This window comes from Acinetobacter sp. 24-47-39 (assembly GCF_056783825.1).
In genome coordinates, this window is record NZ_JBWYIP010000017.1 from 1 (window position 1) to 57,671 (window position 57,671).

Annotated in this window: 58 protein-coding genes (1 of these 58 running past the window's edge); 26 read left to right on the top strand and 32 right to left on the bottom strand. The window is 38.1% G+C overall.

Going from position 1 to position 57,671, the window contains the following annotated elements; translation table 11 throughout:
• The first annotated feature begins 597 nt into the window (after positions 1–597).
• Positions 598–1,950, top strand: coding sequence for an MFS transporter (locus AC1M9C_RS13430; RefSeq protein WP_481953894.1), 1,353 nt, complete (start codon positions 598–600; stop codon positions 1,948–1,950).
• Between the two features lie 26 nt (positions 1,951–1,976).
• Here AC1M9C_RS13430 and AC1M9C_RS13435 read toward each other — a convergent pair whose 3' ends face one another.
• The gene (locus AC1M9C_RS13435; RefSeq protein ID WP_481953910.1) at positions 1,977–2,462 is read right to left on the bottom strand and encodes a lytic transglycosylase domain-containing protein; all 486 of its coding nucleotides are present in this window, start codon (positions 2,460–2,462) and stop codon (positions 1,977–1,979) included.
• 268 nt (positions 2,463–2,730) lie between these two features.
• Here AC1M9C_RS13435 and ybaK point away from each other — a divergent pair, with 268 nt between their 5' ends.
• On the top strand, positions 2,731–3,201 hold the full coding sequence (gene ybaK / locus AC1M9C_RS13440; protein ID WP_035266631.1) for a Cys-tRNA(Pro) deacylase: 471 nt from the start codon (positions 2,731–2,733) through the stop codon (positions 3,199–3,201).
• A gap of 10 nt (positions 3,202–3,211) precedes the next feature.
• On the opposite strand, the gene ppk1 is transcribed toward ybaK, so the two are convergent.
• From ppk1 to AC1M9C_RS13470, 6 genes are all read right to left on the bottom strand, one after another.
• Positions 3,212–5,278 carry a polyphosphate kinase 1 gene (gene ppk1, locus AC1M9C_RS13445; protein ID WP_035266540.1) on the bottom strand — a complete coding sequence of 689 codons (2,067 nt, stop codon included), beginning with the start codon at positions 5,276–5,278 and terminating at the stop codon, positions 3,212–3,214.
• A gap of 176 nt (positions 5,279–5,454) precedes the next feature.
• Positions 5,455–6,519, bottom strand: a complete 1,065-nt coding sequence (locus tag AC1M9C_RS13450; protein WP_035266542.1) for a porin — start codon at positions 6,517–6,519, stop codon at positions 5,455–5,457.
• Positions 6,520–6,737: 218 nt separating this feature from the next.
• Positions 6,738–7,151, bottom strand: a complete 414-nt coding sequence (locus tag AC1M9C_RS13455; RefSeq protein ID WP_481587969.1) for an HIT family protein — start codon at positions 7,149–7,151, stop codon at positions 6,738–6,740.
• A 29-nt stretch (positions 7,152–7,180) separates the two neighbouring features.
• Positions 7,181–7,447, bottom strand: coding sequence for a YARHG domain-containing protein (locus AC1M9C_RS13460; protein WP_481587968.1), 267 nt, complete (start codon positions 7,445–7,447; stop codon positions 7,181–7,183).
• Between the two features lie 83 nt (positions 7,448–7,530).
• Positions 7,531–8,400, bottom strand: a complete 870-nt coding sequence (locus tag AC1M9C_RS13465) for an NAD(P)-dependent oxidoreductase (RefSeq protein WP_481587967.1) — start codon at positions 8,398–8,400, stop codon at positions 7,531–7,533.
• Positions 8,401–8,405: 5 nt separating this feature from the next.
• The gene (locus AC1M9C_RS13470) at positions 8,406–9,500 is read right to left on the bottom strand and encodes an alpha/beta fold hydrolase (RefSeq protein WP_481953896.1); all 1,095 of its coding nucleotides are present in this window, start codon (positions 9,498–9,500) and stop codon (positions 8,406–8,408) included.
• Positions 9,501–9,641: 141 nt separating this feature from the next.
• Between AC1M9C_RS13470 and AC1M9C_RS13475 the strand changes: the two genes are divergently transcribed.
• From AC1M9C_RS13475 to trpB, 9 genes are all read left to right on the top strand, one after another.
• On the top strand, positions 9,642–10,829 hold the full coding sequence (locus AC1M9C_RS13475; protein WP_481587966.1) for an O-succinylhomoserine sulfhydrylase: 1,188 nt from the start codon (positions 9,642–9,644) through the stop codon (positions 10,827–10,829).
• A gap of 24 nt (positions 10,830–10,853) precedes the next feature.
• Positions 10,854–11,183: a YbaB/EbfC family nucleoid-associated protein gene (locus AC1M9C_RS13480; RefSeq protein WP_481587965.1), complete on the top strand. Its 330-nt coding sequence runs from the start codon at positions 10,854–10,856 to the stop codon at positions 11,181–11,183.
• Positions 11,184–11,195: 12 nt separating this feature from the next.
• Positions 11,196–11,792, top strand: coding sequence for a recombination mediator RecR (gene recR, locus AC1M9C_RS13485; protein ID WP_092768447.1), 597 nt, complete (start codon positions 11,196–11,198; stop codon positions 11,790–11,792).
• A gap of 209 nt (positions 11,793–12,001) precedes the next feature.
• Entirely contained in the window at positions 12,002–13,144 is a 1,143-nt protein-coding gene (locus AC1M9C_RS13490) for a ribonuclease D (protein ID WP_481587976.1), read from the top strand.
• A 129-nt stretch (positions 13,145–13,273) separates the two neighbouring features.
• Positions 13,274–13,579 carry a YcgL domain-containing protein gene (locus tag AC1M9C_RS13495; protein WP_035266558.1) on the top strand — a complete coding sequence of 102 codons (306 nt, stop codon included), beginning with the start codon at positions 13,274–13,276 and terminating at the stop codon, positions 13,577–13,579.
• A gap of 34 nt (positions 13,580–13,613) precedes the next feature.
• The gene (locus AC1M9C_RS13500) at positions 13,614–13,985 is read left to right on the top strand and encodes a hypothetical protein (protein ID WP_035266633.1); all 372 of its coding nucleotides are present in this window, start codon (positions 13,614–13,616) and stop codon (positions 13,983–13,985) included.
• A 29-nt stretch (positions 13,986–14,014) separates the two neighbouring features.
• Positions 14,015–14,866 carry an AAA family ATPase gene (locus AC1M9C_RS13505; protein ID WP_092768445.1) on the top strand — a complete coding sequence of 284 codons (852 nt, stop codon included), beginning with the start codon at positions 14,015–14,017 and terminating at the stop codon, positions 14,864–14,866.
• Between the two features lie 8 nt (positions 14,867–14,874).
• Complete coding sequence (locus AC1M9C_RS13510; protein ID WP_481587964.1) at positions 14,875–16,062, top strand: vWA domain-containing protein; 1,188 nt, start codon at positions 14,875–14,877, stop codon at positions 16,060–16,062.
• A 35-nt stretch (positions 16,063–16,097) separates the two neighbouring features.
• On the top strand, positions 16,098–17,306 hold the full coding sequence (gene trpB / locus AC1M9C_RS13515; protein ID WP_179999795.1) for a tryptophan synthase subunit beta: 1,209 nt from the start codon (positions 16,098–16,100) through the stop codon (positions 17,304–17,306).
• 35 nt (positions 17,307–17,341) lie between these two features.
• On the opposite strand, the gene AC1M9C_RS13520 is transcribed toward trpB, so the two are convergent.
• From AC1M9C_RS13520 to AC1M9C_RS13535, 4 genes are all read right to left on the bottom strand, one after another.
• Positions 17,342–18,241, bottom strand: coding sequence for a hypothetical protein (locus tag AC1M9C_RS13520; protein ID WP_481953897.1), 900 nt, complete (start codon positions 18,239–18,241; stop codon positions 17,342–17,344).
• A gap of 174 nt (positions 18,242–18,415) precedes the next feature.
• On the bottom strand, positions 18,416–18,847 hold the full coding sequence (locus AC1M9C_RS13525; protein WP_035266567.1) for a CBS domain-containing protein: 432 nt from the start codon (positions 18,845–18,847) through the stop codon (positions 18,416–18,418).
• An 87-nt stretch (positions 18,848–18,934) separates the two neighbouring features.
• Positions 18,935–19,318, bottom strand: a complete 384-nt coding sequence (locus AC1M9C_RS13530) for a DUF2750 domain-containing protein (protein WP_035266570.1) — start codon at positions 19,316–19,318, stop codon at positions 18,935–18,937.
• A gap of 139 nt (positions 19,319–19,457) precedes the next feature.
• A complete protein-coding gene (locus AC1M9C_RS13535; protein ID WP_035266572.1) occupies positions 19,458–19,691 on the bottom strand; it encodes an SEL1-like repeat protein in 234 nt (77 codons plus the stop codon).
• 225 nt (positions 19,692–19,916) lie between these two features.
• Here AC1M9C_RS13535 and AC1M9C_RS13540 point away from each other — a divergent pair, with 225 nt between their 5' ends.
• Together AC1M9C_RS13540 and AC1M9C_RS13545 are read left to right on the top strand one after the other, a co-directional pair.
• Positions 19,917–20,276, top strand: coding sequence for a hypothetical protein (locus AC1M9C_RS13540; protein ID WP_481587962.1), 360 nt, complete (start codon positions 19,917–19,919; stop codon positions 20,274–20,276).
• Between the two features lie 106 nt (positions 20,277–20,382).
• Positions 20,383–20,703: a hypothetical protein gene (locus tag AC1M9C_RS13545; RefSeq protein WP_180028944.1), complete on the top strand. Its 321-nt coding sequence runs from the start codon at positions 20,383–20,385 to the stop codon at positions 20,701–20,703.
• Here the strand turns inward: AC1M9C_RS13545 and AC1M9C_RS13550 are convergent.
• Both AC1M9C_RS13550 and AC1M9C_RS13555 read right to left on the bottom strand, forming a co-directional pair.
• On the bottom strand, positions 20,700–22,211 hold the full coding sequence (locus AC1M9C_RS13550) for a M16 family metallopeptidase (RefSeq protein ID WP_481953898.1): 1,512 nt from the start codon (positions 22,209–22,211) through the stop codon (positions 20,700–20,702). The genes AC1M9C_RS13545 and AC1M9C_RS13550 overlap by 4 nt on opposite strands.
• A 7-nt stretch (positions 22,212–22,218) precedes the next feature.
• A complete protein-coding gene (locus tag AC1M9C_RS13555) occupies positions 22,219–23,526 on the bottom strand; it encodes a M16 family metallopeptidase (protein WP_481587975.1) in 1,308 nt (435 codons plus the stop codon).
• A 252-nt stretch (positions 23,527–23,778) separates the two neighbouring features.
• Here AC1M9C_RS13555 and ftsY point away from each other — a divergent pair, with 252 nt between their 5' ends.
• The 4 genes from ftsY (at position 23,779) to AC1M9C_RS13575 (ending at position 27,047) form a co-directional block, all read left to right on the top strand.
• Positions 23,779–24,858 carry a signal recognition particle-docking protein FtsY gene (ftsY, locus tag AC1M9C_RS13560; RefSeq protein WP_481587960.1) on the top strand — a complete coding sequence of 360 codons (1,080 nt, stop codon included), beginning with the start codon at positions 23,779–23,781 and terminating at the stop codon, positions 24,856–24,858.
• Positions 24,859–25,095: 237 nt separating this feature from the next.
• Positions 25,096–25,689, top strand: a complete 594-nt coding sequence (locus tag AC1M9C_RS13565) for a nitroreductase family protein (RefSeq protein WP_179999782.1) — start codon at positions 25,096–25,098, stop codon at positions 25,687–25,689.
• A 113-nt stretch (positions 25,690–25,802) separates the two neighbouring features.
• Positions 25,803–26,444 carry a DUF2057 family protein gene (locus AC1M9C_RS13570; RefSeq protein ID WP_481587959.1) on the top strand — a complete coding sequence of 214 codons (642 nt, stop codon included), beginning with the start codon at positions 25,803–25,805 and terminating at the stop codon, positions 26,442–26,444.
• A gap of 66 nt (positions 26,445–26,510) precedes the next feature.
• Positions 26,511–27,047 carry a GNAT family N-acetyltransferase gene (locus AC1M9C_RS13575; RefSeq protein WP_481953899.1) on the top strand — a complete coding sequence of 179 codons (537 nt, stop codon included), beginning with the start codon at positions 26,511–26,513 and terminating at the stop codon, positions 27,045–27,047.
• 30 nt (positions 27,048–27,077) lie between these two features.
• Here the strand turns inward: AC1M9C_RS13575 and AC1M9C_RS13580 are convergent, their stop codons facing one another.
• From AC1M9C_RS13580 to AC1M9C_RS13615, 8 genes are all read right to left on the bottom strand, one after another.
• On the bottom strand, positions 27,078–27,374 hold the full coding sequence (locus tag AC1M9C_RS13580) for a cyd operon YbgE family protein (protein ID WP_481587957.1): 297 nt from the start codon (positions 27,372–27,374) through the stop codon (positions 27,078–27,080).
• A 1-nt stretch (position 27,375) separates the two neighbouring features.
• A complete protein-coding gene (cydX, locus tag AC1M9C_RS13585) occupies positions 27,376–27,477 on the bottom strand; it encodes a cytochrome bd-I oxidase subunit CydX (RefSeq protein ID WP_035266590.1) in 102 nt (33 codons plus the stop codon).
• A gap of 26 nt (positions 27,478–27,503) precedes the next feature.
• On the bottom strand, positions 27,504–28,649 hold the full coding sequence (gene cydB / locus AC1M9C_RS13590; RefSeq protein ID WP_481587956.1) for a cytochrome d ubiquinol oxidase subunit II: 1,146 nt from the start codon (positions 28,647–28,649) through the stop codon (positions 27,504–27,506).
• Between the two features lies 1 nt (position 28,650).
• Entirely contained in the window at positions 28,651–30,231 is a 1,581-nt protein-coding gene (locus tag AC1M9C_RS13595; RefSeq protein ID WP_035266593.1) for a cytochrome ubiquinol oxidase subunit I, read from the bottom strand.
• Complete coding sequence (gene cydP, locus AC1M9C_RS13600) at positions 30,231–30,422, bottom strand: cytochrome oxidase putative small subunit CydP (protein WP_481587955.1); 192 nt, start codon at positions 30,420–30,422, stop codon at positions 30,231–30,233. Before cydP ends, AC1M9C_RS13595 begins: the two co-directional genes overlap by 1 nt.
• Positions 30,423–30,835: 413 nt before the next feature.
• Positions 30,836–31,450: an OB-fold-containig protein gene (locus AC1M9C_RS13605; protein ID WP_481953900.1), complete on the bottom strand. Its 615-nt coding sequence runs from the start codon at positions 31,448–31,450 to the stop codon at positions 30,836–30,838.
• Between the two features lie 17 nt (positions 31,451–31,467).
• Positions 31,468–31,776 (bottom strand): Rieske (2Fe-2S) protein, encoded by a 309-nt coding sequence (locus AC1M9C_RS13610; RefSeq protein WP_481587974.1) that lies wholly within the window; start codon positions 31,774–31,776, stop codon positions 31,468–31,470.
• A gap of 16 nt (positions 31,777–31,792) precedes the next feature.
• Positions 31,793–32,797 (bottom strand): adenosine kinase, encoded by a 1,005-nt coding sequence (locus AC1M9C_RS13615; RefSeq protein WP_481587954.1) that lies wholly within the window; start codon positions 32,795–32,797, stop codon positions 31,793–31,795.
• 258 nt (positions 32,798–33,055) lie between these two features.
• Between AC1M9C_RS13615 and AC1M9C_RS13620 the strand changes: the two genes are divergently transcribed.
• On the top strand, positions 33,056–35,995 hold the full coding sequence (locus AC1M9C_RS13620; RefSeq protein ID WP_481587953.1) for an insulinase family protein: 2,940 nt from the start codon (positions 33,056–33,058) through the stop codon (positions 35,993–35,995).
• 73 nt (positions 35,996–36,068) lie between these two features.
• Complete coding sequence (locus tag AC1M9C_RS13625; protein WP_481587973.1) at positions 36,069–37,160, top strand: phospholipase A; 1,092 nt, start codon at positions 36,069–36,071, stop codon at positions 37,158–37,160.
• Between the two features lie 37 nt (positions 37,161–37,197).
• Here the strand turns inward: AC1M9C_RS13625 and AC1M9C_RS13630 are convergent, their stop codons facing one another.
• The 7 genes from AC1M9C_RS13630 to AC1M9C_RS13660 form a co-directional block, all read right to left on the bottom strand.
• Positions 37,198–37,833 (bottom strand): CoA transferase subunit B, encoded by a 636-nt coding sequence (locus tag AC1M9C_RS13630; RefSeq protein ID WP_481587952.1) that lies wholly within the window; start codon positions 37,831–37,833, stop codon positions 37,198–37,200.
• Positions 37,834–37,836: 3 nt separating this feature from the next.
• Positions 37,837–38,541, bottom strand: coding sequence for a CoA transferase subunit A (locus AC1M9C_RS13635; RefSeq protein WP_092768413.1), 705 nt, complete (start codon positions 38,539–38,541; stop codon positions 37,837–37,839).
• Positions 38,542–38,619: 78 nt separating this feature from the next.
• A complete protein-coding gene (locus AC1M9C_RS13640; protein ID WP_481587972.1) occupies positions 38,620–39,552 on the bottom strand; it encodes a hydroxymethylglutaryl-CoA lyase in 933 nt (310 codons plus the stop codon).
• Entirely contained in the window at positions 39,552–41,546 is a 1,995-nt protein-coding gene (locus AC1M9C_RS13645) for an acetyl/propionyl/methylcrotonyl-CoA carboxylase subunit alpha (protein ID WP_481953901.1), read from the bottom strand. Before AC1M9C_RS13645 ends, AC1M9C_RS13640 begins: the two co-directional genes overlap by 1 nt.
• A 13-nt stretch (positions 41,547–41,559) precedes the next feature.
• Complete coding sequence (locus AC1M9C_RS13650; protein WP_092768409.1) at positions 41,560–42,360, bottom strand: enoyl-CoA hydratase/isomerase family protein; 801 nt, start codon at positions 42,358–42,360, stop codon at positions 41,560–41,562.
• Between the two features lie 12 nt (positions 42,361–42,372).
• Complete coding sequence (locus AC1M9C_RS13655) at positions 42,373–43,974, bottom strand: carboxyl transferase domain-containing protein (protein WP_481953902.1); 1,602 nt, start codon at positions 43,972–43,974, stop codon at positions 42,373–42,375.
• Positions 43,975–44,000: 26 nt separating this feature from the next.
• On the bottom strand, positions 44,001–45,173 hold the full coding sequence (locus AC1M9C_RS13660; protein ID WP_481953903.1) for an isovaleryl-CoA dehydrogenase: 1,173 nt from the start codon (positions 45,171–45,173) through the stop codon (positions 44,001–44,003).
• A 145-nt stretch (positions 45,174–45,318) separates the two neighbouring features.
• On the opposite strand from AC1M9C_RS13660, the gene AC1M9C_RS13665 reads away from it, so the two are divergent.
• From AC1M9C_RS13665 to AC1M9C_RS13685, 5 genes are all read left to right on the top strand, one after another.
• Entirely contained in the window at positions 45,319–45,945 is a 627-nt protein-coding gene (locus AC1M9C_RS13665) for a TetR/AcrR family transcriptional regulator (protein WP_092768402.1), read from the top strand.
• A 102-nt stretch (positions 45,946–46,047) separates the two neighbouring features.
• Positions 46,048–47,739 (top strand): AMP-binding protein, encoded by a 1,692-nt coding sequence (locus tag AC1M9C_RS13670; RefSeq protein ID WP_481596592.1) that lies wholly within the window; start codon positions 46,048–46,050, stop codon positions 47,737–47,739.
• 102 nt (positions 47,740–47,841) lie between these two features.
• Positions 47,842–48,516 (top strand): class I SAM-dependent methyltransferase, encoded by a 675-nt coding sequence (locus tag AC1M9C_RS13675; RefSeq protein ID WP_481953904.1) that lies wholly within the window; start codon positions 47,842–47,844, stop codon positions 48,514–48,516.
• A gap of 122 nt (positions 48,517–48,638) precedes the next feature.
• Positions 48,639–49,637 (top strand): cysteine synthase A, encoded by a 999-nt coding sequence (gene cysK / locus AC1M9C_RS13680; RefSeq protein WP_035266629.1) that lies wholly within the window; start codon positions 48,639–48,641, stop codon positions 49,635–49,637.
• Positions 49,638–49,819: 182 nt separating this feature from the next.
• Positions 49,820–51,136 (top strand): flavin monoamine oxidase family protein, encoded by a 1,317-nt coding sequence (locus tag AC1M9C_RS13685; RefSeq protein WP_481953905.1) that lies wholly within the window; start codon positions 49,820–49,822, stop codon positions 51,134–51,136.
• A 60-nt stretch (positions 51,137–51,196) separates the two neighbouring features.
• On the opposite strand, the gene AC1M9C_RS13690 is transcribed toward AC1M9C_RS13685, so the two are convergent.
• Positions 51,197–52,819, bottom strand: a complete 1,623-nt coding sequence (locus AC1M9C_RS13690) for a long-chain-fatty-acid--CoA ligase (RefSeq protein ID WP_481953906.1) — start codon at positions 52,817–52,819, stop codon at positions 51,197–51,199.
• Between the two features lie 113 nt (positions 52,820–52,932).
• On the bottom strand, positions 52,933–54,288 hold the full coding sequence (locus AC1M9C_RS13695) for a flavin-containing monooxygenase (RefSeq protein ID WP_481953907.1): 1,356 nt from the start codon (positions 54,286–54,288) through the stop codon (positions 52,933–52,935).
• Positions 54,289–54,392: 104 nt separating this feature from the next.
• Between AC1M9C_RS13695 and AC1M9C_RS13700 the strand changes: the two genes are divergently transcribed.
• A complete protein-coding gene (locus tag AC1M9C_RS13700; RefSeq protein ID WP_035270045.1) occupies positions 54,393–55,010 on the top strand; it encodes a TetR/AcrR family transcriptional regulator in 618 nt (205 codons plus the stop codon).
• A gap of 4 nt (positions 55,011–55,014) precedes the next feature.
• On the opposite strand, the gene AC1M9C_RS13705 is transcribed toward AC1M9C_RS13700, so the two are convergent.
• Positions 55,015–55,887, bottom strand: coding sequence for an alpha/beta hydrolase (locus AC1M9C_RS13705; RefSeq protein ID WP_481587942.1), 873 nt, complete (start codon positions 55,885–55,887; stop codon positions 55,015–55,017).
• 152 nt (positions 55,888–56,039) lie between these two features.
• On the opposite strand from AC1M9C_RS13705, the gene AC1M9C_RS13710 reads away from it, so the two are divergent.
• On the top strand, positions 56,040–56,708 hold the full coding sequence (locus AC1M9C_RS13710) for a phosphatase PAP2 family protein (protein ID WP_481953908.1): 669 nt from the start codon (positions 56,040–56,042) through the stop codon (positions 56,706–56,708).
• A 4-nt stretch (positions 56,709–56,712) separates the two neighbouring features.
• On the opposite strand, the gene AC1M9C_RS13715 is transcribed toward AC1M9C_RS13710, so the two are convergent.
• Positions 56,713–57,671, bottom strand: the 3' portion of a protein-coding gene (locus tag AC1M9C_RS13715) for an ATP-binding protein (RefSeq protein WP_481587940.1). It continues 355 nt past the right edge of the window; only the last 959 of its 1,314 coding nucleotides appear in the window; its start codon lies off the right edge, out of view; its stop codon occupies positions 56,713–56,715.

Consider the following 57,671-nt stretch of genomic DNA (forward strand, 5'->3'; position numbering starts at 1 on the left):
ATGGTAGTGTGGGGTTACCCATGTGAGAGTAAGTCATCGCCAGCTCATTATTCTAAACACCCCCTTCAATAGAAGGGGGTGTTTTTTTATGAAGTAAAGAATGAATTTGAAAATAATTAAACCCTTTTAATTAAATAAGAAGCTCTATTCAGTTAATTTATGCCAAACAATAAATGCCTTAGTGATAAGGCTAATATCATAAAAACAACCCAACTAATTAGTTGAAAAGCTAAATAATAAACAATAGTGAATGGTTCAAAAAATGAATGATTTACAATGAAATTTTTATTTACAAAGATCATCAAAGTTGACTAGTAAATAAAATGCCAATCCTAATTTGCAGATTGAGTATTCAAAACTAAGGTTTCAGTCGAAAGGTTATATAAGAATTCATTCTTAGTAACTAAGAATAAATATAAAACTCTTAAAACTTGAATTTTCATGATTTTTTATGCCAATTGAATTATTAATCAATCTATTAAATGAATAATCCACTAGAAAGTCGTATAGACAAAAATCCTAATTTATTGCATTTATATAAAATATGAATCTAGGTTCATTATTTTAAAAATACTCACAATTGGAGGTGAGATAAAAATGACAGCGCAGACAATGAATGTGAATGCTGTAATTGATAATGCAAAATTTAAACCCTTTCATTTATCAATCGTATTATGGTGTTTATTTATCGTAATTTTTGACGGTTATGATTTAGCAATTAATGGCGTAACGTTGCCACTTCTTATGCAAGAGTGGGGTATGACTTCTGTCCAAGCTGGGGTGTTAGCGAGCACAGCGCTAGCGGGAATGATGTTTGGTGCGATGCTTTTTGGCATGTTGGCAGATAAAATTGGTCGAAAAAAAGTTATTTTGATTTGTGTAACCTTGTTTAGTGGTTTTACTTTTTTAGGAGGATTCGCAACTAATCCAACAGAATTTGGAGTTTTAAGATTCATTGCTGGACTTGGTATCGGCGGTGTTTTGCCAAATTTAGTAACTTTAACTTCTGAATATGCACCACAAAAATTGAGAAGTACCTTAGTTACGATTATGTTTAGTGGCTATGCAGTTGGTGGAATTATGGCGGCTTTATTGGGTGTAAAATTTACACCTGAATTTGGTTGGCAGATTATGTTCTTTATTGCAGGAATTCCATTATTAGTATTACCGTTTATATGGAAGTATATGCCTGAATCACTAACATTTTTAGTGAAACAAAAAAATTATGAACCTGCCTCACAAATTATTAATAAGATCAATGCAGATTTAAATGTGAATTCTTCAACTCATTTGGTTCTAAACGAAATTAAATTACCTGATGCATCGGTTAAATCTCTATTTACTGATAATAGAGCGAAAACGACGTTATTATTTTGGTGCTGCTTTTTTATGTGTCTTTTAATGACATACGCATTAGGAAGTTGGTTACCAAAGTTAATGATGGCTGCAGGTTATTCTTTGGGAAGTAGTTTAACATTTTTACTTTCATTAAATATTGGCGCTGTCATCGGTACTATTGGTGGTGGAATTCTAGCAGACAAATTTCATCTCAAACCTGTTGTGATTTCGATGTTTGTAATCGGAGCTTTTGCTTTATTTGGATTAAGTTTTAACTCACCACCAATGGTTATTTATCTACTGGTGGCATTGGCTGGTGCAGCATCAATTGGTACTAGTATTTTAATATATAGCTATGTAGCGCAATCTTATCCAATTGCGGTACGTTCTACTGGAATTGGTTGGGCTTCAGCAGTAGGGCGTACAGGTGCAATTGTTGGCCCCATTGTCATTGGTATTCTTTTAGGAATGGAATTGCCACACAAATGGAATTTCATTGCCGTTGCTATACCAGCAGTAATTGGTGCAATAGCCGTATTCTGTATTAAAAGGACAAAAGTGATTGAAACAGTTCCTGAAAAAATAAAAATCGCATCTTCAATTACACAGTAGAATAAAAGCCTCATAAGAGGCTTTTTTTATAAATATGATTTTAAAATTTTTTGATGCTCTTTAACCTGTTTGGCATAACGTTTACCTTGTTTTTTCATTTTTCGATTTGTGTTGTATCCAGTAGGTCCAACGTTGTAATAGGCCAGTGCTTTTTTCCAGCTACCAGCAGATTGATTGTATTTTGATAGAATATAAGTTCCACAATGAATATTAATATTTTCTTGAAAAAGGTCACCTGGACAAGATTGCTGCCAATATCTAGGGATAATTTGAGTAAGACCTACAGCACCTGCTGGTGATACTGCATAATTTCGATAACTCGATTCTTGTCGAATAAGTGCGGCCATTAACAGGGGGTCGACATCAAATTGTTGCGCACTTTGCACAATTAGGGGAGAAACCCTATTTGCGGTGTCTGGGTGTACAGAGTATGCCTTTTGGATACCTGTTGAAAGTTTTGCGGCGCGTTTTTGTACTGAACCACCACCTAAAGATGAGCAACCAACAAACACGACACACGATGATAGAACTAAACTAAATTTAAGGAAAGTAAAGGATGGGTGAGATGATTGTAAACGTTGTAAAAAAAGCAAAATAGTAACCGTGCAAATTCAATTTGCAAAAATCATAAGTAAGCTGGTGATTGGGGTCAAGCCCTAGATAAATTGGAGTGTTGTAGTTTTGCAATATATTGATGAGTAAGATAAATAGATCAGAAAACTTTAAAATTGATTCAAAATTTTCTTATAATAATGCCATTATTAAATGCCTGAAATCATCATGACGCCAGCTTGTAAATTTTTGAAAAACAAAAAGATAGATTATTCTGTTCATGAATATGACCATGATCCTAATGCTGAAAGTTTTGGTTTAGAAGCAGCTCAAAAATTGGGTTTATCTGTACATGAAGTTTTTAAGACACTTCTAGTGACAGATGATATCAATTATTTTGTGACAATTTTACCAGTGGACCATCAACTTAATTTAAAAAAGGCGGCGAATGCTTTCAGTTGTAAAAAACTTAAAATGGCTGATCCGAAAGTGGCTGAGCGTCTGACCGGTTACTTAGTGGGTGGGATTAGTCCAATTGCTCAAAAAAAGCGACTTAAGACAGTCATTCACCAATCGGCAAGTTCTCTTAAAAAGGTGTACGTGAGTGGTGGAAAACGAGGGCTAGATATCGGATTAGATCCTCAATCATTGGCCCAAGTATTAGATGCTCAATTTAAGGACATTGTGGATCACACTTAATGTTTGATCACTACATTTGACGTAGATTGGTTAGATATTCTTGAGCGATAAAAATTTCTTGATCATCAGTTGGGCATACCTTGTTCCATTGATGTTCTTGATCTAATTCCCAAGCACGTTGATTATCGTTCAGATAATTCAATAGACCATCTTTAATAATCGTTTTCTTTAGTTTTTTATCTTCAATCGGAAAACAAGTTTCTACTCTTGAAAATAAATTACGTCCCATCCAGTCTGCACTTGAACAATATAATTTCTCATTGCCTTGATCTAGAAAATAGTAAACCCGTGTGTGTTCTAAAAAACGTCCTACAATAGATCTGACGCGGATATTTTCTGATAACTGTGGTACTTGAGGTCTTAATGAACAGATGGAACGAATGATCAGATCGATTTGAACACCTGCATTTGAGGCTTGATAAAGTGCCGCGATTAATTTAGGTTCAGTTAAAGCGTTAACTTTGATAATAATATGCGCTTTATGACCAGACTTAGCATGGTGGATTTCATTGGCAATGAGTTTTAAAAGCTGTTCATGCAAGGTAAAAGGTGCATGGAACAGCTTTTTAGGCTTTGCCATTTTTCCCATACCTGTCAATTCTTGAAAGATTTTATGGACATCTTCACAAATTTCATCATCAGTGGTCAGCAGACCGTAATCGGTATACATTTTTGCATTTCCAGCATGATAATTACCAGTTCCCAAATGAACATAGCGCTTCAGATGGTCTGTCTCTCTACGAACAATCAAAATCATTTTAGCGTGAGTTTTATAGCCCACGATGCCATAAACAACGACAGCTCCAGCTTCTTGTAAAAGGTTGGCGACCATGATATTGGATTCTTCATCAAATCTAGCACGTAATTCAATAATCGCAGTAACTTCTTTACCATTTCGTGCCGCTTCTGCTAAGACTTGAACGATCTCTGAATCTGGTCCGCTGCGATAAAGAGTTTGCTTAATTGCCAAGACATTAGGGTCTTTTGCAGCTTCTTTTAACAGGTTGATGACAGGTGAAAATGAGTCAAACGGATGATGTAAAAGGACATCACGTTGTTTCAATACATCAAAGATACTTTTTGATTGTCTTAGTATCTTCGGTATCACGGGTTGATAGGGTTTAAACTTTAAATCTGGACAATCAAAATCTGAAAATAATCGAGCTAAATTTACAGGGCCTTGAACACGATAGAGTTGTGAAGGTTCTAAATCAAATTGTTCAAGTAGATATTGGTTAATCGTTTCTGGGCAATTGTGATCAATTTCAAGTCGAACTTCACGTCCAAATCTTCGCGAAGAAAGTTCATCTTTAAGAGCAACTGCCAGATCGTCTACATCGTCAGCTAAATTTAAGTCAGCATTGCGTGTAACACGGAATTGGTAGCATCCTGTCGCCTTCATTCCTGGAAATAAGTCATTGATATGTTGTTGCAGAATAGCCGACAACAGGATGTAATGTTGCTTATCTTTGCATAAGTCATCAGGAATTTTGACCGCCCTTGGTAAAGTTCTCGGTGCAGGTACGATCGCGAGCTCAATCTGACGACCAAAAGCATCTTTACCTTCAAGCGTGATAATAAAATTAAGGCTCTTATTGACTAAACGGGGAAAAGGATGGGCAGGGTCTAAACTGATGGGCGTGATTACTGGTTGAATAAATTTACTGAAGTAGTTTTGAATCCATTCAGTATATTTATCTAAAATTCCATGATATTGAATAAATTCGATACCATAAGATTTAAGTTGAGGAATGAGCTCGTTATTAAGTATCTGATATTGTTCTTGAACCGCATGATGCGTTGTTTTAGATATTTGTTCTAAAATAATTTCATTGGGAATAGCATCAGGCGCAGTTGTTATTTGATTTAATTCGATCTGTTTTAAAAGTCCAGCAACGCGTATTTCAAAAAACTCATCTAAATTCCGAGAAAAGATGATTAAAAAATTTAGTCGCTCTAATAAGGGGTGGTGAGGGTCTTTAGCTTGAGCTAAAACTCGTTTATGGAATTCTAATAATGAAAGTTCGCGATTAATGTAAGTGTCTGAATTGTGTTGAAAGTTTTCAAAAGAGTGCATAGTACCAATTATTGCTTTAAAAGCCGTCAGGAAAGACCTTGCAGCGATGGTACGTTTGATGTGTGACAGTAATATTACATTGGTTGGTATATATACGATAAATATAAGTTATTGGATTTATTTTATTTCAATAAAAAAGCACACTTTTGAAGTGTGCTTTTTTTGTCCTTTCTAATTTAGAAGTCGTAGCGGAAACCAAGTGAGAGACCTGTAGAATTTTCACCGTTGGCGCCTGCAACATTATTCGTTCTTGCTTGAGACCATGGATTTAAATTAACATTTTCATCATTAAGTACAGTTGCTAAATTGGCATAAACACGCACAGCTTTGTCTAAACGATGCTCAACACCTAATGCTAATAGAGTTGAGTCTCTTTCATCAGCATCTACACTACGTTGAAAAACTTGACCACGAACTGTAGTTTTTGGTGTTAATTTATAGTCTGCAGCTACACCATACACATCTGAATCACGATTGTCCTGACCGTCAACTTTAGCCATTTGATAGAATGCGCCAAGATTTAAGCTGTCAGTAAGTTTGTAGGCGCCAGCGATACGTAATGCATCACGATCAGAACTAGCACGAGCATTCGTTGCATTCTCTTCATACATCGCATATGCAATAGCAAAATCGATAGGGCCTTCTTTGTAGGTCAAAGCAAGATCGTACGCTTTGTTGTCTTTTTCAGCTTGACCATTCTCTTGTTTATCGATGGTAGTTCCAGAGTGTAGTGATAATGCAGCAGCAACATTAAAACCATTTCCGAATTTTGGAGATTTATATTCAATGGTATTTTCATTACGTTCATCGAAACGTTGATCACTTACACGAGTCACGTTACGTAAATCACCAACTTGATCACCGAAATAATTTACTGGAGAACGAGCTGCTTTAAAGGGTGTGTCGAAACGACCAACTTTTACTTGACCAAAGTTACCTTTCAAACCAACGAAAGTATCACGAGTTGAAAATTCAGTACCACCATCAGTGTTACCACTTGTAAAGTTAATTTGTTGTTCGATTTGGCCAAAAACAGTCATGCCATTTTCTAATTTTTGTTCAGCTTTAAAGCCTAAACGAGATGAGTTAGATGATAGACCTACTTCATTATAATCTTTACCATCATCAAGGTAATCTAATGAAACATGTGCGCGACCATAAATTTTAACGTCAGCTGCCATTGCGATTGCTGGTGTAATAAGTGTTGCCCCAACTGCTAATGCGCAAAGTGTTTTTTTCATTTCTAGCTCCAGTAAAGACTGATTTTTTGTCCTAATAATCATGATCAGTAGTTTTTTTGTAACTACTGTTCTCTATTGGTGCTAAGTATTCATTACAAATAAGTCAGTAATATTAAGAATTTATTTCATTATCATTAAAATGGGTAGAAACAATTTATAGTAATCTAAAGGCATAAAAACAAAAAAGGAGCCAAAGCTCCTTTCTTTATGAGGATCTGTTATAAAGCAGCTTTAATCTTCTCAGCCAAAGCCTTGATACGTTCTTGATCACCCATTTGTGCTGCGTGTTTACCCAGTTCATGAATTGAACTTGGAATAAGATGAAAGTGTACGTGAGGCACGGTTTGCCCAGCTGCAGCACCAGATAACTGCATCAACACTATACCTTTTGCATCTAGTGCTTTTTCAATCGCTTTTGCAATTTTTTGAACGATTTGAATCGTGTATGCTGCAGTGTTTGGGTCCAAGTCGAGTAAAGTTACGGCAGGTGATTTAGGGATGACTAAAGTATGACCATCTGCCTGAGGCATAATGTCCATAAATGCAAGAACTTGCTCATCCTCATACACTTTAATTGCAGGAAGTTCACCTCGTAGAATTCTTGCAAAAATATTTTGATCATCATAAGCCATAGCTATTCCCAGAATGTAATTAGATTGAATTATTTACAGTTTAATTCTTTCTGACGTTGCTTAATAGATTCAAGTTTTTGTTGCTCTTTTTCTGAGAACTTAGGTTTAGTTGTATTGCAATTTTCATTGCCAAACTTTGCCTTAGTATCTGGATCTTTAAAACAGAAGCCTTTTGATGCATAGATGATGTTGTAATCATCTTTAAGTTTTTCACACTCTTTTGTAGTGTCGGCAAAAGCATTAACCCCAGCTGAAACAGATACAGCAGTAATTAAACCTAATAAAAACTTATTCATGAGTATCCTCATTTAGAAATGGACATTTGATATTGTCACATTTCAATTATATGGGCTTTATATTTGAATTCAATGGCGAAAATTTATTCTAAGGTAATTTTGCTCCATGATTCGTACATTTTAACTGCTGTCGAAAAATCACTATTAGGTTCAGCTATTGCATTAGCAGCACCAATTAGACTTTGAGTAAGCGTAATGACAGGTGCGGATAATTTTGCTTGATGAATGAGGTCTACTGCGATACCAGTGTCTTTGCTCAGTAACGGTAAGGCAAAAGTATTTGGAAAACTTCGATTTAATACCCGTTGAGGCAATACATTTTCAGTCACACCACTTTTACCACTTGAAGCATTGATGCACTCTAAAGCTTCATTTAAATCCACACCATGTGCTTTAAGTGCAGTAAAACCTTCAGCAGCGGCACATAAGTGAACAGCTAAGAGCATGTTGTTCACTGCTTTCACAGCAAAACCAGATCCTGAGTCTCCTACATGCTTAATCAGTTTACCCATGGCTTGCATTGCTGGTAATGCAGCTTCAAAAGCAGCTTTTTCACCACCTACCATGAAGGTTAAAGTCGCATTTTCAGCACCTATAGTTTGTCCGCTAACCGGTGCATCTAGAAAAAATACACCTTTTGATTTTAAAAAAGCATGTTGTGCTTTAGCTGCATCAGGCACGCCACTGGTACAGTCTACCCAAATTGATCCAGATTTAATGTCGACTTGATGAATGATCTCATTGACTTGCTGACTCGTTGGTAAGCAACTAAAAATGATATCAGCTTGGGCAGCTTCTTGAAGTGATACAGCTTGTGTTTGATATTCAGTTGCATGTTGTTTGGCTTTCTCGAAATTTCGATTCCATACCAAAACTGATTCATAGTGTTTGGGTAAATGGGCTGCCATACGGTAACCCATTGCTCCTAATCCAATAAATGCAACTGTCGTCATTTTCTTTACTCTATTTGTGTTGAACGCTCTGCTAACCAGTGAGCAAGTTCAGGCCAAAATTGATCGGCACTTTTTTGACTCGACATTAAACCTAAATGCCCACCAGGAATAAGAGTAAACGTGACATCACGACTATTTGTCAATTCAGTCAATGGTCTAACAGCATCAGCTGTGACCATTTGATCGCTTGAACCAGCGCCAATCATAAGAGAGCAGTCTATATTTTTTAATTCGATTTTCTTATCTTGAAGTTCGATATAACCATTTTTTAGCGGATTTCTTAACCAGACATTGAATAACATGTCTTGGTTTACCCCAGCAGGATAATCAATCATATGATTGAGGAAATAACCTAAAGTGGCGTGTTCATGCAAAAGTTTTTTATCATCAAGATTCAGTAATAATTGTTTATGGCCTTCATACCAACCTTTAGGATCTAAAATTTTAAATCCAATTGCATTTAAAATACCTGAGGAGTGAATGAGGCGCTTAGGAATACGACCGTTATAAACTTTATGTTTGAGTAGACGAGTTCTTTCAAGATAGCGATTCATCTTAGCATATAGCTTTCCGATACTGCCTGAAGCAAAGCTATCAATTGGACTACCTAAAACAATTAGATTTTTTACATGGTTCGGCTGTCTGAGCGCTGTGTACAACAGAACAAATATTCCCGCCATACTCCAGCCATGTAAAGAAATTTGATCAGATTTAGCGTGTGTGCGTATTTGATCGATACAATTCGGGATTGCATCATCAATAAAACCTAAAAAGTTGAGATCGCGATCCTTATAGCTAAAGTGTCCCCAATCCAATAAATAGACATCAAAACCTTGCTCTGTATAATATTTAATAAGAGAACGGTATGGATAAAGATCATAAATATCCATCTTGATCGCTAAAGGCGCGACAAAGACCAATGGCTCAACATATTTTTTATTTTCAGATGCGTAATATCGAATTTTACTCGATTTATGAGTACCTATCACATCATACGGCGTTGCTTGAGATAAAACCAAAGATTTACCGTAAAAAATGCGTGTCCCTAAATTTTTTAACTTGCTTTGTTTAGAACGCCAGTTAGTTTTTAAATGTTCCATGAAGGTTGAAGATCTCATAAGCATGTGATTTGAACGAAGTCTAAGCGATATTTATATATTTTACCTTGACCTTAAATGCTTTGGGCGCTCAAAATGTTGGCAATTATTCACAAAGGCAGTTTTTAGGACTGATTTAGAGCAATGAGCCAGCAAGACGACATTGAATACCAACTTGATACATTAGCGCTTCGTACAGGTCATACACGCAGTTTTGAAGGTGAGCATGCTGAACCGATGTTTCTAACTTCTTCATTTGTATATGCAAATGCAGCAGAGGCAGCAGCTAAATTCTCTGGGAAAGAGCCTGGTAATATTTATTCTCGCTTTACAAACCCAACAGTCGCAATGTTTGAAAAAAGATTGGCTGCAATGGAAGGTGCTGAACGTGCAGTGGCAACAAGTACGGGTATGGCTGCGATCATGGCGGTGGCGATGTCATTCTTAAAGGCTGGTGATCATGTTGTATGTTCTCGCGCAGTATTTGGTTCAACCGTGGCCTTATTTGAAAAATACATTTCTAAGTTTGGTGTGACTGTCAATTTTGTTGATTTAACAGATTTAGATGCTTGGAAAGCTGCGATCAAACCAGAAACTAAACTACTATTTGTAGAATCTCCGTCAAATCCATTATCGGAAATTGCTGATATTCGTGCATTAGCAGATATCGCGCATGAAAATGATGCCTTACTCGCAATTGATAATAGTTTCTGTACGCCAGTGCTACAACAACCATTAAAATTGGGCGCGGATCTAGTTGTCTATTCAGCGACAAAATATTTAGATGGTCAAGGTCGTGCGTTGGGTGGTGCTGTCGTAGGTAGTCATCAATTACTTGAAGAAGTTTTTGGCTACGTTCGTACAACTGGGCCTTCTATGAGTCCGTTCAATGCTTGGGTTTTCCTAAAAGGTTTGGAAACGCTTCGTCTACGTATGAAGGCTCATTCTGAAAGTGCACAAAAGATTGCTGAGTGGCTTCATCAGCACGATAAAATCGAAAAAGTATTCTTTGCTGGCTTAGCGGATCATGTAGGTCATGATTTGGCTAAGAAGCAACAAAAAGGTTTTGGTGGTATCGTTTCATTCGTGGTAAAAGGTGGGCGAGAAGCTGCTTGGAAAGTGATTGATCACACTCAATTTATTTCTATTACTGGAAATCTTGGGGATGCAAAATCAACGATTACTCATCCTGCAACCACTACTCATGGTAAATTGTCTGATGAAGCGAAGGCTGCAGCTGGCATTGCAGAAGGTTTGATTCGTCTTTCAGTAGGTTTGGAAGACGTTGATGATATTATTGCAGACATTCAACGTGGTCTTGATTTAGTCTAATTTAAATTTGTTCGGAGTATACAAATGAACATTAACATGCTTATGCAACAAGCACAGCGCATGCAAAAGGAAGTAGAGTCCAACATCAAGAAAGCGAAAGAAGAGCTTGCACAGAAAGAAGTGCATGCTGAAGCTGGTGGTGGTTTGGTTAAAGTGACAATGACTTGCCGTAATGTAGTAAAACGCATTGAAATCAATCCAGAATTATTTCAAGACGATCCAGATATGATTGAGGATTTGATTGCAGCTGCTATGAATGACGCTGCACGCCAAGCCGAAGCGATTTCAGAAGAAACAATGAAGTCTGCAAATAGTGGTATGGGATTACCTCCTGGCTTGTCAGGTTTATTTTAAGGATATTGCCGAGTGTTCAGCGAACGGTTTGACCAACTCGTCCAAGCACTGCGAATATTACCAAGCGTTGGGCCTAAGTCGGCTCAGCGCATGGCGTTGCATTTGATCATGAAGAATAAGCAAGGTGCTTTGGCATTATCTGAAGCACTTAGCGATGCCGCTGATCATATCCATGAATGTTCTATTTGCCACTCATTGACTGAGAATGAGGTGTGTGACATTTGTCTGTCGCAAGACCGAGATGATACCTTGCTCTGTGTGGTTGAATCTCCTGCAGACGTGATGGCAATTGAGCAAAGTGGAAGTTTCAGAGGCAAATATCATGTATTGGGGGGGCATTTATCTCCTTTAGATGGTATAGGGCCTGAAGAGGTTGGCATACCTGCATTAGTTCAACGCTTAGCTGAAGGTCAGGTAGCAGAGGTTATTCTCGCTACCAATGCAACGGTTGAAGGACAGGCTACGGCACATTATTTGGTAGAAGCTACACGTCATTTGAATATCAAAATGACACGTATTGCTCAAGGTGTACCACAAGGGGGTGAGCTTGAGTATGTCGATAGTCACACATTAAGCCAAGCAGTTCATAATCGTATGCAAATGAAATAAGCACAAATTGTGCTTATTTTTTTGATTGGAGAAATATCACTTTTCTGAATTGTTTTTTAGTCAAAAAAAATATTAAATTTTTCATGTTTTATAACTATTTACACTGTATACATAGATTTGCTTGACGCTTTAATTGAAAATTTATATTTAAAATTGATAATTTAAGCTAAAATACATCCCGATACCAATCTAGCACATTGTTTTTTATGATGTTTCAATTTATCCAAGAGCAAAAAGAACTCGAGCATGTTTTGACACTAATGAGTCAACAAGATGTTTATGGTTTAGATACTGAATTTATCAAAGTTGATACACTATGGCCAAAATTGGGTGTCTTGCAAATCAATGTCGCAGATCAGGTGTTTTTATTAGATGGTACACGTCTAGATTTTTCGAGTTTCTGGCCTAAAGTTTTTGCTGCAAAGCAAAATATTTTCCATGCTTGTGGTGAAGATATTGATCTGATTTACCATTATTCAAAAGGTAATCATCTTAATAATGTATTTGATACTCAGGTGGCTTTGTCTTTTCTCGGACACGGATTACAGGTCAGTTATCAAAATGCGCTTAAAGAAATTTTAAATATAGAAATTGATAAAGATCAAACACGTTCAGATTGGCTTGCACGTCCTTTAACTGAAGAGCAAAAAGCATACGCAGCGAATGATGTCTTATATATTGTGAATTTAGCCGATGCGCTAAAAAATGAATTAGAGAAAAAAGGGCATTATCAGTATGTACTAGAGGACTGTAAGAGCCTCACGCTTGAGATTGCGACAGAAACGCCGAAAGAGAAACTATACGAAGATGTCGGAAATTATAGACACTCTCGAAAGCAGTTAATGCAGCTACAATTGCTCAGTGTTTGGCGTGAAGAAATGGTGAAGGCTTTAAATCAGCCTCGAAGTTTTATTCTGAAAAATGCCACTATGATTGATTTGGTGGAAAAAAATCCAAAAAATACATTTCAATTATCCCAAGTTAAAAATATTCGTCCGAATGTGGTTCGTGAGCACGGTAAAACGATTTTGGATATTATTGCGTTGCTGCCCCCAATGGAAGAATGGCCATTACGAATTGCTCGACCAATTAAACACTCATCTAAAGATATTACACATGATGTTGATAACATGATTGGTAATCTTGCAGAAGAGTTGGTGATCCCCAAAGAAGTGTTAATGCGAAAAAAATGGCTCGGGGCTTTATATCAGCATGTGGTTTTTCATGGCGATGAACAAGATTTACCTCAATATTTACTCGGTTGGCGTTATGATTTACTGACGAAGCCATTAATTGAGTTGCTTCATAAAGATGCACAATATTTGAGTATGCAAATGAAAGTCAATGAATGACTTCTCTCAAAATTTGATTAAAGAATTACCAGTCATCCTAAACTAGACTGATGCGTTAACAAACGCTAATGTTTCGCCGTTTTTTTTGATGTATGCTTTGCTTTGAGTTTAAAAGGTGTTGTTTGAATCATGTGGTGTGAAATCTACAAATCTAGTAAGAAAGACGAAATGTATATTTACGTTGCGCGTCCTGAACAAGCGGAAAACCAAGAAGCTGTTGATCCGTTATCAGTATTATCTGATGCAATGAAAAATGCATTTGGCCGAGCGACATTTGTGATGTCACTGGAATTACATGCAGAACGCAAATTAGCGCGTGCAAATGTTTTACATGTGATGGATTCAATTCAGACGAAAGGATTCTTTTTACAATTGCCGCCTGAAGGATTGATCAATCCTAATGCGGTAGAGCCAGAGGGACTACGCGGTGCGTGATAATCAAGTTGGAGGATGGGATCAGTTTGTTTCAATGTTGGATTCAATTCCAGAATATAACATTGCAATTACCGTCTATATTCTCGGAACTTTGATTATTCTGTGGTGTTGGTACGGCATAGCGAAACGCCTACCTTCACCTTTAGGTGGAGTGACTTGGATTTTTGTGTTTGCTATTTTGGCAACACCAACGATTTCTGAAGGTCCTAATTCCGCCTTAGCACCTGCAACTTTTGGTTTGATCTTTGGGGTTTTAACAAAAGATTCACCGTTGATCTGGTCCAATTTCTCATTGATTGCCTTTGTTATTGCTTTAGGGTTATTGGCAGGTTATTTCTGGTCTAAGTACGCTTCTAAACAAAAGAATCCAAGACACACATCGTCAGTGAAGACACCACCACTTTAATTATCCAAATAAAAAAATAAGGTTTCATTATGTCTGTTGATGCACATCAATTTACGGGTACAGATCAATATATCGCCACAGATAGTCTCAAGCTTGCTGTGAAGGCCGCTCGAGCGTTGCAAAAGCCTCTTTTAGTGAAGGGTGAGCCAGGTACAGGTAAAACATTATTGGCTGAACAAGTTGCTGATAGCCTGGGTTTAAAACTGATTACTTGGCATATCAAATCAACGACGAAGGCTCAACAAGGTCTTTATGAATACGATGCCGTTTCGAGATTGCGCGATAGTCAATTGGGCGATGAGCGTGTTTATGATATTAAAAACTATATTAAACCAGGTAAATTGTGGGAAGCATTTACCTCTGAAGAACGTTGCGTTTTATTAATTGATGAAATTGATAAAGCAGATATCGAATTCCCAAATGATTTGCTTCATGAACTAGACAAAATGTCATTCTTTGTTTATGAAACTGGTGAAACAATTACTGCAACACAGCGTCCAATTGTGATCATCACTTCAAATAATGAAAAAGAACTTCCTGATGCTTTCTTACGCCGTTGTTTCTTTCATTATATTGAATTCCCAGATGAACAGACCATGCGTGAAATTATTGCAGTTCATTTTCCAAGAATTTCAACGACATTGGTCAGTGAGGCACTTCAGGTCTTCTTTAAGCTTCGCCAAATACCTGGTCTTAAGAAGCCACCTTCAACTTCTGAATTAATTGATTGGTTAAGCTTATTGATGGCTGATGATATGCCTGAAGATATTTTAAGAAACCATGATAAGTCAAAAGCAATTCCACCGCTGTATGGTGCGCTCATCAAAAATGAGCAAGATGTGCAGCTACTTGAGCGCCTCGCATTTATGACTCGTCGATAGGTGATACTATGTTCGTAAGACTGTTTTACACCTTGCGAAAATACGGAATTCCCGTAACGACGCGCGAGCTGATTGATCTGAATCAAGCAATTAGTCTAGGTTTGGTTTTTGCAGATCAAGATGATTTTTATCAGCTTGTGAAGACAGTCATGGTCAAGGATGAGCGTTACTTCGATAAGTATGATCGTGCTATGAAGGATTATTTTCAGGGCATTCAAACCTTTGATGTAGATGATTTACTCAGTAAAGTTAATCAACTTCCTAAAGAATGGTTTGATTTAGAACTCCTTGAAAAACACTTAACGCCCGAGCAACGTGAAGCATTACAAAAAGCAGGTTCTTTAGAAGAGCTTATGAAAATGCTAGAAGAGCGTTTGCGTGAGCAACATAAAAAACACCAAGGTGGTAATCGTATGATTGGCACTGGTGGTACTTCACCGTTTGGAGCTTTTGGTGATCACCCAGAGGGGGTGAGAATTGGAGGGCCGGGACGTAAAAAATCTGCGGTGAAAGTGTGGGAACAACGTAAATACCAAAATCTTGATGATGATCAAATTTTGGGAACACGTCATATGCAAATGGCGTTGCGTCGTCTGAGAAAATTTGCGCGTCAAGGTGCGGAAGAAGAGCTTGATATAGATCAAACGATTCGCGAAACGGCTAAGCAGGGAATTCTTGATGTACAGATGGTGCCAGAGCGTCGTAATCGAATTAAAGTTTTGATGTTGTTCGATGTAGGCGGTTCTATGGATGCCTATATTGCACAATGTGAAAAACTGTTTAGTGCAGCCAAAACAGAATTTAAGACCTTAGAATATTTCTATTTCCATAACTGTCTTTATGATTACGTGTGGAAAGACAATCATCGCCGTACTTCGACAAAAATGAATACCTTAGATTTATTTAATACCTATGGTAAAGATTATCGAGTGATTGTTGTTGGTGATGCAAGTATGGCGCCATACGAATTAAAATCTGCTGGTGGTTCTGTCGAATACATGAATGAAGAGTCGGGGGAAATTTGGTTGCGTCGTTTGCGCCAGCATTATGAAAAGACGGCTTGGTTGAATCCTGAAACTGAGAATTACTGGCATTACACTCAAACGATAGGAATGATCAAAGAAATATTTGAAGATCATATGTATCCAATGACTTTAAAAGGCATTGAAGATATGACTAAATTCCTCTCGCGCTAACTTTTTTAAATTATATTCATCTAAAGGATCTTGATATGAGCTATCAAATCAATGGTGTGGCATTGCCAAATGAAGAAGGTTTTTTTGGTGAATATGGTGGTCAATTCATTCCACCTCATTTAAAAGCAGCAATGGATCAAATCAATGTTGCTTATGAAGAAATTCGTAAAACACCTGAATTTCAAAATGAGCTTTCAGAGCTGTTTGCGCATTATGTAGGTCGTCCAAGTCCTTTATTTCATGCCAAACGACTTTCAGAACAATTGGGCGGTGCTCAAATTTATCTGAAGCGTGAAGATTTGAACCATACAGGTGCGCATAAAATTAACCATTGTTTGGGTGAAGCTTTACTTGCTAAATACATGGGCAAGAAAAAAGTCATTGCTGAAACTGGGGCAGGTCAACATGGTGTCGCATTAGCCACCGCTTGTGCCTTGGTTGGTATCCCGTGTGAAATTCATATGGGTCAAGTTGATATTGAAAAAGAACATCCAAATGTCGTGAAAATGAAAATTTTGGGTGCGAATCTAATTTCAGTCACTCGTGGAACAGCAACATTAAAAGATGCTGTTGATAGTGCTTTCGAAGAGTATTTGAAAGACCCTGATAGCTTTATTTATGCCATCGGATCAGTCGTTGGTCCACATCCATTTCCTAAAATGGTGCGTGATTTCCAAGCAATTATCGGTGATGAAATTAAAGTTCAATCACAAGACAGATTTAACAAATATCCTGATTATATTGTTGCTTGTGTTGGCGGTGGCTCAAATGCAATGGGAGCATTCAGTGCATTCCTTAATGATGATAGTGTGAAATTAATTGGTGTTGAACCAGCAGGACATGGTTTAGATACGGATCAACATTCGGCAACATTAACTTTAGGTAAACCAAGTCAACTTCATGGTATGGCGTGTTATGTACTGGAAGATGAAAATGGCGAGCCATTACCTGTGCATTCAATTGCTTCTGGATTAGATTATCCTGGTGTGGGGCCTCAACACAGTTTCTTAAAAGATATTGGTCGTGTTGAGTACTCAACAGCAACTGATGAAGAATGTCTGAATGCATTCATGACTCTATCTCGAGTTGAAGGGATTGTGCCTGCATTAGAAAGTTCACATGCTGTTGCTTGGGCGATACGCGAAGCTCCACAACTGTCCAAAGATACCATTGTGGTAGTGAATTTATCAGGTCGAGGTGATAAAGACTCGGACTATGTGGCAGAAAAATTAGGTTTAAATTAACACATAAAAAAACCAGCTTAGGCTGGTTTTTTTAATTACATTTCTGGTGGTTCTTCATTCAAAGGCGTAAGAATATTTTCAAAGGATGAAATTTCAATTGGAATGAGCGGCGTTTCGATTGAAAGATCTTGAACAAGTGTTTCAGTCGCTTGTTGAGCTTGTTGAGCTTGTTGAGCTTGTTGAGCTTGTTGAGCTTGTTGAGCTTGAACCATGGTTTTCATAATTTCATCAGCTGGTGCACTTAGTTCGTGTGCTTTTTTGCTGTCATATTTGGTGGCAAGTTCTTTTAAAATTGCGTAAGACAAATAACTCGTAAATGCTGGATTCTCAGATTTAGCCTTGGATGGAAGTAGAGAAACGCAAGCGGCATGAAATAAACCATGTTGTACGTATGTTGCATTGTATGCAGGATCTTTAGCTTTATCAGGATCACCTAAATAACCAATTTTGAAGCCAATTTCAGATGCAGCACAGGCATTGGTCACTTCAGAAGAGGGATTGCGATAGTCAGCATTTTTTTTGAAATATAGCACTTCTGCGATCGACATCATTTCATCTTGAATTTCTTTGAGTCGGCCATCTAAGTTTGGGACTGCAAAATAATTTTTTAACTTAAATAGCGTTACAGTACCTTCGAGCCATTTTTGGGGTTGTTCTGTATAATTCAAATTTGTATAACAGGCAGAAGTTTGCAGAGCGGCTTCAACAAATTCTTTGTTTTTTCTTGGATTTTTCATATCTTGATCAGCCCCTAAATATCCCATTTTGTAGGCTTTTTCATAGGTATTACATGCAGGCGTGATAAGTGTCTTTTTTTGATATGTTTTTGCTTTTTTTAGCAGCTCTATTTGATTCTTTATCGTTGGTTCAAGTTCAGATGCATAAGTGGAAGCAGTTACAAATAAAGCGGTGTAACACAATAACTTTTTATACATCATCAGTCCTTAGGCAAAAAATTCCATAATGTAATGACTTTACTGATGCTGTTTAAATAGTTCAATGACTCAATAAAAGAAAATCATTGTAAAAGATGACCAATTTCAATCTATTGTTCAAAATTGAGATCATGATGGAATTATCAAAAAAGCCCCCGAGATGGGAGCTTAGCTTTATCCTGAAATATACTGTTGAAGTTGTTCGATCAACACTTTTTGGTCTTCCATCGCGGCTTTAACTAAGTCACCAATAGATACAATTCCGACGAGTCTATCGTCTTCTAATACTGGCAGATGGCGAATATGACGTTCTGTCATTAAATCTAAACACTCATCTACGGTGTTGCTTTTACTTACAGATAAAACCGTACCAGTCATAATTTCTGAGACTGTAGTTAAGTCAGATGTACGTTGCATAAGTGCAATTTTACGCGTGTAATCCCGTTCAGATAAAATTCCAACAAGTCTTTCATCCTGTACGACAACAACGGCACCAATACCTTTTGTTGCCATTAATGTGATTGCTTCTAAAACCGTAGCATCAGGTGTGATGGTAGAGATTTCTGAATTGTTTTTATTTTGTAGGACTTGAGCTACTGTTGTCATAAAGTTTCCTCTTATTGGTTATTCGTCCATGTATAAGTTAATAACTGAAATCTAAAATCTTTACAATCGTTTTAGTGGAATTTTCTGCTAAATAGAAGGGCTTAAATGATTCTGAAAAAATAGCATCTGCATGTGTGGAATAGTGAGCTTAAAGTGGCGATCTCGATGATTGCACAGGGCAGGTGTGACTTTTAATCGCGTTAGGGTTGGGAGTAGTGAATTTTTAAAATCATCAGGCGTTATTTTTCGAGGCTGATAGTGCGGCCAGTGAATTTTTGCATAATGTAAAGCCTGCACTGAATTGAGCCAGAAGGGGAATATGTATTCTTGATTGATTGATCGGATGGCCCAACCTTGATGTTCTGGATTGTACAGTCCCCACAGTACTCCACAATACATCATGGTTTTAAGGATATTAACTTTGAGTAAAAAATGCTTTGAATTTGGTTGCAACTGTACAAAGGTGTTCATGATCGTTCAATGATTCAATACCAATGATGATAAGTTCAGTCTAATGTTTTTTTCTTAAAGTTTAGTTGCATTAATTTAAAGTTTGGTAAGCAAATATGTAATGAAAAAGCTAAAAAAACGCCACGAATGTGACGTTTATTTATGCTTGCATTGTGGCCATGTTTTGCCAATACTGTGCTTTCAAAGAATCACGTTCTACACGGAAACCTTGAAGATAGAGTTCAGCTAGAAACATCGCTGCTTTACCGTGACCCGCACGTGCTGCATTCTCAAGTTCTGAAACTGCGTCTGTAAAATTCATTTCAAATTGAATGGTATTTACAGCATTCGAATACATATGTTCGAGGTCTTGTTGAGAGAATTGTTTAATCATATAAAACTCCTTATTCTAATTATGATTAGTACTACAGTTATAAAGACCTAAATTAGGTCAAAATGGAATATAACAAAGTAATATTAAACTAATATTACAATTTGCGTTAATTGTCAAATAAATTTTCAAGATAAATCTTTTAAAAAATACTTACATGATTAAACTTTAATCATTTTATATTGGGTTTATGATAAAACTGTAAATAACTATAAAGGAGAATGACTTATGACTAATACCATTGATGGTTTCACATTTGGCAATCCACCAGAGCCATCCGATATTATTGCGCTTGCACATCATCATAAAAAACAACTTGATGAAGCAATTTTTCATCAAGAAATCCATTTAGGTCACTACTGTTTAGAGCAGCGTAAACGTGTGCATGATTATACGCAGACGCTTGATCCTGCAGCAAAAGCTGAATTTTATCGCTACTATGACGGCGAATTAAAACGTATCGCCGTCATTGACGAAGAACACCCTGATGATGCTGAAGGTGGTTTAAGTGTTTTCACTATTTTTATCGTACTCGCGGTGATCGCTGCTATCTTATATTTTGGTGTTGTGCAGAATGTTGTCTCTTAAAGGTGAATAAGCGCCATTTTTTGCATAATGGTTCTTGTTTAAATCAACGTTAACACTATATTTTTAAAGCATCTCGGATTACACTTAAGCTAATCCGAGGTTGTACATGCTCCATTTAAAAAAAATTTCGTCTGATCTTTTCTCACAATTAAATATTGAGCAGATTCAAAATGCTTTCATCATAGGCATTGTACTTTTTATTCTTATTGTCTCTAGTATTGCACTGAATCGTCCAATTAATTCAGCTCACTTTGAACAAGTACAAGCGCTCGCGGCTCAAAATCGTTTAGAGCGAACGCATGAAATGGCAACTTTGTTACTTGCAAAACCTAAGATTAAAAATATTGAATTTTATCGTTTGCTGAATGCTTATCATATCGAGAATGCTCATATAAAAATTTATCCAGCGATTGAAAAGTTGGATTAGTTTTCAATCTTATTCAGCTTGAGCCCAAGATTTTGATTCAGTATTTCTTCGATCTCCTTGGCAGTGACACGGTCAGAGACAGCAATAACAGTCATTTGATCGGGGTGTAAATGTTTTTGTATTGCATTTTGAATATCTTGGCGAGTTAATTTTCGAATCTGCTCCTGATACTCATTTAGATAATTGGAATTAAGTCCGTAAAAACCAATTGATGCGATTTGGGCATTAATATTTGCATTGCTATTTAAGGTCATTGGAAAAGACCGAAGAATACTTTCTTTATTTTCTTTAAGCAAAGAGTCAGTAATTGGCTGTTTTTTGAAGTCAATGAATACTCGATGTGCGAGCTTTAAGCTTTCGAGCAATTGGTCTTGTTGTGTCGCATATCCAAAACTAAAAACGCCAGGTACCTGTGGTGTAGTCAGCGTACTCGATGCGCTATAGGTGAGTCCTCGTTTAACTCGTAACTCTTTTGATAAGATTGAATTAAAACTCCCACCACCAAACATTCTGTTGGCAACTTCCAAAGCGGCACGGTCTGGATGTGCTCGTTCTAAAGATAAATGACCCAATAATGCATGTGCTTGTAGGCTTTCGCGTTTTAGTACTGAAATTTTAAAACCTGATTCACTGACGGGAGTTGGAAGGTCGGGCTGCTTTTGCCCTTGCGGTAAATTGATACTGATCAGTTCCGAGATCTGTTGAGCTTGATCTTGAGTGAGTTGTCCTGTGATTGCTATATTGGAATTTTGAGCGACAAGCAATCGATCTCTAAATTCTTTGAGTAATTCAGGCGTAATGTTTTTTAAACTACCGACTGTCCCAGCTGTTGGTTGAGCATATGGATGATCTCCATACAGCATACGGTACAGTTGTATTGACATTAGTCTAGATGGATTCTCTTGAAGTTGTTTTTGACCAATTTGAGTATTACTGAGCGCGAGATTAATGCCTGATTGTTTGAAGGTGGCATGTTTGATTAAATGCAGTAGTAAGTTCAATGCAGGGTCAAATTTTTCAGGATCATTTAACACTCTTAGTCGAACAACAAACATATCGCGATAGGCATTGAAAGAATATTTGGCGCCTAATCCCTCAAATGTGGTGGTAATCTGTTTGGCACTGAGCTGATCTGTTCCTTCAAGCATAAGGCGAGCTGCCATATTGGATATACCGTAAAGTCCTTTACCTATGACTTCATCTCGTGCAGATCCAGCATAAAATGTAATTTGAATGTCGACCATTGGCAGATCATTCGTTTCGACAAATAAGGTTCGTACATTTAAAGAGTTTTTAAGTTCTTGAACAAAAGGCGCTTGATAATTGTGCGAATTTTTTTTGATCTCTTTTAAGCTTAACAAGTTTTTGATTGAGCTTAGACCACTGGGATCTTCTTCGATGATTTGTTCGATTGGTTCAGCTTCTATAAGTTCCTCCGCATGTGACATTGAACTCAAGATGGCACCACACAATACACTCGTTAAAAATAGAGAAGACAAATAATTCATAAAACGCCTAGTTGTTGTTTTTCTGTTCAGGATAAAGATGTAAAACGCTCAAATTGTCACGATTAAAATAAATATTGGCAATGCGTTGTAAATCATGCGGTGTGACTTTATCGAAGTAATCAGGGAGTTGATCAATCATGCGATAGTCTAGATCATTGATGCTGAGCAAACCAATGAGTCGAGCTTGCCCAATAATATCATCTTGGCTATACACTAAATTGGAAACGAAATTCGCCTTGACCCGATTGAGTTCTTTTTCATTGATCAATTCTGATTTGAATAAATCTAGTTCCTGCTGTATGCGTTTTTGCGCTTGATCAAGACTGATACCCTCAGCAGGTATGGCAGAGATTAAAAATAGGCTATCCCCACGATTATATGGATCATAACTCACATTAATTGAGGTCAGAATTCGCTTATCTCGGATCAGTCTCTCTTGTAGACGTGCTGAAATTCCGCCGTCCAATAGATTTTGAATAATGGTTAAAGCGTAGGCGTCTTGAGGGTTTTTTGCTGTTTTAATGGAATTGACATTCCAAGACATAAACAAGTTGGGTACATGTACAGCCTGATATTGCTCCATGAAGCGATATCCAATTCTTGAAAATTCAAGCACATCATTTCGTTCAGGAACGGATTTTTTTGGAATCTTATTAAAATATTTTTTGACTTCTCGAATGGTTTGTTCAGGATCTACATCCCCAATAATGACTAATGTTGCATTATTCGGCGCGTACCAAGTTTCGTACCATTGTTTTAAATCATTCAATTGAATGTTATTCAGATTTTTCATTAAGCCAATCACTGGTTGGCGATAGTGACTGGTCGGGTATGCAATCCATTTAAATCTTTCAAAAGCAAGGTTTCGAGGATTGTCCTCTGTTCGTTGCCGTCGTTCAGCCATTACAACTTTAATTTCGGGTTCGAAATCTTCTTGGCGCAGAACTAAATTTTGCATTCGATCTGCTTCTAACTCTAATGCCAGTGGAAGATATTTTTTAGGATAGAATTGATAGTAATTGGTGTAATTTGTAGATGTGAATGCATTGACACTACCACCATAAATTCGACTAAGGCGTGTGAATTCATCATTCGGTACTTTTTTAGTGCCCTTGAACATCATATGTTCTAGGACGTGTGAAATGCCGAGTAAATTCCCTGACTCGTCACTACTGCCGACGGCATACCAGATTTGGCTGATTACTACAGGTGCGCGATGATCTTCTCTAATAATGACTCTTAAACCATTGTCCAGTGTTGTTTCGACGGTATTTCGAGAGAGTTGAGCTGTTTGCTGATTTGCAAATGTCATCATCGGTGCTGATGTAATCGCAGCAATGATGATTGTCTGTTTGAAAATGAGTTGCAGAGAGAATTTGAGCCGGCTGAGAGACACAATTAATCCGAATAATGACTTTAAAATTATTCTTGATGATGTCGTATATTTATTCAAGATTGAACTGTTGCAATTTGGTTGATCGTTTTAAAAGTAATTGCAGATCGTGAATTTAAAGCAATCTATGCTAAACTCTATTCTTTTAATCGCAATGCTTTTCAAGGAATCGGCATGCAAGAACAGCAAAATAAATTCTTGATTGATGCGGATATTGGTGATGACGATGTCACCTTACCGAGCCTCCCGGCCGTTAATGTGCCTATTATCGAAAACAATGAAGTAGAAAAGCTGGAAACGGTGCCGGCCTTAGAAGAATCAAAACCGAAAGGTGGCTTCTTCAGTCGTATGAAAGAAGGCTTATCAAAATCTCGTAAAAATTTAGCTGATGGAATGATGAACATTTTAGTCGGTGGTAAAGAGATTGATGATGAGCTGCTCGAAGAAGTTGAAGAGCAATTATTGGTCGCAGATATTGGGGTAGAGGCGACGAAAACAATTATTGCCAATTTAACTGAAAGAACTGCGCGTGGCGATTTGATCTACTCTCATTCTCTCTATAAAGCTCTTCAAGAAGAATTAGTTGCTTTATTAGCACCACGTGTCAAACCGTTACATATCGATCCGAATAAAAATCCCTATGTGATTTTGGTTGTGGGTGTAAATGGTGTAGGTAAGACAACCACGATTGGTAAACTCGCAAAACGATTACAAGGTGAAGGTAAAAAAGTCATGCTCGCGGCAGGCGATACTTTCCGTGCTGCGGCGACTGAACAGCTACAAATTTGGGGTGAACGTAACGATATTCATGTCGTTGCACAAGGTCATGGTGCAGACAGTGCTTCTGTAATTTTTGATGCTTTTGAAAGTGCACGAGCGAAAGGGATCGATGTATTGATTGCAGATACCGCAGGGCGTTTGCATAACAAAGGTCACTTGATGGAAGAGCTCAAAAAAGTAAAACGTGTTATGCAGAAAATTGATGCGACTGCACCGCACGAAGTGATGCTTGTTGTGGATGCTGGTACAGGACAGAACGCGATTAACCAAGTTGAAATGTTTGATGAAGCTGTAGGTTTAACGGGTCTTACTATTACCAAATTGGATGGTACGGCAAAGGGTGGTGTGCTATTTAACATTGCGAGCCGTACACATGTGCCAATCCGATTTATTGGTGTAGGTGAAAAGATTGATGATTTGAGACCTTTCTCAGCAAAATCATTTGTCGCTGCATTATTTGATAACGAAAAATAATCATTCTTGGGTTAATTTAAAAAGCTCCATATACGGAGCTTTTTTTATAAATATTTAAAATTCATAAAGTTAATCAAATATGAGAAAGCCGAATCTTTTGACTCAATACATTAAATACGCAATTTGTTCCAAAAATAGAACACTTTGTTATAAAGATAAGGCTGAAAAGGTTTCGTAATATGAATAAGATAGCATCATCGTTAGCACACAATGAATGTTAAAAATAAGGAATAAGTTATGTCTTTTCTAAATCAAATTAAAAATCGCCGTACCATCTATTCAATTGGTAAGAATGTTTCTTTAGACAATACTCAGATTGAAGAAACCATTAAAGAAGCGGTACGTCAAAGTCCATCGTCATTCAACTCACAGACATCACGTGTTGTGACACTTTTTGGTGAGTCACATGACAAATTTTGGAATATCGTTTTAGAAACGTTACGTAAAATTGTTCCTGCAGAAGCATTTGAGGGAACTCAAAATAAGATCAATAGCTTTAAAGCGGGTCATGCAACAGTATTGTTTTATGAAGATCAAGATACGGTGAAAGGTTTACAAGAGCAATTCCCACTTTACGCTGAGAATTTCCCAATTTGGTCTGAACATTCAACAGCTATTGCTCAATTTGCAGTGTGGACAGCATTGTCAGAAAAAAATATTGGAGCATCATTACAACATTACAATCCAATTGTGGATGAAGAAGTGGCTTCAACATTTGAAATCCCAGCCTCTTGGAAACTTCGTGCACAGCTTGTGCTTGGTTCAATCGAAGCGCCTGCAGGAGATAAAACGTTTATTGATGACGAGATTCGTTTTAAAACTTTTAATTAATCCAAATCATATAAAGGCACTTCGGTGCCTTTTTTTATGACGAGTTCTGTCATTAAATTGTCATCGCTTGGTAGCATAGTAGTCATATCTAACAATCTAATATTGAGTTATTTATGAAATTAAAAATTGCGTCTGCATTGATATTTACGGGTTTGAGCAGTCAAATTTTTGCAGCGGCGACCTTGGTGGTTCCAGAGGAACTGGTCGTAATTTCAGTGAATAATCAAGAGGTTAAATCAGGACTATTTAAATCAAAAAAACAATACCAAATTGATGCGAATCAACCTTTGGTGAATGTTCGATATAATCAATACTTTGAACTACCTTTAAATAATCATGAGATCGTAAAGTCGGATATTCTTACTTTGAAATTGCCAACCCTAGAGGATAATAAGTCATACAAATTGGATTTAATTCATCCACCACGAGATTTGGACCAAGCAAAAACATTCGCCAAAAATCCTCAATTGGCAATTTATAATCAAAATAATCAACTCATTTCAAATAATCTGATTGTCCAAATGACCTCGCAAAGTTTGCTAGGCGGTACGATCAATCAGATATTGCATAATGAGCCACAAGCTAGCCCAATGATCAAGTCAAGTTCATCATCAATAAATACTCAAACAGTGGAACATGTTGACATTAAAAATACAAATTCAAATACTCATGATGGTCAGACGTTGATTGAAGTATGGAAAAATTCTTCAAAGCAGGAACGTCAAAAATTTATGACTTGGCTTGCAACGCAATAAAACATTTAATATTACAAAATGTGGCCATCTGAATGTATGCTTAAGTAAAAAAATTAGAGCTTAAAATTGAAAGATTTAGTATTTCAAATTGCTTCATCTCATGATCATGCTGAATTATTTAAGTTAATTAATTCAGCATATCGTGATCAACATGTTGGATCATGGACCAATGAAGCAATGTTAGTTGAGGGTTTACGCATTACTGAAGAAGCTTTATTCAATCTGATTTTAGGATCACAGCAACTTGAATCATCTGAGATTTTATATGTTGCTCGGGGTGAAAATCACTCTATTGTAGGGTGTATAGCTTTAACGGTTTCTGATTGTGCTGCTGAAATAGGGACATTTGCCGTTAATCTAGATCTGCAAAATTGTGGATATGGAAAAAGATTACTTGAGTTTATTGAGAATCGAGTCGAATCAAACTATTCACATTTAGACTTCATAAGAATGTGGGTGCTGAGTCAACGTGTAGAATTGATTCAATTCTATCAAAGACGTGGGTATGAAATAACAACAAAAACGGATAGCTATCCAGTTGATTCGGGTGTTGGGCAGCCAATTCAAGAAGTTCACTTAGTCGAAATGCTTAAACAGATATAAAAAAGCCCTCATAGAGGGCTTTTTTATAAATTAAGTGAACAGCCAAGTATAGTAACCATAAATCATCAATGGCCATGCTACATATGGACTAAATAAATACTTCCATATCCAATAACGTGGTATAAACCCTACGCCATGGATAAATCCACCAGATATTCCTACCATAATCAGCATCATGGCACGATGACTGTAATTACCACTTGCATCCAACATCAGACTTGGGTGGATGAGTAATATGGTAGCGAGAGGCAATGCCATCAGAAATGAAATGATCATTGCGAATGAGTATTTACGTTTTTCAGAATTCGACATTGCAAGCTCACTCATTTCATTCACCGTCTAAGTCTTGATGTTGTTCCATGTAAATGGCTGCAAGTACACTCGCGAAACATGCCATTAACACACCTAGAATCCATGCAAAGTACCACATAATTTTCTCCTAACAGTAATTCAGTTTTAATACAGACTATGTGTGTGGTCTTGAATATGTTTCTTGGTGATCACACCCCACATTTTGTAGTAACACCAAGTGGTGTATGCCAAGATCAGTGGAACAAAAATACACGCAGCAACAGTCATTACTGAAAGCGTCATTTGGCTAGATACTGCATCCCACATCGTCAAGCTAATGTTTGGATGAATACTAGATGGCATCAGGAATGGGAATAGGGCAAAACCAGCAGTGAGAATTGCGCCAATCACAGCGAACGATGTACCCAGAAAACTAAGTCCCGCTTTATTTTTAGACGATGCTAAAACCACAATTATTCCTCCGATAATTGCCATCACTGGTGCCAATATTGTGATTGGATAAATAGAATAATTGTTCATCCAGCCATGATTGGCATCAGTAAGTACTTCTTTAGCGAGTGGATTAGCTACACCATTCGTATCATAAGGTGTTACAAGTGTGTAGCCTTCGATATTGCCGAAATATAACCAAGCACCAGCACCAATAAAACAGATGAGAAAAAGAATACCCATATATCGTGTAGCTTGAGCAGAGCGTGTTCTTAATGCACCTTCAGTGCGTAGCATTAACCATGCACCACCATGCGCAGCAAGCATCGTTAAACTGACCAATCCACAGACCAAGGCAAATGGATTTAAAAGTGCAAAGAAGCTTCCTGTGTAAGTTGAACGCACAGTTTCATCAAGTGTAAAGGGGACGCCAAGGAACATATTGCCAAATGCAACACCAAAAACGAGTGCTGGTACTGCTCCGCCAATACATAAGCCCCAATCCCAAGCATTACGCCATTTAGTATTTTCGAGCTTAGAGCGATAGTCAAAACCAACAGGTCTAAGGAATAAAGCAAATAATACGAGTAACAGCGCCCAGTACATACCCGAGAAAGCTGTTGCATATACCATTGGCCAAGCTGCGAAAAGTGCACCACCCGCCGTAATAAACCACACCTGGTTTCCATCCCAATGTGGTGCAATCGTGTTGATAGCAGCACGACGCTCTTCATCGTCTTTACCGACAAACGGCATCAGTGCCATAGAGCCCATATCAAATCCATCAGTCAAAGCAAACCCAATAAGGAGGACGCCGACCAATACCCACCAAATGATTTTGAGAAGTTCATATTCAATCATGTTAAATCTCCTCAGTTGACTTATTGGCTGCTGCTAGTTTTTCGAAATGATACTTACCAGTATGTAAAGAGCTTGGTCCTAATCTTGAGAACTTGATCATTAAATACATTTCTATAATGAGTAGTACTGTATAGAAAGCAGCGAGTGCTAAAATTGAACCCCATACATCAGCTGAACTAATACTTGATGCAGATAGGTGTGTTGGTAAAACTTCACCAATAGTCCATGGTTGACGACCAACTTCAGCAACGTACCAACCTGTTTGAGCTGCAATCCATGGAAGTGGAAGGGCGATCAGTGCAAACTTGAGCAACCAAGTTTTATTTTCAGCATTACGTTTCATGACAGCGTACGTTGCAAGAATGAACAACAAGAGCATCAAGAAACCTGACGCCACCATCGCTCTAAATGCCCAAAATAAACTTGGAACATGAGGGATAGTATCTAAAGCTGCAGATTTAATTTGTTGTTCAGTAGCATCAACCACAGTTGGTGTGTATTTCTTCAACAATAGACCATAACCCAAATCTTTTTGAGTCTCGTCAAATGCAGCTTTGAGTTCTGGTGATTGATCTCCAGCACGAAGTTGTTCAAGCTGTGCATAAGCGACCATACCATTACGGATACGTTGCTCATGTTGTGCGATTAAATCTTTGATCCCTGTGACTTGTTCAGTTGTAGAGCGAGTCGCAATTAAACCCATCACATATGGAATTTTCACAGCATAGTCTGTTGTTTGCGTCTCAGGATTGGGGATACCAAATAATGTGAATGCAGCTGGTGCTGGATGTGTATCCCATTCGGCTTCAATTGCAGCGAGTTTAGTTTTTTGAACATCACCTAATTCATATCCTGATTCATCACCCAGTAAAATTACGGATAATGTCGAAGCAAGACCGAAAATAGCAGCAATGGCAAATGAACGACGCGCAAAGGCCAAATCACGTTTTTTAAGTAGGTAATAACTTGAAATTGCCAATACAAAAATTGCACCAGTCACATAACCCGCAGAAACAGTATGGACAAATTTAACTTGTGCCACTGGGTTAAAGATTAGTGCGGCAAAATCTACCAGCTCCATTCGCATGGTTTCATAGTTAAATGCGGCCCCGACAGGGTTTTGCATCCAACCATTTGCAACCAAGATCCAAAGTGCTGACATATTAGAGCCTAAAGCCACTAACCATGTCACACATAAATGTTGGACTTTAGAAAGACGTTCCCAGCCGAAAAAGAATAAACCAATAAAAGTAGATTCTAAAAAGAAGGCCATTAATCCTTCGATTGCTAATGGCGCTCCGAAAATGTCACCTACATAATGTGAGTAGTAAGCCCAGTTTGTACCAAACTGGAATTCCATCGTTAGTCCAGTGGTTACCCCTAAAGCAAAGTTGATCCCGAATAACTTACCCCAAAACTTGGTCATGTCTCGGTAAATCTCTTTGCCTGTAATGACATAGGTGGTTTCCATGATGGCAAGGATAAATGCCAAACCTAGAGTGAGGGGTACAAATATAAAGTGATACATTGCGGTCATTGCAAATTGAAACCGCGATAGATCGACCACGCTTTCAGAAATCATCAACGTGTCTCCTTCATTTTAAGTTCGCTGCCCGTAATTCGTTCAGCGACTTGATGGTCAAAGTTTTTGGGAATGGTAGGTGCATCAAACCAGATATTTTTAATCACGATAAGAATGATTACTTTGATAATAAGAATCAAAGTAATCTCTTTGATTAAATTTTTATTTAAACTTGAAGGTTTAATCATCATATTTAAATGCATTATTTAAATCTATTCTAAATATTATTATCTTTTTTTTATTTAAAATAAATACTTTATAGTCATAAATATTTTTAATATAAAAAATATAATAAAAACAATATTTTGTTGTTTTAATTTTTAATTATATTAAATCCGACTAAAATGGTTATATTTAAAAATAAAATAGACTAAATTACTTGGTATTAATATTTTAATTCCAACTAAAATAATAGGATTGTTGTTTTAAAGCTTATTAAATTGGTTGGTTTTAAATCTGATTAAAATAGTTGGTTATAAAGATTTTATTAATTTTATATAATCGTTGAGTGGGTTGGATTTAAATTTAATAGGCGTCACAAATACCTTGAATGAACTATTTTCAAATCAAATGCATATAATTGAAGTGGGGTGTTAATAGCTCATTAATGCTGATCAACATTGAATAGTTGATTTGTTTTGGCAATTTTTTTAGCAATAAAATGAGATCTTTTTGCACGGATCAGGAGGATTTGAGATTGGATTTCAAGTTCCCCAAACTCTGGTTCAACTTGTACATAATGTAATTGACCGAATTCATCGCGAACGCGTGCTTGAGCAGAGAAACCAGGTCGTGCATTACCACTGGAAACAGTTGCTAGTCGACCAAGCAAATTTGAGTGCTCTGATTTGTACTTGGGTTTGATCACTTGATCCAAACAATGAATCATAAATACCGTAAAGAAGATTGCGATAATTAAAGCGGGTAATAAAACATAGTACCAAGCTAGAAAGGTTTTCTGGCTTGCAAATACAATGAGCTGAAGAAAATATCCAGCAAAACTAAAATTGATCAGAAAAAAAACAAGAATGAGAACTTTGGAAAATTTAACTTGAAGCAAAGGAAGGCGAATAAGCCAATAAGGTGTTAATTTTTTTATAAATTGACTAGGTCTTAATCCCACAAAATAGCCTAAGGTTTCAGCCATGCTGAGCATTAGCAATGCAAACACGCACATATGAAATGGCATTAAATCAATTTCCATTAAAAATGCCAGCATGTCCTTCACCTCATGACTTAAGATTCTAAGTAAATTCCACCATCAGAATGAACTTTAATCTCGACTTTTTCTAAAGATTCACCTTGGCATGGGCCTGAAATGCACACACCAGTTTCTACATCAAATAAAGCACCATGAGTAGAACATTCAATGAACTCTTGATCACGATCTAAGAATTGATTTTCAAGAAACTCGAGCTCAACTTGCAAATGTGGGCATACATTTTGATACGCATAGAAGCAACCATCTCGTTGCGTAATGAAAATGTTTTCACCATTTTCAGTTTCAAAAGATCGAGATTCTCTTTCAGGAATGTCTTCAGTCATGCAAATTTTATTCATTTTATGCGACTTCTATTTGAAATTCTTTAAGAAATTTAGCGTAATCAGCTACGTCTAAACGTGGACCAAATTGAGCAACCACTTGGCTTGAGATTAAAATAGCCAATTCAGTCGCTGTTTGTAAATCTTTACCAGCATTTAATGCATATAAAAATGCACCAGAGAAAGCATCACCAGCACCGTTCGTGTCTAAAGCAACAACTTTACGTCCTTTCACTTGAAGTGCAGTTGATTCCGTTGCTACAAGAGCGCCGTCTGCTCCAAGCGTAATAATGACGGTAGAGCTTAATTTTTTAAGTGCAGCAAGAGCATTTTGTAAGTCATCAGTTTGTGTATACATCAATGCTTCTTGTTCATTACAGAATAGAACATCTACACCATCATCTAATAATTCGTCCAAGCCTGTACGCGCGTACTGCACCATAGCAGGATCAGAGAGCGTTAACGCAATTTTAACATTATTTGCTTTCGCAATTGCACGCGCTTGCTTCACGGCAGCTCGTGCCGTATCACTCGTAGAAAGGTAACCCTCTATATATAACCATTTAGCGGTTTTTAGCGCTTCAAAATCAATTTGTTCATTACTGAGTTCAGCTGTAATACCTAAGAAAGTATGCATGGTACGTTCTGAATCAGGACTGACCAAAACCATGCAAGTCCCAGTTACGCCTTCACTAATCGAACGTTCAGAGGTTTGTATTCCTGCATCATTTAGACCTTTTAAGTACAACGCTCCAAGATCATCATTGCCGACACGGCATCCATAAAACGCTTGACCACCTAAGGCACTAAAAGCCACTGTTGAGTTGGCTGCAGATCCCCCAGAGGCTTGACCTTTATATTCTTGAGAATTTTTTAAGTTTTGAAATAGACGGGCTTGAGTTTCCCCATCTGTAAGCTGCATAGTACCTTTTTGCAAATTTTGCTCTAAAAGAAATTCATCAGATACTTTGAATTCTTGGTCAATGAGGGCATTGCCAATCGCAAAAAGGTCAACTTTAGCCATGTCTAAATTCACATCACGAAAAAAGAAAACGATTTTACACCAATGCGATTGAATTCAGTAGCGTATAGCTTGATTTTCAAGCTTTAACCCACATTTAATCGAAATGAATCATTTAATTCAGATATAGTTTTATTGATTTAGTTTTAATCTGACTATTTTACTCGGAAAATAGTTGGAGTTTGTTGTATAAATGATGAATTGTATTGAACTATCAGTATAATGATCTTTGTTAAAATTTATGTAAATTAAGGAGCACACATGACCGTAGATGTTACTGAAACAATTCAAAACACCGTTCATCCCGCGTTTCAGTTGGTACGTCAACATCATGTAGCCGCACTCGATATATTAGTTTCAGAATACCGTCATAAAGAAACTGACGCTGTGCATTTTCATCTAGCAACTGAACATGATGAAAATGTTTTTTTAGTTGCTTTCCGTACACAACCGATGGATTCAAAAGGCGAAGCACACATTCTTGAGCATACTGCATTATGTGGTTCTGAAAAATTTCCTGTACGTGATCCATTTTTTTTAATGATTCGTCGTTCTCTAAATACGTTTATGAACGCATTTACAGCTGCCGATTGGACAGCTTATCCATTTGCGACACAGAATAAAAAAGATTTCCAAAACTTACTTTCCGTCTATTTGGATGCAGCATTTGCAGCCAATTTAAACCCTTTGGATTTCGCTCAAGAAGGTATCCGAATTGAGTTGGAGAATGGTGAGCCTGTTTACAAGGGTGTGGTTTTTAATGAAATGAAAGGTGCAATGAGTTCACCTTCAGATCAGTTATATCACCAACTTGCTCATCATTTATTCCCTAAAACGACTTACCACTATAATTCTGGTGGTGATCCGAAGGATATTCCTGATTTAACTTACGAAGAGTTAGTCAGTTTCTATAAGTCACATTATCATCCAAGTAACGCTATTTTCATGACTTTTGGTAATCAATCTGCTTATGAGTTACAAGAGCAGTTTGAAACTTTAGCGTTATCTAAGTTTAAGAAAGGTCAAACCTTATATTCGACACCAGAACAGCGTTTAGAAGCACCTATTGAGGTGACAGAGACTTACGCGGTAGATGCTGAAGATTTGAAAGATAAAACCTACCATGTACTGGCATGGTTACTTCCTGAATCTAGTGATATTCAACTTCGTTTAGGCTTACGTTTGGCTGAAGGGATCTTATTGGAAGATTCTGCTTCACCATTACGTCACTATTTAGAAACGTGTGGTTATGCTCAATCTACAGGACCAATTTTAGGTCTTGATGATTCTAACTATGAAATGACTTTCTACTGTGGTATTCAAGGTTCAAATCCTGAACATGCAGAAACATTCAAAAACGGTGTGTTGAATGTGCTGAACGAGGTTGCCTCGAAGCCTGTAGATCAGTCATTCGTTGATGCGATTTTGCATCAAATTGAATTACACCAACGAGAAATTGGTGGAGATGGCACGCCTTATGGTCTAAGCCTCATCCTCAATGGTTTAAGCAGTGCAATTCATCATAATGATCCAATACATGTTTGGGACGTAGATTCGACCATTGAGCAAGTGAAAGAGCAGTTGAAAGACCCGATGTGGTTGCCTAATCTGATTAAGACCCACTTGATTGATAATCCGCATCGTGTACAGATGACGCTTGTACCAGATGCGAATAAGTCGAAATTAGAGGCTGAAGCAGAAAAACAGCGTTTAGCTGATATAGGTGCACGCTTAACAGATGCCGAAAAAGCGGAAATTGTACGCCAGACTGAGGCATTAAATGAAAGACAGGCAACTCCTGATAACTTAGATTTATTGCCGAAAGTTGGTTTAGAAGATATTCCTGCTGAGCTTCCAGTCGTTCAAGGTCAATTGCGAGAAATCATTTCTAATAACTTAGATACACCCTTGAACTTATACCATGCTGGTACTAACGGAATTTATTATCAACAAGTGATTATTCAAATTCCTGATCAAGTCGTGAAATCACCTTACTTTAACTTACTCTCAGTGCTCATGGGCGAGGTCGGTGCAGGTCAATATAATTATTTAGAATTACAGCAATTACAAACAGCGGTAAGTGGTGGCCTTGGGATGGGGGCATCTCTACGTAGTAAAGTTGATGATAAAGGTAAAATTAGCGCATTTTTAACGCTGACAACAAAATCGCTTGCCCACAAACTAGATACGATTCAATTGTTAAAATTGGCATTTGAGAAACTGCGTTTTGATGAAAAGGATCGTATTATTGAACTCTTACAACAACGTAAGACGCGTTGGGCATCCCGTTTGTCTGGTTCTGGACATAGCTATGCCATGCAGATCGCTTCTCGTAATATGAGTGCATTGGCATTACGTGATTATAATAATACTGGCTTAGGTGCGCTTAATTGGTTGAGCGAGCTTGTTCAAAGAATTGAAACAGATGAGCAAGCTTATGCGCATCTCATTGAAGAACTGCAAAATATTCACCGTTTGTTGTTACTCGCGCCTAAACAGTTCCTACTGGTCTGTGAAGAGCAGCAGTCTGAACGTTTAATTGAAGAAATTCAAAATGTTTGGGATAAACTTGAAGTGAATCGTGAACCAGTGCGTCTTACTGAAGTTAATTTTGAACAAACACAAAATGATGAAGCATGGCTGATTCAATCCAATGTCCAATTCTGTGCTTCTGCTTATCCAGCAGTTGAAGTTTCTCATCCGGATGCAGCACCGTTAATGGTGCTTGCGGGTTATCTACGTAATGGTTTCCTACATAGTGCAATCCGTGAAAAAGGAGGCGCTTATGGTGGTGGTGCAAGCTATGATGGCAATGCTTGTGCATTTAGATTCTATAGTTATCGTGATCCACGTTTAGCAGAAACTTTCCAAGATTTTGAAGCAAGTATTGATTGGTTATTGAATACTGAACAAAAACCACACCAACTTGAAGAGGCGATTCTTGGTCTTGTATCGAGCATGGATAAGCCAGGTTCTCCAGCAGGTGAAGCTATTACTGCATGTTATGCATTATTGCATGGACGTACGCCTCAATTCAGAAAAACTTTACGAGAGCGTTTGCTCAATGTAACGTTAGATGATCTAAAACGTGTAGCAGAAACGTATTTAGTGAACCAAAAACCAACGAAGGCTGTTGTAGCACCAATGGCTAAAAAAGAGCAACTTGCAGAACTTGGGTTTTCAATAAAACAAGTGAATTAAAATTAAAAATGGGGCTTAGCCAATGCGAAATAGAATAAAACGTTCACCAATATGGTTGGGTGTGTCGTCGTTTATGTGTTTGCCTATACAGACTGTTTGGGCAACAGATGTGGTACCAGCGAATCCAGCGTCACCACAAGCGTGCGTTGCACTTGATTCAAATGCAGAGCGTTTAGCCTGTTATGATGCATTGTTCAAAGCCCCTGAACTTGAGCAACCTGCGTATGTTTCTGAGCGTCAGGCTGCGCGTGAAATACCAGCACCGCAGGTTGAACCACAGGATTTAAAGTCTAAAATCGAACAAAAAGTTGAAAACTTGTTTTCAGTGGAAGGTCCTGTAATTACACCAAATTCATCGTTGCTTGATAAACGATGGGAATTGGCTGAAGACAGTAAATTAGGTACATGGAATATCCGTGCACATCAACCTGTGTATTTGCTTCCTGCATTTTGGACGTCTGATAAGAACGAATTTCCATCGAGTCCAAATCCTCAAAACACCGTAGAAGATGAACAAAATTTAAAGTCTTTAGAGTCTAAGTTTCAAATTTCACTGAAAACCAAAGCTGTTGAAAACTTAATCGGGAATAATGGCGATATTTGGTTAGGTTATACCCAGTCGTCTCGTTGGCAGGTTTACAACTCTGAAGAATCACGACCATTTCGTGAAACGAATTATGAACCTGAAGCAAGTATTGTGTTTCGAACCAACTATGAATTTTTAGGTTTAAATGGTCGCTTACTCGGTTTAACGCTGAATCATCAATCAAATGGACGTTCGGATCCTTTATCACGTAGTTGGAACCGTGTGATGCTGAACTTAGGATTTGAGCGTGATAATTTCGCTATGATGATTCGACCTTGGTATCGAATCGAAGAAGATTTTAATGATGATAACAATCCTGACATTAAAAACTACATTGGTCGTGGTGATTTGACGACTTTTTACCGTTGGAATGATCATGATTTTAGTTTGATGTTAAGACATTCACTTAAGGGTGGGGATGATTCTCGAGGAGCTGTACAATTTGATTGGGCATTCCCAATCAGTGGGAAACTTAGAGGTCATTTTCAATTATTCGATGGGTATGGTGAGAGTTTGATTGATTATAATCATCGTGCTACCTATGCGGGTATTGGCGTCTCTTTGATGAATGCTTTCTAAATAAAAAACCACGCTTAGCGTGGTTTTTTTAGAGATCTTATTTCGATTGAATTAGGGGAACACCAGTCACTTTCTGTATCTCATCAAAGGTGACGTCATGAGCCAGTTCTATCAGTTTTACCCCTTGAGGCGTGATATCCAAGACCCCTAGATCTGTGATCACGCGATGAACGACTGCTTTACCTGTAAGAGGCAGTGAGCATTCCGGAACAATTTTTGGGGTGCCATCTTTGGCACAATGTTCCATCAGCACGACGACTTTTTGTACGCCAGCCACCAAATCCATTGCTCCACCCATACCTTTGACTTTTTTCCCTGGAATCATCCAATTCGCAAGATCACCTTGCTCAGAGACTTCCATAGCGCCAAGTATAGCTATATTCACATGCCCACCACGGATCATGGCAAATGAATCAGCACTGGAAAAGAATGCAGCGCCTGCTCGCGCCGTAACGGTTTGCTTACCCGCATTAATCAGGTCAGCATCTACGGTTTCTTTTGTCGGAAATTCGCCAATTCCTAGCAAACCATTTTCAGATTGGAGCCAAACATTGATATTTTCAGGAATATAGTTCGCAACCAATGTTGGCAATCCAATCCCTAAATTGACATAAAATCCATCTTCGAGCTCCAAGGCAGCTCGTTGTGCCATTTCATTACGCGTCCATGCCATAACTTATGCCTCCGCCTTTAAGGTCATTTGTTCGATTCTTTTTTCTGGTGTGGTGTTAAGAACGATACGATTTACATAAATGCCAGGCAAATGTATCGAATCGGGATCGAGCTCACCGATCTCTACAATTTCCTCAACTTCAGCGACTGTAATTTTCCCAGCCATCGCACAAACGGGATTAAAATTTTGAGCTGTTTTCCTAAAGATTAGATTACCCGCCTTATCTGCTTTATACGCTTTGACCAAAGCGACATCTGCAGTTAAAGAGGGTTCTAAAATATATTCTTTTCCATTGAACTCACGTACTTCTTTACCTTCTGCAATCAACGTGCCTACGCCTGTTTGGGTAAAAAATGCAGGAATCCCAGCTCCACCAGCACGGAGTTTTTCAGCCAAAGTGCCTTGAGGGGTTAGCTCGACTTCAAGTTCACCATTTAAGTATTGTCGCTCAAATTCTTTATTTTCTCCGACATAGGACGAGATCATTTTTTTAATTTGTTTCGTTTCGAGTAATAATCCTAAACCAAAACCATCTACACCCGCATTGTTTGAAATACAAGTCAGCTCTTTAGCTCCTGTTTGTTTCAGGGCAGCAATCAAAGCCTCAGGAATACCACATAAGCCAAAACCACCAACAGCTAAGGTTTGACCATCTTGAATGATATCGTTCAGTGCACTTTCAGCACTTTCATACACTTTGTTCGTCATTGAACACCTCATTGTATTTTTATTTTGTTCATCCTGAATCAGCTTCCGATCTTCATCATTTCATAATGCTGATACGTACTAAGCACATTTTTTTTGCCAATACGCATTGGCATAGTTAGATGGATTGTTTCGTTGCAAAACTTGACTAATGTTACGACTCGCAAGCATCAGGGCATCTAGGTCAATGCCAGTTTCATAGCCCATATTGGACAAGAGATAAAATAAGTCTTCAGTGGATACATTACCCGAAGCACCTTTGGCATAAGGACAACCGCCAAGTCCTGCAATCGATGAGTCAAATATGCGAATGCCTTGTGTCAGTGATTGATAGATATTGGCAATTGCCATGCCGTAGGTATTGTGAAAATGACCAGCTAAAAGTTGTGGTTCAATTCGTTCCAAACATGCATTCCAAACTTTGGAAACACGATCAGGTGTAGCTGTGCCGATGGTTTCACCCAAGGATACTTCGTAGCAACCTAGATCAATTAACTTTGCACTGACTTCAGCAACCTTAGATGGATCAATTGGACCTTCATAGGGGCAGTCGACGATACATGAAACGTATCCGCGTACTTTAATATCATGTTTTTGAGCAAACTGTAATACATCAGCAAACTTCTCAAAACTTTCCTCAATTGAACAATTTATATTCTTTTGAGTGAAGCTTTCAGAAGCAGCGGTGAAAACCGCAACTTCTTTACAGCCTACAGCTAAAGCTGACTCGAATCCCTTAAGGTTTGGTGTCAGTAAGCTGAACTGGATATCTTCATCATGTGGTAGGCTAGCATAGAGTTGATCACTTTCAGCCATTTGAGGTACCCACTTTGCAGATACACAAGAACCGACTTCGATATTCTTCAAACCAGTTTTCATCAAATCAAGAATAAGATTGCGTCTGTCTTCGAATGTTAAGGGTGTTTTTTCATTCTGAAGACCGTCACGAGGTCCAACTTCAACGATTTTCACAAAATTATCGTGATTTGGTGTGGTTTGATTGGTTGTTTTCATCATGCCGCATTCTCCTCAGCAGCTTGAAACTCAACCAGCTCATCACCAGCTTTCACTTGATCACCTTGTTGGAAATAAGCTGCGACTACGACACCATCAAATGGTGCACGTATAGCGTATTCCATTTTCATTGCTTCTAACGTTAATAACACTTCATCCTTTTTTACACGTTGATTTGCTGAAACAAATACTTGTGTCACTGCACCCGGCATTGGTGCTTTTAGATTTGAGTCAGATGAAGATTGATCATTTGTATTAAAATTAGGTTTGATGAGTTCAAATTTAAAAGTCTGCCCATTTTTAAATAGGGTGACCGCATAATTGGTTTTTTTAAAACTGATTTTCTCTTGACCGAAAGAGGTATAGATCGCCATGAGATTTTCATTGAGCAACTGACCTGAGATAGCGTAGCTTTCGCCATCAAGCTGTGCTTCGAACCCTTGTGAAGTTGAGATAAATTCAACTTGATACGTTTGTCCGAGATGTTCAAGTTTTATCGGTGTACGCGCATCAACATTACTTCTCCACAGGGGTTTTGCTTTCCAAACTGGATGGCTTGTACGCTTGGATTCATTTAACTGAGAATGCAGTTCAATAAATGCTGCTGTGACAATTGTTTCAGACGAAGAAGGAGTAGTGGTTTTAAATAGGAACTCATCTTCGCGCTGAATTAAATTAGTATCTAGGTTGGCATTTTTGAAAGAGTCACATGCCACTAAGCGATCTAAAAATGCAATATTGTTGCCTAAGCCTTCGACATGAAAGTGGCTCAAAGCATGATGCATTTGGACGAGTGCTGCTTCACGATTTTCTCCCCATACGATGAGTTTAGCAATCATTGGATCATAGAACGTTGTGATCTCATCACCTTGCACAATGCCACTATCAACACGGACACATTCATTTTGAGTCGGATAATGAAGATAATTAATTTTTCCAATTGCTGGGAGAAATCCTTTCTCTGGCTCTTCTGCATAAACACGAGCTTCAAGTGCATGGCCATGAATTTTTAATTCAGACTGTTGTTTTGGCAAAGGTTCACCATAAGCAACACGTAATTGCCATTCAACCAAATCTTGTCCTGTGATCATTTCCGTCACAGGGTGTTCAACTTGAAGGCGAGTGTTCATTTCCATGAAGTATGCTGTACCATCTTGCTCAACAATGAACTCAACCGTTCCAGCACCGACATAGTCTACTGCTCGGGCAGCATTAATCGCAGCTTCACGCATCGCATCGAGTTTAACTTCGGCCATTTTAGGGGCTGGGGCTTCCTCTAGGACTTTTTGGTGACGGCGCTGCACAGAGCAATCACGTTCAAAGAGGTGAACATAATTGCCATGTTTGTCACCAAAAACTTGCACTTCAATATGACGAGGATTGACAACATAACGTTCAATTAGAACGTCATCATTGCCAAAGCTTGATTTCGCTTCACTTTTGCATGAGTTGAGTGCAGGAAGAAAATCTTCAGCACGCTCAACTAAGCGCATGCCTTTACCACCACCACCTGCACTGGCTTTAATCAGTACAGGATAGCCAATCTGATCAGCTTGTTGTTTAAGAAAATCTGCATCTTGATTGCTGCCATGATACCCAGGTGTGAGTGGTACACCTGCTTTTTCCATCAATGCTTTAGACGTTGCCTTTAAACCCATGGCTAAGATGGCAGCCACTGGAGGCCCTATAAAAGTAATGTTGTTTTTTTCACAGGCTTCAGCAAATTGATCATTTTCAGATAGGAAACCATAACCTGGATGGATGGCTTCCGCTCCAGTTTTTAGTGCAGCTTGAATAATACGATCTGCTTGTAAATAACTTTGTGCAGCAGGGGATTCACCAATATAGATAGCTTCATCTGCTAATTTGACATGCTGCGCTTGGGCATCTGCATCTGAGTAGACTGCAACGGTTGCGATACCTAATTTTTGTGCACTACGAATCACACGACATGCAATTTCGCCACGGTTTGCAATGAGAATTTTTTTAAACATATTGAATTCCTTTTTATTGTTCTGCCGTTGCTTGAATCCATGCTGGGCTTTGTTTATTTAAAAAAGCAGTTAAGCCATTTTTGGCTTCATCACCTTGACGTACGTGCGCAATGTGTTGAGCGGTTTGAATCAGTAAATCTTCTGTGACTTCTTGATGATCAACTAAACGAATCAAAGACTTTGATGCAGCTTGAGCTTCAGGGCCACCAAGCAAAATTGCATCAATGATTTCCAATACGGTGGCATCCAACTGTTCTGGCTGACAAACTTCATGGACGAGACCAATATGCTTTGCTTGTTCTGCAGAAATACGTTCAGCAGTGAGAAAATATCGAGATGCTTGACGAGCACCGATGGCACGGATCACGTATGGACTAATCGTTGAAGGTGCTAAACCTAATCTCACTTCTGAAGTGGCAAACTTAGCATCAGTGGAAGCCACACAAATATCGCATGCTGAAGCAAGCCCCATGCCGCCGCCAAATGCAATACCATGGACACGTGCAATAGTCGGTTGTTTCAGCGTGGCTAAACTTTGTAACATTTTGGCAAGTTTCAAAGCATCTTCTTCATTTTCCACTTTTGATGCTTGACCTGCTTGCTTCATCCAATTAAGGTCCGCACCTGCAGAAAAGCTTTTACCTCGACTTGCCAAAACGACAACACGAACGTCATCATTAGCATTTAAAGTTGTGAAACAGTGATTCAGCTCTTCTATCACTTGTGTATTGAATGCATTGTGTAATTCAGCACGATTAATCCAAACGGTCGCAACTTGGCGTTCAATTTCAAGCTGTAAAAATTCATAACTCATGTCATTATCTCCTTACATGCGGAACACGCCGAACTGAGTTGGTTCAATTGGTGCATTCAATGCAGCAGCCAAACTCAGACCTAAGACATGACGTGATTCTGCTGGATCAATCACACCGTCATCCCACAACCGTGCAGATGCATAATAAGGGTGTCCTTGCTTTTCAAATTGATCACGATAAGGTTGTTTGAATTGATCTTCTTCTTCAGCTGACCAAGTTTCACCACGTTGCTCAATTTGATCACGCTTAATCGTGGAGAGAACACTAGCAGCTTGTTCACCGCCCATCACGGAAATACGTGAATTCGGCCAAGTCCATAAGAAGCGAGGAGAATATGCTCGACCGCACATTCCATAGTTGCCTGCACCAAAAGAACCACCGACCACCAAGGTGATTTTAGGAACATTTGCGGTCGCTACTGCCATGACCAATTTAGCTCCATTTTTGGCAATACCTTCATTTTCATATTGGCGACCGACCATGAAACCGGTGATATTTTGGATAAAGAGCAGTGGAATATTGCGTTGCGTACACAGTTCAATGAAATGCGCACCTTTCTGAGCAGACTCTGAAAATAAAATTCCGTTATTGGCAATGATCCCGACCTTCATGCCGTAGATAGATGCAAAACCTGTAATTAAGGTTGTACCAAAACGAGCCTTAAATTCATCAAGTCTTGAACCATCCACGATACGTGCAATCACTTCACGGATGTCAAAGGGTTTGCGTGAGTCACTCGGAATGACACCATAGAGTTCTTCAGCACTATAAAGTGGTTCTTCAATTTCGGTCTTAAATGCTTTCGGTTCGATATTTAGGTTTTGAACAATATTGCGTGCAATTTGAATCGCATGTTCATCACTTTCTGCAAGATGATCTGCGACACCAGATAAACGGGTATGAACATCGCCACCACCAAGGTCTTCAGCAGTCACCACTTCACCTGTTGCAGCTTTTACCAAAGGTGGACCACCGAGGAAAATCGTACCTTGATTGCGGACAATAATTGTTTCATCGGACATGGCAGGGACATATGCGCCACCCGCAGTACAACTCCCCATAACCACGGCTATTTGTGCAATACCTTTACTCGACATGCGTGCTTGGTTGTAAAAAATTCGTCCAAAATGATCGCGATCAGGGAATACTTCATCCTGCATTGGCAGAAATGCACCGCCTGAGTCGACCATATAAATACAAGGAAGATGATTTTGTTCAGCAATTTCTTGCGCACGTAAATGTTTTTTTACAGTTAAAGGATAATATGTACCTCCTTTAACTGTTGCATCATTGGCAACGATCATGCATGTCACACCATGCACTTGACCAATACCTGCAACCACACCTGCGGCTGGTACAACGTCAGCATAAACTTGATAAGCAGCGAGTTGACCAATTTCAAGAAAGGCAGTTCCTGCATCAATGAGTTGATCAATGCGCTCACGCGGTAATAGTTTTCCACGTGCTAAATGCTTCTGACGTGCTTTTTCCCCACCACCTAAGGCAATGGTTTGAGCTTGTTTTTTTAAGTCTGCGACCAATTCAAGCATTGCAGCTTGATTGATTTTAAACTCTTCACTACGTGGATTGATTTTACTTTTAATTTCGTTCATCAATGACTTCCTTGTATTAACTTGAATTATTTGGTTTCGTTGAATAACTCACGACCAATTAACATGCGTCGAATTTCAGAAGTTCCTGCACCGATTTCATAGAGTTTGGCATCACGCCACAATCGACCTGTGCTGTAATCATTGATATAACCATTGCCCCCAAGGGTTTGAATTGCTTCACCAGCCATCCACGTTGCTTTTTCAGCTGAGTAGAGAATGGCACTTGCTGCATCTTTACGTAAACCACGATCATGATCAGCTTTATCACATGCTGCACCCACGGCATAAACCAAAGCCTTGCTTGCCAACCATGTAGAATACATATCCGCAATTTTGCCTTGCATGAGTTGGAATTCACCTAAACATTGACCGAATTGCTTACGTTCATGAATGTATGGGATGACCACATCTAAACATGCATCCATAATGCCTAGTGGTCCACCACTGAGAACTGCACGCTCGTAATCCAATCCACTCATGAGCACTTTTGTACCGTTACCCACACCACCCATCACGTTTTCTTTAGGCACTTTGACATTGTCAAAGAACAGGGGATAAGTATTTGAACCACGCATTCCGAGTTTGTCTAAGTGACTCCCATGACTAAAGCCTTCCATGCCTTTTTCAATAATGAAAGCAGTCATGCCTTTGGCACCAGCATTGATGTCAGTTTTGGCGTAAACCACCAGCACGTCAGCATCTCCACCATTGGTAATCCACATTTTTGAGCCATTAAGTATAAAGTGATCACCATGATCTTCAGCACGTAATTTCATACTAACGACATCTGAACCCGCATTCGGTTCAGACATTGCCAAAGCACCGACATATTCGCCAGAAATTAATTTAGGAAGATATTTTTGTTTTTGTTCTTCGCTACCATTACGGTTAATTTGATTCACACAAAGATTTGAATGTGCCCCGTATGAAAGTCCAATGGAAGCAGATGCTCGTGAAATTTCCTGCATGACAATGATATGAGCCAAATAACCCAGATTGACACCACCGTATTCTTCACTCACGGTAAGTCCAAGTAACCCCATATCACCAAATTTTTTCCATAAGTGAGCTGGAAATAAGTTGTCTTGATCAACTTGTTGAGCAATAGGTGCGATTTCCTTTGCACAGAATGCAGCTACAGAATCACGTAAAGCGATTAGTGTTTCGTCTAGTCCAAAGTCGATACTCTGTAAATTCATTTTCATTCATCCTAAAATTTAATTTTTATTTCCAGTGAAGCATTTTGTCCTTGCTTGAGAAATACAATACAGTTATTTTTTAAAAAAGTGAATATAGATTCAGAAAATGATTTATAATTCATTTTAGTTGATTGGGTGAACAATTATGAGTTATAAAAGATCCACTTTGATGCAAGAGCGTATGGAGCAAAATCGTCAATCGATACTGCAATCCGCGCGCGAACTTATTGCGGGTGGTGGTTTTAAAGATGCACAAGTGCAAGCGATTGCAGATAAATCTGGTGTCTCGAGTGGTTTGGTCTATCGCTATTTTGAGAACAAAAATCAGATTTTGATTGAAGTGCTTTCACAGGCCATCAAAGGTGAGGTCGATATTCTGAATCAGATTGCAAAAAATGATTGGACTTCGACTGAGAAGTTGACAAAGGCCGTCACTGCTTTCGTAAAACGTGCTTTGAATAGCCCTCAACTTGCATATTCACTCATGTTTGAGCCCGTAGACCCAACGATTGAGCATGAACGTTTTAGAAGTAAGCAACTGATAAAACAATCCATTAAGGAGATTCTTGCCGAAGGAAAGGTCAATGGTGAGTTCGAATTTGAAGATTTAAATACAGCTGCATTATGCGTGGTTGGTGCGATGACATTCGTTGTGATTGAACCTTTAAATCCATCGCGTAATGTGATGTTTGATGACGGTTATAAAGGTTATTTCGTTAAGCAAATTGCAGACTTTTGTGTCAATGCAGTTAAGGCAAAGGAGGAAAATTAATTTAATTCACACAAAAGGATGTCATGTTTAAACGAGTAATCGCGTAATTAATAAAGAAATATTGGATTGATATAAGAAAATAGAATCAAGGAGTATGATTCAATGACGCAATTACGACTCAGTTATGCCTATGGCACCAGTGAGCAACCCTTATTGGGTATGACCATAGGCCATAAATTTGATCAAGCATGCCTACAATATGCCGATCAGGATGCTGTGGTCAGTGTGCATCAAAATGTACGTTTGACCTATCAGCAGTTACAAGAGAAAGTAAATGCTTTTGCATGTAGTTTATTAAAAATCGGTTTAGAAAAGGGAGATCGTCTAGCAATTTGGTCCCCTAATTGTGTGGAATGGACGATCGCACAATTTGCAGCCTTCAAGGCTGGAATTATTTTGGTCAACTTAAATCCTGCGTATAAAAGCTACGAGCTAGAATACGTACTCAATCGAGTATCTTGCAAAGGATTGATCATTGCATCGACCTTTAAGACGACCAATTATCAAGAAATTTTGACGCAAATTGCACCAGAAATTTTGCATACGACCAATGGCGTTTTAAATGCTGAAAAATTACCGCATTTAAAGTATTTGATCAAAATAGATGATCAACAACATACTGGGTTTTATCGCTTTAGTGATTTATTGGCTGAACCGACTTCAGAGCAGTTAGATCAACTTAATGAGATAGCATCTGGTCTTCAATTCGATGAAACCATCAATATCCAGTTTACCTCCGGAACGACAGGTAGCCCCAAAGGGACCATGCTGACACACAATAATATTCTGAATAACGGGTATTTTGTGGGAGAGGCAATCAAACTGACTTCTCAAGATCGAGTTTGTATTTCTGTACCGTTATTTCATTGCTTTGGTATGGTGATGGGTAATCTCGCCTGTATTACACATGGATCAACCATGATCTATCCATCAGCTGTATTTAATCCTCTTGATAGTCTTAAAGCGATTGAACAAGAGAAATGTACCGCGGCATATGGTGTGCCTACCATGTTTATTGCCATGCTTGATCATGAGCAATTTGACGAATTTGATTTGACTACATTGCGTACTGGCATTATGGCTGGCAGTCCATGTCCAAAAGAAATCATGAAGCGCGTCATTGAGCGTATGCATATGCGAGATATCACGATTTGTTATGGCATGACTGAAACAGCGCCAGTAAGCGCACAAAGTTCGATCACAGATTCGCTAGAACAACGAGTGAGCACTGTTGGTCGAGTTCATCCACATATCGAAATTAAAATAGTCGATGAACACGGTAAAGTAGTGCCTCGTGGCAAACTCGGAGAGTTGTGTGTACGAGGATACTCAGTAATGCTGGGCTATTGGGATGAAGAAGAAAAAACCCGAGAAGTCGTCGATGTCGCAAAATGGATGCATACCGGTGATATCGCTGAAATGGATGATGAAGGCTTTATCAAAATCAAAGGTCGCATTAAAGATGTTGTGATTCGGGGAGGTGAGAATTTATTCCCTAAAGAGATTGAAGACTTCTTATATAAACATCCAGCTGTTAGCGATGTTCAAGTCATTGGGCTTCCTGACCCGAAATATGGCGAAGAGTTATGTGCTTGTATTATTTTGCATGAAGGACATGAATGTTCTGAACAAGTGATAAAAGATTACTGCAAAGCCAATATCTCACATAATAAAGTGCCACGATATGTACATTTTCTTAAAGAGTTCCCAATGACTGCTTCTGGTAAGGCTCAGAAGTTTAAACTCCAAGAATATATGCGTGAGCAACTCAATATTTTTGATGAGAGTGCTTAATCGTCATTGAGGGATATTTTTTAACTTCAAGCTAGAAAAACAACAAAGCCGAACTTAGTTCACTAAGTTCGGCTTAATTTTAAAAAATAGTAGAAGAGCGATATGGCAAAGAATTTTGATCACCCAAAAATCGTAGAAAACTATGATGAACATATCAGGCAGCTCATACCAGGATATGAACTCATGCATCTACATATACTGGCGCTACTTGAAACTCATCTCAAAGAAGAAGCTAAAATTGCCATTGTCGGGTGCGGAACTGGGTTTGAACTGAATTATTTATTAGATCATTTTCCAAAGGCGGAGTTTGTTGTGTTTGATCCATCGGCAGCGATGCTTGAAAAAACAAAACAGATCGTTCAGTTTAAGCAGCAAATGCACCGAGTCATAATTCTGCAAGGTGACACGACGGTGCTCCAGAAATATCCTGAAAATTTTGATGCAGTATTGAATATTTTGGTTTTTCATTTTGTTTCACATGCATGCAAAAAGAGTTTTTTAGGTGATATTTACCATGCTTTGAAACAAGATGGCGTGGTTCTGAGTTTCGATCTGATGCAATTCGAAGAACCAAATGATCAGTTAGTATTAAAATATTTGGTGACAAAAATAGGATTAAGTAAAAAACAAAGTCAGGTCATGTTGGAAAGAATACATGATGACTTTAATTTAATGACGGTGAAGGAGATGAAGAATCTATACCTTCAGGTTGGTTTTCAAAATTTAAGAACTTTTTGTCAAATGTCTAATTTTTATGGATTAAAAGCAGTAAAGTGATAATTTCATATTTAGAATAACCTATTCATTTTATCTTATATGAAAATCTTACAAATGGTTATATATCTAAAATGAAAAAGGATTATGATAAAAGTATTGTTTTATGAATATAAGGATTGTTCATGACCACAGAGACTCAATTTCCACAAACTTCTAATCGTGGAATCGCTGTATACAGTAATAACGCTGAAGCGATTGGTAATACACCGCTTATTCGCATTAATCGTGTGATACAGGGTGGGGCTACAGTTCTTGCTAAAGTGGAAGCACGTAACCCAGCATTTTCAGTAAAATGCCGTGTTGGTGCAGCTTTGATTGCAGATGCAGAACAACGTGGTGTGCTTAAAGCAGGCATGCATATTGTTGAACCTACGAGTGGTAATACCGGAATTGCGCTAGCTTTTGTTGCTGCTGCTAAAGGTTATGACATCACACTGACTATGCCTGCAAGTATGAGTATCGAGCGCCGTAAAGTACTCAAAGCATTAGGTGCTCATTTAGTATTAACCGATCCTGCTAAAGGGATGAATGGTGCTGTTCAAGAAGCTGAACGTTTAGTTGCTGAGAATCCTGAGCTTTATTATTTACCTCAGCAATTTGAAAATCCAGCAAATCCTGCCATTCATGAAACTACAACTGGACCTGAAATTTTTGAAGCAACGGGTGGTAAGGTTGATATTTTAGTGGCTGGTGTAGGTACGGGAGGTACGATCTCTGGTATTTCGCGTTATTTTGAGAAAGTTAAAAATCAAGCCCTATACTCAGTTGCAGTTGAACCAGCAGACTCACCAATTATTGGACAAGCGAAGCGTGGCGAAACACTGACTCCGGGACCACATAAAATCCAAGGCATTGGTGCAAACTTTATTCCTAAGAACCTAGATTTAGATTTGGTGGATGAAGTTATCGCGATTGAAAATCAAACTGCAATTGATTTTGCGCGTCAATCTGCAATCAAAGAAGGGATTTTTGTGGGGATTTCAAGTGGTGCAGCATTAGCGGCCGCTCATGAACTTGCTCAACGTCCTGAAAATGCCGGTAAAACCATAGTGGTGATTTTACCTGATGCTGGAGAGCGCTATTTATCTTCAGTTTTATTTGAAGATATCTCAGCAGATTAACGAGAAAATCAAAGCATTCTAAAAAAACGGTCTTCATGGCCGTTTTTTTGTGATTTATTCGATTCAAACAATTTTAAACTCTTCTTAAGATTACCAATCTTTTTAAATTCATTACATCACACGACTATTTTAACAGTTTTGAAAGCGATATCTTTAAGCCAATTCCCTCAAATAAAAAACCAATGAACGACTTTAATCATCCTATTTATATTATCGGCGCTGGTGTTGCAGGATTAAGTTGTGCTCAGCATTTAAAATCAGCAGGATTTAATGTTGTTGTATTAGAAGCACGTGATCGTATAGGTGGGAGAATACATACACAAAACATTGATGGTCATTGTTTTGACCTTGGTGCATCATGGATACATGGTATTGATAATAATCCGATATGGAAAATTGCAGAGTCCAATCGGATCAATACTCAAGTTTTTAATTATGATCAAATGGATTATTTTCATGCCAATGGTCAGCCATTTACCGAACAAGAGAGCTTAGAATTTGAAAAATGCCTTCGTGATGTTCAGAAGGTTTTTCAAAATAAATCAAAAGAGCAGGATATCTCCGCTTTTGAGCAACTTGAGAATGTTTTAGGAACGATACGTTTTCAACTTCATTATTTTGATCGAGACGTCATCTCACAAAAAATTAAGCAGTATTACTCAAGGCTTGCCAATGATCCTTTTGCGACTGATTTAGAGCAATTAGCCCATAATTTTATGGATTTTGAAGGCTACTTCTCAGGCGATGAAGTGATATTTCCAAAAGGTTATGAACAGATTGTTAAAGTTCTGGCTGCTGATTTAGAGATTCATACGAATGCAGATATTGTTGAAATCGTTCATGACTCTCATCAAGTCCAGATAAAAACAGCATGTGGACAGCTTTACATAGGTTCTCAAGTTGTGGTGACTGTTCCGCTCGGTATCTTAAAGCAAGATAAAATTAAGTTTGAGCCGCCTTTGCCTAGTGGATTAGTCCGATCGATTCAAAAGCTGGGTTTTGGATCTTTCAATAAAATATTTATACAATTTTCAAAAGCTCTAGAATTTAATGGGAATGTACTTAAACACAATACGGCATTTTTTTGGGATGAGCGTGAGCTGTATAGTATTTTAGATTTTAGTTGTTTATATAATAAACCGACTTATCTACTTCTCGTTGGAGGTACAAAGTCAGAATGGGTTGATCAAGCAACGGATCAACAGGTGCATGAATATATCAAGAAAATATTGAAGATTTGCATGCACTCCAATGAAATTCAGAACATCATAATTACCCGCTGGGGAAGTGATCCGTTTAGTTTAGGTTCATTTAGTTTTCCAAAAGTTAAACATACTAAAGATGATGTAGAGATCTTTAAAAAAGAGCATCCAGCGCAAGTATATTTTGCAGGTGAACATTGTCATACCGATTATGCAGGCACTGTGCATGGTGCATATCTGTCAGGTCGTGATACTGCTAATTTAATTATTCGTAATGGCTTAAATATAAAGCTGTAACTGATGTACAGTTACAGCTTTATTTAGTTAGTATGAGTGAGTTGAGAAATTAACCTGAACTCACATTAATACATGTCCATATTCTTCGCGAAGTTTTCTTTTTAGCATTTTTCCAGTGCCGCTAAGCGGTATGGCATCGACAAAAATCACTATATCTGGAGTTTGCCATTTAGCAATTTTATCAGCATAGTAATCAATGAGTTGTTGTTCAGTGATTTGGCTATTAGGATGTTTAACGGCGATTAAGACAGGTCTTTCATCCCACTTTGGATGTTGTGCTGCGATGACCGCAGCCATCGCAATTTCTGGGTGACCCATTGCGATATTTTCAAGCTCTACAGAAGAGATCCATTCTCCACCAGATTTAATCAAGTCTTTGGCACGATCACTAATATGCAGATAGCCATCAGCATCTATAGACGCAATATCTCCAGTATCAAACCATCCATCACTGGTCAATGGTGAGTCGGACTGACCAAAGTATTTGTCAACAATCCAATGTCCTTTGATTTGTAAATTACCAATAGACTCACCATCATGTGGAACAAGATCGGTTCCTCTTTCTTCAGACACTAAACGAATCCTGACTCCAAACGGCGGGCGACCTTGGGAAAGACGTAGATTTGCTTGTTGATCCTGAGAAAGTTGTTTATGTTTGGCTTTGAATTGATTGGCAGTGCCAAGTGGACTAGCTTCAGTCATCCCCCATGCATGAATGGTTTCACAATCATATACATCACGGAATGTCGCTAACATGCTTGGTGGGCAAGCCGAGCCACCAATGACATTACGTTTTAAAGAGGTCAGTGAACTGTTCATTGCTTTTGCAGCGACCAACAAGCTTTGCCAAATGGTAGGAACACCAAGTGCAACAGTCACTTCATATTGATCAATGAGTTTAACTAGACTCTCACCATCAAGACCCGGCCCTGGTAATATAATTGAAGCACCTACCATCGCTGCGGCATAAGGTGTTCCCCATGCATGAACGTGAAACATCGGAACTACAGGTAAAATAATGTCTTTGGCTGACAGATTGAGTGAGTCAGGTAAGCTGGCCGCTAAACTGTGAAGAACAGTTGAGCGATGAGAATAGAGAGCACCTTTAGGATTGCCTGTTGTTCCAGAGGTATAACATAGTGAACTAGCAGTGGTTTCATCAAATTCAGGCCATGTATATTCTGCAGTTTGACCCGCAATTAAATCATCGTAGAACAAGACTTCGGGTAAGGCTTGACGAATCTTTTCATCAGGTGCATCTAAGCAGATGAAATGTTGCACCAGTGGAATATGTGCTTTTATTCCTGTAATCAAAGGTAGGAATGTTTTATCAAAAATAATCGCTTTATCTTGTGCATCATTAATAATGAAAATCAGTTGTTCTGGAAATAATCTTGGGTTAATGGTGTGACAGATTAAACCACTACCAGAAATAGCATACCAAGCCTCTAAATGACGATGATTGTTCCAAGCTAATGTTGCAATACAATCGCCGTGAATGAGTTTAAGTTCATTTAATGCCTTTGCACCACGTTTAGCATTATCCGATACATCGCCCCAATTGGTTTCGTAAAGTGAGCCATCGGTGTTTTTTGAAACGATCAGGGTGTCTTTATGAAATTCAGCAGCATGTTCTAGTAAACTGCTGATTAATAAAGGTTGAAACATCATACGTCCGTGCATGCAAAGCTCCTGCTATTGATCATTTAAGTTGTTATTTTGAGTTGATTATACTTATGTAAGGTGAGTGCTCACGATTAACGTAACACTCACTGATGACCTAGAAATACACTAAATTATGCAGTCAGTAAAGAACCAACTAATTTACGGATTGAAACCAAAGGTTTACGCTCTGGAATGATGACACCAGCAGTTTTAAGGTCAGATACGAGTTCTGCACGGAAGTCATTATAGTCAACTTCTGCTGCATGTCGTTGACCGCCTTCAAAGTTGTAATGTGGATGATCTAACTCATGCTGAATCGCTTTTTTCATATCAGCTGGACGTTTATATTTTCCTAAGATTTCCTGACATGCCAAATTGGCTTGGTGATCTGAAATTGGCCAAATACAACCTAGTGGCTGGAATAAACCAATGAAATAAAGATTGTCATGTTCTGCATGCATCATTTTACGGTAAAGCGGTAATTTTTCAGCATGTTTGAAATCTATAAAATCTTTATCGAAGAAAGGGAAGACGGTCCAGAAACCAGTACAACAACAAATAATATCAAACTCTTGTTGAGTACCATCGACGAATTCTACAATTTTACCATTGAGACGCTTGATCGCTGGTTTTGGTTTGATTTTACCGTGACGCACATAGTCAATGAAGTCAGAGTTCGCCGTTGGATGTTGTGTCAGCATCGGTTTGTCATTTACAGGCAAGCCAAAATCTGCGTAATTTCCACTGAATGCTTTTACCAATTTGGTCAGAATTTTTTGGCGCATTTTGGGCGGAAGTTTTTCCATTGACTTCACGAGTATGTCTGCGGGATGTCCAAACATAAATTTTGGAACAAACCATTGTGGGCTGCGCATCGATATATACACATCTTTTGAGACACGTGCTGATTCTACGGCAACATCACAGCCTGAATTACCTGCACCAATGACTAAAATTTTCTTTCCACGCCAGTCGTCATTTACACCTTTAAAATCATGTGAATGCATCCACTTGCCAGTAAATTCACCTTCATACTCAGGGTATTTCGGTTTCCAGTGATGACCATTTGCAACCATTAAATAGTCATATATTTTCTGTTGTTCTTTACCTTGATCATCGGTGTAATCCACCACCCATTTTTTATTTTCATTTTTATGAATATGGTGAATAGTGTGATGAAATTTAATTTTGTCATATACACCAAAATGTTTGGCATAATTTTCAAAATACTGCTGTAGATGATCATGTCGTGGATAGTCAGGATAACTGTCTGGCATTGGATAATCTTCATATTCAGACATTGTACGCGAGCTAATAATGTGTGTATTCTCATAGACTGAAGAATGACCAGTTTTAGAATTAAACACCCAATTCCCACCGACTTTGTCATTTTTCTCGAAGATATCGTATGCAATACCATTTTGTTGACAATTTTTAGCAGCCGTAATTCCTGACGGACCTGCACCAATGATACAGACTGTGTTCATATTCATATCCTTGAATGATGTTCTTTTTATTCATAACCAACTATAGTTGGTTTTATGACTATAATCGATTTATTTTTAAACAGCAAGACAGGGGATTTGTTTAAATGCTTTTTGATGAAATTAAGCTTCCTGTACAAAAAAGAAGTAAAGCAAGGTTAGAACTTGTATTAGAAACAACGAAGAAAATATTAGAAGAACAAGGCATCAATCACTGTACTATTCCCGAAATTGCAGCACAGTCCGATCTTCCTAAGATTACGATTTATCAATACTTTCCAACAGTTAATCATTTGTTCAGCATATTGGTGAAACGTTATTTAGATGAACTGCAGGCCTATGTTTTGTTTAAAAATGAGTGCTATCAAACTTGGTCAACACGTGATATTTGTTTTGATCTAATTTCTAAGGTGGCAGAGTTTTACAATTCAAATCCTGCTGCAAGTATTTTGATTTTGGGTGGGCCAGTACATGTTGATGGTTTTAATTTACAGGAAATCGTCATTGAGAAGATTGCTCATGATTTACAAGCGGTATTTGAGCAGAAAGTACATCCGCTGAAATTGAATAGAAAAGAGGAAGCGGTGTATCTGGTTGAAATGGTTTTTGCATTAATGAAACACAGCTACTATCAGCATCAACAAGTCACTGATGACATTCTAAAAGAATGCCATTTCATCAGTGAATTTTACTTAAGCAGTAAGGGATATAACTACCAACTTTAAAAGTTTATTTTAGTTTTTCCAAAAAACGTTGATGCGCTGCGATGAGTTGATCAAAAACTGGCGAATGGAATAGATCGAAGTGACCGCAGACGAACTCACGATATTCACCTTGTTTTAGTTTTTGTGCGAGTTTACGTGTTGCTTTGACAGGAATAAGTGAATCTAGTTCCGCACCTGACACAAAAACAGGGCATTGAATTTTATGAACGATCATTGTTGGTCGATATAAACCAATGGTTGCAACGATTCGAGCTGGAACAGCATTTTTCCAATTCATTCCGTCTGGGATCAGTCGATAATATGCATCATAGCAATCTTCACCCGCCAAAATGGCAAACCGATCTTTTGCAACTACAGGCATGGTTTTGACTCTACCTATTTTTGCTAGGGCTAAATCTTGTAATGCAATCATGGTTGCAGGCAATAAATATTTTTTCGGATACAGTGTCAAGCTCGCTAAACCATCAACGTGTGGAAAATTAGAGATCACTGCTTTAAAGGTGTGTTCACTTGCTAATGTTAGAACATGCGCACCACTGAACGAATACCCCCATAAAATGATATTTTTTTTCGGGATGTAGAATCGGGTTTGAATATAGTCGATAACGACGTTCCAATCCTGAAGTTGACTATTTTTATCAACAAGATGCTGAACAGGACCACTGCTTAATCCAAAACCAGAATGGTCAAATACGCATACGTTATATCCCAATTCTGCATAAGCTTCAGCGAAAGAGTTTAAGCCACAGCTTTTTTCTCCACCTAAGCCATGAGCCATAATGATGATACTAGAATCTTTTGTGATCGGCTCTGGCATATAAAAATCCGCTTGGATTTGATAGTTGCCATTCGGAATGAGTAATTCTTGAGTTTGCATCGTGGTTATCCTTAACACTTTTTTATTTTTAAAACCCAACTCAGGTTGGTTTAAGCATATCGTTATGCAGTATAAAAGTCTATTTGATGTCAAATCGTTCAGAAAATTTTAAGCCTGATTGATTTAAATACATTTTTATTCGATGAATTAGTATGAGTTTTTTCTATCGCAAGCAATGTATCGCCTTAATCTTGAGCTATTTAATTTTGGTCAATCTATTTCCAGTACATGGTGCAGCCGACATGAAATTGATTCAATTAGGCTTAAATTCAAAAGGAGTATTCTATTTAAAGGATGCATTTTGGCCAAGTGTAGTCGGGCATGAATGGGTTAAATATGTGCTAATCGCGATGTACTGCAGTATGCTGATATATGCATTAATCGTTGCTCATCCCAAATCGAGAAATCATAGTTTGGAAACCTCTAAAAATTACATCACAATTTTTGCAGTTGCTTTAATTTCAATTATTTTAATAGCATTGTTCAAATCACAGTCGAACTTGATGTGTCCATGGGATGCAGCTCAACCTCAGGGAATGACAATTGTCTGGAGTCTCAGTAGTAAAGTTGGGCATTGTTTTCCTGGAGGTCATGCTTCTGCAGGTTTAGCATTATTGAGTGGGTATTTTGTGTTCAGGAACAAAAAAACAAAATTAGCTCAATTTTACTTATTGAGTGCAATTCTCTTGGGAATGCTTATGGGATGGACGCAAATGCTTAGAGGTGCACATTTTTTTAGTCATAATCTTTGGACAGGTTGGTTGATTTGGATGTTCAATGTCGTAATATTTAGTCTAAAAGATAAGGTTAAATTAGCCTAAGCAATTAATGTAGTTTAATTTCTACTCTCACCAATAAACCACCTAATTGAGGGCTGCGATCAAAGATAAGATTACCCCCCATACGTTCTACAGCTTTTTCAACAATTGATAAACCTAAGCCACTACCAATTTCTTGATGTTGCTCGACTCGATAAAATCTTTTTTTAATACGTTCATAGAGATCTGCTGAAATTCCTGGGCCACTGTCCTCGACTTGAATGATCGCTATATCATTCTCTTGAAATGTAGAAACGTTAATGATCCCATTGGGGGGCGTGTATTTAATCGCATTCTCTATTAAATTGGTTAATATTGAATCTATAGCAGATGAATAATTTATAATTTGAACGTGTTCATAACGTTCCATACCTAAATCAATTTCTTTGGCTAAGGCTAAATGAATCAATTGTTCAATAGATTGATAAGCACGTTCATCTAACCGAATACTCATTTTTTTCTCGTTACTGGCATTCAATGAGTCTTGTTGAGCGAGATTTAAAAGCTGTCCGACCAAATGCTGAGTTCGGTGTAAACCATTATTCATTTTGATTAACGATTCGTGATGGGGGAGCTCTTTGAGTAAAATTTTAGTTTGAAGATTTAATGCTGTAATTGGTGTTCTTAATTCGTGAGCGGCGTCTGCAATAAATTGTTTTTGTTCTTGTTGGGCATCAGAGATCCTTTGAAATAATTGATTGATCGCTTGAATGCTGGGTACTAGCTCAATAGGGTACTGTTGAGGGTCAATTACGGTCAGCTCATTTGGTTTACGTGTACTTAATTCGGATTTAAATTGCTCAAATGGGGCAAAATTTCTTCTAATTATAAAACCTAAGCCATAAATCGCGAAGGGCATAATGATTAAATAAGGTAAAAACATGTTGATTGCGAGCTCTATGGCTAAAGCTTGTCGAACAGAGTCTTGTTGGCTCACTTGGACTTGAACAGTTTTCAATGGAATCA

Bases quoted from the DNA above. Each gene is read 5' to 3' on its own strand.
- AC1M9C_RS13645 (WP_481953901.1), bottom strand. From the start codon at position 41,546: ATGTTTAAAAAAATTCTCATTGCAAACCGTGGCGAAATTGCATGTCGT.
- AC1M9C_RS13615 (WP_481587954.1), bottom strand. From the start codon at position 32,797: ATGGCTAAAGTTGACCTTTTTGCGATTGGCAATGCCCTCATTGACCAA.
- AC1M9C_RS13530 (WP_035266570.1), bottom strand. From the start codon at position 19,318: ATGAACACCTTTGTACAGTTGCAACCAAATTCAAAGCATTTTTTACTC.
- cydX (WP_035266590.1), bottom strand. From the start codon at position 27,477: ATGTGGTACTTTGCATGGATTCTAGGTGTGTTAATGGCATGTTTCGCG.
- AC1M9C_RS13650 (WP_092768409.1), bottom strand. From the start codon at position 42,360: ATGAGTTATGAATTTTTACAGCTTGAAATTGAACGCCAAGTTGCGACC.
- AC1M9C_RS13710 (WP_481953908.1), top strand. From the start codon at position 56,040: ATGAGTTTTTTCTATCGCAAGCAATGTATCGCCTTAATCTTGAGCTAT.
- AC1M9C_RS13520 (WP_481953897.1), bottom strand. From the start codon at position 18,241: ATGTATAAAAAGTTATTGTGTTACACCGCTTTATTTGTAACTGCTTCC.
- AC1M9C_RS13705 (WP_481587942.1), bottom strand. From the start codon at position 55,887: ATGCAAACTCAAGAATTACTCATTCCGAATGGCAACTATCAAATCCAA.
- cydB (WP_481587956.1), bottom strand. From the start codon at position 28,649: ATGATTGAATATGAACTTCTCAAAATCATTTGGTGGGTATTGGTCGGC.
- AC1M9C_RS13640 (WP_481587972.1), bottom strand. From the start codon at position 39,552: ATGAAAACAACCAATCAAACCACACCAAATCACGATAATTTTGTGAAA.
- AC1M9C_RS13525 (WP_035266567.1), bottom strand. From the start codon at position 18,847: ATGACAACAGTAGCTCAAGTCCTACAAAATAAAAACAATTCAGAAATC.
- AC1M9C_RS13570 (WP_481587959.1), top strand. From the start codon at position 25,803: ATGAAATTAAAAATTGCGTCTGCATTGATATTTACGGGTTTGAGCAGT.
- AC1M9C_RS13605 (WP_481953900.1), bottom strand. From the start codon at position 31,450: ATGCTGGCATTTTTAATGGAAATTGATTTAATGCCATTTCATATGTGC.
- AC1M9C_RS13510 (WP_481587964.1), top strand. From the start codon at position 14,875: ATGTTCGTAAGACTGTTTTACACCTTGCGAAAATACGGAATTCCCGTA.
- AC1M9C_RS13475 (WP_481587966.1), top strand. From the start codon at position 9,642: ATGAGCCAGCAAGACGACATTGAATACCAACTTGATACATTAGCGCTT.
- AC1M9C_RS13550 (WP_481953898.1), bottom strand. From the start codon at position 22,211: ATGAATTATTTGTCTTCTCTATTTTTAACGAGTGTATTGTGTGGTGCC.
- AC1M9C_RS13630 (WP_481587952.1), bottom strand. From the start codon at position 37,833: ATGGCATGGACGCGTAATGAAATGGCACAACGAGCTGCCTTGGAGCTC.
- ppk1 (WP_035266540.1), bottom strand. From the start codon at position 5,278: ATGCACTCTTTTGAAAACTTTCAACACAATTCAGACACTTACATTAAT.
- cydP (WP_481587955.1), bottom strand. From the start codon at position 30,422: ATGATGATTAAACCTTCAAGTTTAAATAAAAATTTAATCAAAGAGATT.
- AC1M9C_RS13625 (WP_481587973.1), top strand. From the start codon at position 36,069: ATGTGTTTGCCTATACAGACTGTTTGGGCAACAGATGTGGTACCAGCG.
- AC1M9C_RS13470 (WP_481953896.1), bottom strand. From the start codon at position 9,500: ATGGAACATTTAAAAACTAACTGGCGTTCTAAACAAAGCAAGTTAAAA.
- AC1M9C_RS13675 (WP_481953904.1), top strand. From the start codon at position 47,842: ATGGCAAAGAATTTTGATCACCCAAAAATCGTAGAAAACTATGATGAA.
- AC1M9C_RS13610 (WP_481587974.1), bottom strand. From the start codon at position 31,776: ATGACTGAAGACATTCCTGAAAGAGAATCTCGATCTTTTGAAACTGAA.
- AC1M9C_RS13505 (WP_092768445.1), top strand. From the start codon at position 14,015: ATGTCTGTTGATGCACATCAATTTACGGGTACAGATCAATATATCGCC.
- AC1M9C_RS13430 (WP_481953894.1), top strand. From the start codon at position 598: ATGACAGCGCAGACAATGAATGTGAATGCTGTAATTGATAATGCAAAA.
- ybaK (WP_035266631.1), top strand. From the start codon at position 2,731: ATGACGCCAGCTTGTAAATTTTTGAAAAACAAAAAGATAGATTATTCT.
- AC1M9C_RS13635 (WP_092768413.1), bottom strand. From the start codon at position 38,541: ATGACGAACAAAGTGTATGAAAGTGCTGAAAGTGCACTGAACGATATC.
- cysK (WP_035266629.1), top strand. From the start codon at position 48,639: ATGACCACAGAGACTCAATTTCCACAAACTTCTAATCGTGGAATCGCT.
- AC1M9C_RS13655 (WP_481953902.1), bottom strand. From the start codon at position 43,974: ATGAACGAAATTAAAAGTAAAATCAATCCACGTAGTGAAGAGTTTAAA.
- AC1M9C_RS13460 (WP_481587968.1), bottom strand. From the start codon at position 7,447: ATGAATAAGTTTTTATTAGGTTTAATTACTGCTGTATCTGTTTCAGCT.
- AC1M9C_RS13555 (WP_481587975.1), bottom strand. From the start codon at position 23,526: ATGATGACATTTGCAAATCAGCAAACAGCTCAACTCTCTCGAAATACC.
- trpB (WP_179999795.1), top strand. From the start codon at position 16,098: ATGAGCTATCAAATCAATGGTGTGGCATTGCCAAATGAAGAAGGTTTT.
- AC1M9C_RS13695 (WP_481953907.1), bottom strand. From the start codon at position 54,288: ATGAACACAGTCTGTATCATTGGTGCAGGTCCGTCAGGAATTACGGCT.
- AC1M9C_RS13620 (WP_481587953.1), top strand. From the start codon at position 33,056: ATGACCGTAGATGTTACTGAAACAATTCAAAACACCGTTCATCCCGCG.
- AC1M9C_RS13565 (WP_179999782.1), top strand. From the start codon at position 25,096: ATGTCTTTTCTAAATCAAATTAAAAATCGCCGTACCATCTATTCAATT.
- AC1M9C_RS13465 (WP_481587967.1), bottom strand. From the start codon at position 8,400: ATGACGACAGTTGCATTTATTGGATTAGGAGCAATGGGTTACCGTATG.
- AC1M9C_RS13700 (WP_035270045.1), top strand. From the start codon at position 54,393: ATGCTTTTTGATGAAATTAAGCTTCCTGTACAAAAAAGAAGTAAAGCA.
- AC1M9C_RS13535 (WP_035266572.1), bottom strand. From the start codon at position 19,691: ATGATTAAACAATTCTCTCAACAAGACCTCGAACATATGTATTCGAAT.
- AC1M9C_RS13665 (WP_092768402.1), top strand. From the start codon at position 45,319: ATGAGTTATAAAAGATCCACTTTGATGCAAGAGCGTATGGAGCAAAAT.
- AC1M9C_RS13455 (WP_481587969.1), bottom strand. From the start codon at position 7,151: ATGGCTTATGATGATCAAAATATTTTTGCAAGAATTCTACGAGGTGAA.
- AC1M9C_RS13450 (WP_035266542.1), bottom strand. From the start codon at position 6,519: ATGAAAAAAACACTTTGCGCATTAGCAGTTGGGGCAACACTTATTACA.
- AC1M9C_RS13545 (WP_180028944.1), top strand. From the start codon at position 20,383: ATGCTCCATTTAAAAAAAATTTCGTCTGATCTTTTCTCACAATTAAAT.
- AC1M9C_RS13495 (WP_035266558.1), top strand. From the start codon at position 13,274: ATGTGGTGTGAAATCTACAAATCTAGTAAGAAAGACGAAATGTATATT.
- AC1M9C_RS13480 (WP_481587965.1), top strand. From the start codon at position 10,854: ATGAACATTAACATGCTTATGCAACAAGCACAGCGCATGCAAAAGGAA.
- ftsY (WP_481587960.1), top strand. From the start codon at position 23,779: ATGCAAGAACAGCAAAATAAATTCTTGATTGATGCGGATATTGGTGAT.
- AC1M9C_RS13490 (WP_481587976.1), top strand. From the start codon at position 12,002: ATGTTTCAATTTATCCAAGAGCAAAAAGAACTCGAGCATGTTTTGACA.
- AC1M9C_RS13500 (WP_035266633.1), top strand. From the start codon at position 13,614: ATGTTGGATTCAATTCCAGAATATAACATTGCAATTACCGTCTATATT.
- AC1M9C_RS13540 (WP_481587962.1), top strand. From the start codon at position 19,917: ATGACTAATACCATTGATGGTTTCACATTTGGCAATCCACCAGAGCCA.
- AC1M9C_RS13580 (WP_481587957.1), bottom strand. From the start codon at position 27,374: ATGAGTGAGCTTGCAATGTCGAATTCTGAAAAACGTAAATACTCATTC.
- AC1M9C_RS13595 (WP_035266593.1), bottom strand. From the start codon at position 30,231: ATGATTTCTGAAAGCGTGGTCGATCTATCGCGGTTTCAATTTGCAATG.
- AC1M9C_RS13670 (WP_481596592.1), top strand. From the start codon at position 46,048: ATGACGCAATTACGACTCAGTTATGCCTATGGCACCAGTGAGCAACCC.
- AC1M9C_RS13685 (WP_481953905.1), top strand. From the start codon at position 49,820: ATGAACGACTTTAATCATCCTATTTATATTATCGGCGCTGGTGTTGCA.
- AC1M9C_RS13660 (WP_481953903.1), bottom strand. From the start codon at position 45,173: ATGAATTTACAGAGTATCGACTTTGGACTAGACGAAACACTAATCGCT.
- AC1M9C_RS13690 (WP_481953906.1), bottom strand. From the start codon at position 52,819: ATGCACGGACGTATGATGTTTCAACCTTTATTAATCAGCAGTTTACTA.